Source organism: Pseudomonas fluorescens, from assembly GCF_902497855.1.
GTDB lineage: Bacteria > Pseudomonadota > Gammaproteobacteria > Pseudomonadales > Pseudomonadaceae > Aquipseudomonas > Aquipseudomonas fluorescens_BI.
On record NZ_CABVHU010000001.1, the window covers coordinates 552,619 to 610,289 of the forward strand.

General features: G+C 61.4%; 41 protein-coding genes and 2 riboswitches (2 of these 43 only partly in view). Of the genes, 22 read left to right on the top strand and 19 right to left on the bottom strand.

Annotated elements, in window-relative coordinates; translation table 11 throughout:
* Positions 1-4,010: the 3' portion of an NEL-type E3 ubiquitin ligase domain-containing protein gene (locus tag F8N96_RS02645; RefSeq protein ID WP_224794069.1), read on the top strand. The gene continues 841 nt to the left of window position 1, outside the view; only the last 4,010 of its 4,851 coding nucleotides appear in the window; its start codon lies off the left edge, out of view; it ends in the stop codon at positions 4,008-4,010.
* The gene (locus F8N96_RS02650; RefSeq protein WP_150796443.1) at positions 4,003-7,887 is read left to right on the top strand and encodes a dermonecrotic toxin domain-containing protein; all 3,885 of its coding nucleotides are present in this window, start codon (positions 4,003-4,005) and stop codon (positions 7,885-7,887) included. Before F8N96_RS02645 ends, F8N96_RS02650 begins: the two co-directional genes overlap by 8 nt.
* Positions 7,888-7,929: 42 nt before the next feature.
* Here F8N96_RS02650 and F8N96_RS02655 read toward each other — a convergent pair whose 3' ends face one another.
* Positions 7,930-8,424 carry a DUF934 domain-containing protein gene (locus F8N96_RS02655; RefSeq protein WP_150796444.1) on the bottom strand — a complete coding sequence of 165 codons (495 nt, stop codon included), beginning with the start codon at positions 8,422-8,424 and terminating at the stop codon, positions 7,930-7,932.
* Positions 8,408-10,066 carry a nitrite/sulfite reductase gene (locus tag F8N96_RS02660; protein ID WP_150796445.1) on the bottom strand — a complete coding sequence of 553 codons (1,659 nt, stop codon included), beginning with the start codon at positions 10,064-10,066 and terminating at the stop codon, positions 8,408-8,410. The genes F8N96_RS02655 and F8N96_RS02660 overlap by 17 nt, the downstream gene beginning before the upstream one ends.
* Before the next feature lie 519 nt (positions 10,067-10,585).
* Here F8N96_RS02660 and F8N96_RS02665 point away from each other — a divergent pair.
* On the top strand, positions 10,586-11,671 hold the full coding sequence (locus F8N96_RS02665; protein ID WP_150796446.1) for an ABC transporter substrate-binding protein: 1,086 nt from the start codon (positions 10,586-10,588) through the stop codon (positions 11,669-11,671).
* A gap of 22 nt (positions 11,672-11,693) precedes the next feature.
* Here F8N96_RS02665 and F8N96_RS02670 read toward each other — a convergent pair whose 3' ends face one another.
* The gene (locus F8N96_RS02670; protein ID WP_008011009.1) at positions 11,694-11,915 is read right to left on the bottom strand and encodes a DUF2970 domain-containing protein; all 222 of its coding nucleotides are present in this window, start codon (positions 11,913-11,915) and stop codon (positions 11,694-11,696) included.
* Between the two features lie 187 nt (positions 11,916-12,102).
* Positions 12,103-15,813 (bottom strand): methionine synthase, encoded by a 3,711-nt coding sequence (metH, locus tag F8N96_RS02675; RefSeq protein ID WP_150796447.1) that lies wholly within the window; start codon positions 15,811-15,813, stop codon positions 12,103-12,105.
* A gap of 155 nt (positions 15,814-15,968) precedes the next feature.
* On the opposite strand from metH, the gene F8N96_RS02680 reads away from it, so the two are divergent.
* Together F8N96_RS02680 and nfuA are read left to right on the top strand one after the other, a co-directional pair.
* Complete coding sequence (locus tag F8N96_RS02680) at positions 15,969-18,263, top strand: fatty acid cis/trans isomerase (protein ID WP_150796448.1); 2,295 nt, start codon at positions 15,969-15,971, stop codon at positions 18,261-18,263.
* 340 nt (positions 18,264-18,603) lie between these two features.
* The gene (nfuA, locus tag F8N96_RS02690) at positions 18,604-19,188 is read left to right on the top strand and encodes a Fe-S biogenesis protein NfuA (RefSeq protein ID WP_045057579.1); all 585 of its coding nucleotides are present in this window, start codon (positions 18,604-18,606) and stop codon (positions 19,186-19,188) included.
* Positions 19,189-19,377: 189 nt separating this feature from the next.
* On the opposite strand, the gene cobM is transcribed toward nfuA, so the two are convergent.
* The 4 genes from cobM to F8N96_RS02710 all read right to left on the bottom strand — a co-directional run bounded on the left by cobM (position 19,378) and on the right by F8N96_RS02710 (position 21,541).
* Complete coding sequence (cobM, locus tag F8N96_RS02695) at positions 19,378-20,127, bottom strand: precorrin-4 C(11)-methyltransferase (RefSeq protein WP_150796450.1); 750 nt, start codon at positions 20,125-20,127, stop codon at positions 19,378-19,380.
* Between the two features lie 81 nt (positions 20,128-20,208).
* On the bottom strand, positions 20,209-20,622 hold the full coding sequence (locus tag F8N96_RS02700) for a cobalamin biosynthesis protein (protein ID WP_150796451.1): 414 nt from the start codon (positions 20,620-20,622) through the stop codon (positions 20,209-20,211).
* On the bottom strand, positions 20,619-21,326 hold the full coding sequence (locus F8N96_RS02705; protein ID WP_150796452.1) for a CbtA family protein: 708 nt from the start codon (positions 21,324-21,326) through the stop codon (positions 20,619-20,621). The genes F8N96_RS02700 and F8N96_RS02705 overlap by 4 nt, the downstream gene beginning before the upstream one ends.
* An 11-nt stretch (positions 21,327-21,337) precedes the next feature.
* Positions 21,338-21,541, bottom strand: coding sequence for a CbtB domain-containing protein (locus F8N96_RS02710; RefSeq protein ID WP_150785645.1), 204 nt, complete (start codon positions 21,539-21,541; stop codon positions 21,338-21,340).
* Between the two features lie 119 nt (positions 21,542-21,660).
* Positions 21,661-21,888, bottom strand: a riboswitch (cobalamin riboswitch).
* A 191-nt stretch (positions 21,889-22,079) separates the two neighbouring features.
* Positions 22,080-22,294: riboswitch (cobalamin riboswitch) on the top strand.
* A 101-nt stretch (positions 22,295-22,395) separates the two neighbouring features.
* Here F8N96_RS02710 and cobW point away from each other — a divergent pair.
* The 4 genes from cobW (at position 22,396) to F8N96_RS02730 (ending at position 29,176) form a co-directional block, all read left to right on the top strand.
* Entirely contained in the window at positions 22,396-23,457 is a 1,062-nt protein-coding gene (gene cobW, locus F8N96_RS02715; RefSeq protein ID WP_150796453.1) for a cobalamin biosynthesis protein CobW, read from the top strand.
* Between the two features lie 3 nt (positions 23,458-23,460).
* Positions 23,461-27,369, top strand: a complete 3,909-nt coding sequence (gene cobN, locus F8N96_RS02720) for a cobaltochelatase subunit CobN (protein WP_150796454.1) — start codon at positions 23,461-23,463, stop codon at positions 27,367-27,369.
* 143 nt (positions 27,370-27,512) lie between these two features.
* Positions 27,513-28,511 (top strand): ATP-binding protein, encoded by a 999-nt coding sequence (locus tag F8N96_RS02725; RefSeq protein ID WP_150796455.1) that lies wholly within the window; start codon positions 27,513-27,515, stop codon positions 28,509-28,511.
* 53 nt (positions 28,512-28,564) lie between these two features.
* Entirely contained in the window at positions 28,565-29,176 is a 612-nt protein-coding gene (locus F8N96_RS02730; RefSeq protein ID WP_150796456.1) for a vWA domain-containing protein, read from the top strand.
* Between the two features lie 113 nt (positions 29,177-29,289).
* Here F8N96_RS02730 and F8N96_RS02735 read toward each other — a convergent pair whose 3' ends face one another.
* The gene (locus F8N96_RS02735) at positions 29,290-30,843 is read right to left on the bottom strand and encodes an MFS transporter (RefSeq protein ID WP_150796457.1); all 1,554 of its coding nucleotides are present in this window, start codon (positions 30,841-30,843) and stop codon (positions 29,290-29,292) included.
* Positions 30,844-31,008: 165 nt separating this feature from the next.
* Here F8N96_RS02735 and F8N96_RS02740 point away from each other — a divergent pair, with 165 nt between their 5' ends.
* The 12 genes from F8N96_RS02740 (at position 31,009) to F8N96_RS02795 (ending at position 41,778) form a co-directional block, all read left to right on the top strand.
* Positions 31,009-31,875 (top strand): LysR family transcriptional regulator, encoded by an 867-nt coding sequence (locus tag F8N96_RS02740; RefSeq protein WP_150796458.1) that lies wholly within the window; start codon positions 31,009-31,011, stop codon positions 31,873-31,875.
* 407 nt (positions 31,876-32,282) lie between these two features.
* On the top strand, positions 32,283-33,842 hold the full coding sequence (locus tag F8N96_RS02745; RefSeq protein WP_150796459.1) for a TerC family protein: 1,560 nt from the start codon (positions 32,283-32,285) through the stop codon (positions 33,840-33,842).
* Positions 33,843-34,105: 263 nt separating this feature from the next.
* Positions 34,106-34,354, top strand: a complete 249-nt coding sequence (locus F8N96_RS02750) for a type II toxin-antitoxin system Phd/YefM family antitoxin (RefSeq protein WP_150764783.1) — start codon at positions 34,106-34,108, stop codon at positions 34,352-34,354.
* Positions 34,344-34,625, top strand: coding sequence for a type II toxin-antitoxin system RelE family toxin (locus F8N96_RS02755; protein ID WP_150796460.1), 282 nt, complete (start codon positions 34,344-34,346; stop codon positions 34,623-34,625). The genes F8N96_RS02750 and F8N96_RS02755 overlap by 11 nt, the downstream gene beginning before the upstream one ends.
* A gap of 432 nt (positions 34,626-35,057) precedes the next feature.
* Positions 35,058-35,906, top strand: coding sequence for a transporter substrate-binding domain-containing protein (locus F8N96_RS02760; RefSeq protein ID WP_150796461.1), 849 nt, complete (start codon positions 35,058-35,060; stop codon positions 35,904-35,906).
* 51 nt (positions 35,907-35,957) lie between these two features.
* Positions 35,958-36,620: an amino acid ABC transporter permease gene (locus F8N96_RS02765; RefSeq protein ID WP_150796462.1), complete on the top strand. Its 663-nt coding sequence runs from the start codon at positions 35,958-35,960 to the stop codon at positions 36,618-36,620.
* Positions 36,621-36,628: 8 nt separating this feature from the next.
* Positions 36,629-37,291 carry an amino acid ABC transporter permease gene (locus tag F8N96_RS02770; RefSeq protein ID WP_150796463.1) on the top strand — a complete coding sequence of 221 codons (663 nt, stop codon included), beginning with the start codon at positions 36,629-36,631 and terminating at the stop codon, positions 37,289-37,291.
* Positions 37,288-38,079 (top strand): amino acid ABC transporter ATP-binding protein, encoded by a 792-nt coding sequence (locus F8N96_RS02775; protein WP_150796464.1) that lies wholly within the window; start codon positions 37,288-37,290, stop codon positions 38,077-38,079. The genes F8N96_RS02770 and F8N96_RS02775 overlap by 4 nt, the downstream gene beginning before the upstream one ends.
* A gap of 43 nt (positions 38,080-38,122) precedes the next feature.
* Positions 38,123-38,512 carry a RidA family protein gene (locus F8N96_RS02780; RefSeq protein ID WP_150796465.1) on the top strand — a complete coding sequence of 130 codons (390 nt, stop codon included), beginning with the start codon at positions 38,123-38,125 and terminating at the stop codon, positions 38,510-38,512.
* 146 nt (positions 38,513-38,658) lie between these two features.
* Entirely contained in the window at positions 38,659-39,423 is a 765-nt protein-coding gene (locus F8N96_RS02785; RefSeq protein ID WP_150796466.1) for an IclR family transcriptional regulator, read from the top strand.
* 39 nt (positions 39,424-39,462) lie between these two features.
* Positions 39,463-40,680, top strand: coding sequence for an amino acid deaminase (locus F8N96_RS02790; protein ID WP_150796467.1), 1,218 nt, complete (start codon positions 39,463-39,465; stop codon positions 40,678-40,680).
* Positions 40,681-40,839: 159 nt separating this feature from the next.
* Positions 40,840-41,778 carry a sugar kinase gene (locus tag F8N96_RS02795; protein WP_150796468.1) on the top strand — a complete coding sequence of 313 codons (939 nt, stop codon included), beginning with the start codon at positions 40,840-40,842 and terminating at the stop codon, positions 41,776-41,778.
* Between the two features lie 131 nt (positions 41,779-41,909).
* On the opposite strand, the gene F8N96_RS02800 is transcribed toward F8N96_RS02795, so the two are convergent.
* On the bottom strand, positions 41,910-42,185 hold the full coding sequence (locus tag F8N96_RS02800; protein ID WP_028622750.1) for a peptidylprolyl isomerase: 276 nt from the start codon (positions 42,183-42,185) through the stop codon (positions 41,910-41,912).
* Positions 42,186-42,267: 82 nt separating this feature from the next.
* Positions 42,268-44,805 (bottom strand): PAS domain-containing sensor histidine kinase, encoded by a 2,538-nt coding sequence (locus tag F8N96_RS02805; RefSeq protein WP_150796469.1) that lies wholly within the window; start codon positions 44,803-44,805, stop codon positions 42,268-42,270.
* A 119-nt stretch (positions 44,806-44,924) separates the two neighbouring features.
* Here F8N96_RS02805 and F8N96_RS02810 point away from each other — a divergent pair, with 119 nt between their 5' ends.
* Positions 44,925-46,034, top strand: coding sequence for a PilT/PilU family type 4a pilus ATPase (locus F8N96_RS02810; protein ID WP_150796470.1), 1,110 nt, complete (start codon positions 44,925-44,927; stop codon positions 46,032-46,034).
* 118 nt (positions 46,035-46,152) lie between these two features.
* On the opposite strand, the gene F8N96_RS02815 is transcribed toward F8N96_RS02810, so the two are convergent.
* The 8 genes from F8N96_RS02815 to F8N96_RS02850 all read right to left on the bottom strand — a co-directional run.
* On the bottom strand, positions 46,153-48,108 hold the full coding sequence (locus F8N96_RS02815) for an acetoacetate--CoA ligase (protein WP_150796471.1): 1,956 nt from the start codon (positions 48,106-48,108) through the stop codon (positions 46,153-46,155).
* 154 nt (positions 48,109-48,262) lie between these two features.
* Complete coding sequence (locus tag F8N96_RS02820; RefSeq protein WP_150796472.1) at positions 48,263-49,048, bottom strand: 3-hydroxybutyrate dehydrogenase; 786 nt, start codon at positions 49,046-49,048, stop codon at positions 48,263-48,265.
* Positions 49,049-49,055: 7 nt separating this feature from the next.
* Positions 49,056-50,447, bottom strand: a complete 1,392-nt coding sequence (locus tag F8N96_RS02825) for a GntP family permease (RefSeq protein WP_150796473.1) — start codon at positions 50,445-50,447, stop codon at positions 49,056-49,058.
* Positions 50,448-50,735: 288 nt separating this feature from the next.
* Positions 50,736-52,151 (bottom strand): sigma-54 interaction domain-containing protein, encoded by a 1,416-nt coding sequence (locus F8N96_RS02830; protein WP_150796474.1) that lies wholly within the window; start codon positions 52,149-52,151, stop codon positions 50,736-50,738.
* A 136-nt stretch (positions 52,152-52,287) separates the two neighbouring features.
* On the bottom strand, positions 52,288-53,868 hold the full coding sequence (locus tag F8N96_RS02835; protein ID WP_150796475.1) for an ABC transporter ATP-binding protein: 1,581 nt from the start codon (positions 53,866-53,868) through the stop codon (positions 52,288-52,290).
* Between the two features lie 13 nt (positions 53,869-53,881).
* A complete protein-coding gene (locus F8N96_RS02840) occupies positions 53,882-54,904 on the bottom strand; it encodes an ABC transporter permease (RefSeq protein ID WP_150796476.1) in 1,023 nt (340 codons plus the stop codon).
* Complete coding sequence (locus tag F8N96_RS02845) at positions 54,904-55,968, bottom strand: microcin C ABC transporter permease YejB (RefSeq protein WP_150796477.1); 1,065 nt, start codon at positions 55,966-55,968, stop codon at positions 54,904-54,906. The genes F8N96_RS02840 and F8N96_RS02845 overlap by 1 nt, the downstream gene beginning before the upstream one ends.
* Positions 55,968-57,671: the 3' portion of an extracellular solute-binding protein gene (locus F8N96_RS02850; protein WP_150796478.1), read on the bottom strand. It continues 165 nt past the right edge of the window; the window shows 1,704 of its 1,869 coding nt (coding positions 166-1,869); the start codon falls outside the window, past its right edge; the stop codon is at positions 55,968-55,970. Before F8N96_RS02850 ends, F8N96_RS02845 begins: the two co-directional genes overlap by 1 nt.

Here is a 57,671-nt window from a genome sequence, read left to right on the forward strand (position 1 = left end):
ACCCTCTGAAGGAATATACGTCGTTCAAGAATTTTGAAACGGAACTGAGTAGACGCCTTAGAAGCGCCGATTTTCGCCAGTTTTTCATGCGTTTCATTTTGCTGAGTGACCGGCCTGGTTTTCATACGGCGCTGGATACGCGGCTGTTGTCTCGAACAACGTCGCCACTGCCTTCGAGTAGCGTCTACGTATCGGTGGACGGATTTGATCTGAACGATGATGTGTTCCTGACCCTGTTTCATCAGCGCTCGGCCCATGTGATCGCCGATGCGCGATTGCTGGTGGTGCCAACGGATGACGAGGATGAAAAAACCCGTCTGGCAAGGTTGGAGACGTATAAAACCATCGGCGTCAACACGCTGCTGTTCTTCAGCTCCTTCTTGCCGGTGGTGGGCGAAGTCATGTTTGCCGTCGCCGGGTTTCAATTGCTGACAGAGGTTTACGAAGGCATCGACAGTTGGTCCCGGGGGGAGCAGGAAGAAGCCACCGACTATCTGTTCGATGTCATCGAAAACCTGATTCTGATGACGGCAACGGCTGTTGCGGCAAAGGGGGTGGGCAAAGGTTACAAGGCCGTCAAATCTTCGGATTTTATCAGTCGATTGAGGGCCGTCCCGGTTGGCTCCGGTTCCGTCCGCTTATGGAAACCCGACTTAAAGGCTTATCGCCAGCACTCAACCGTTCCGGGCAAACTCTCTGCCGATGAGCAGGGGCTCGTGAAGTGGCGTGAGCGTCAGTACTTGCGAACAGGGACGGATACTTTTGCCGTGCGTCCCGTTCAAGGCACCGACCTGTGGGAAGTCGAGCACCCGCAAACATCCGGACGCTATTCACCGGTGATGGAGACCAACGGCGCAGGTGCGTGGCTTCACGATTCCGAGCTGCCGCAGAAATGGAATCTGCTCACATTGTTTCGACGCCTGGGCTATCGCGAGGAGGACATCCCGGACACCGAGGGCTTACAGATCCTCGCCATGAGTGGCCTCGACGAATCGCTGTTGCGCCAGCTGTATCCGGACCGCAGCAAGCCGATGGCGACGCTGGTCGACACCGTGCGACGCTTTCGCGCGGACAAGGCTGTCAACCGTTTCATGGAACAAATGCGTCTATCGGCCTCCGCGCCGAAGGCTGATGCCGATCTGCAGTTGTATCTGCTGACATCCGGGGGTAAATGGCCTCGGGAAACAAAGGTGAGCATTACCGATATTACCGGTGGGGAAATCAAGCAATACGGGCGGGCTTCGGCATCCAGGCAAATCAAGATCTCAGAGGATCTTTTTAACAAAGGGCAGTTCTATCCAGCGTTGCTGAAGGGGCTGGACACGGCGCAGCGTAAGGCCCTGATTGGCTCTGCGACTGACGAAACGCTTCACGCCCAATCGTTGGCCAACGTGGTCGCCGAGCGAGCAGAGGGCCAGCGGTTATCGCTGTTTGACCGCTTCTATCAGCGCTCCAATGTGATCTCCGAGACGAAGGCCGCGCCTGTCCTGGAGCAGTTTGCCAAACTGCCGGCCAGTGTCGCCGACGAGCTGGTACAGAATGCCGACACCACTGAATGGCAGCAACTCGAAGACGCAAAAGTGCCGCTGCGGCTGGCCGAAGAAGCCCGGCGGTATGCGCAGATAGTGCGCCTGAACCGCGCTTATGAAGGGCTGTATCTGGACGCGGCCAGCGGGCTGGACACGGACCGATTGGTGCTCAACACCCTCAAGCATTTACCGGGCTGGCCAAGCGATGTATTTGTCGAGATCGCTGAATGGGCGGTACACGCTGATGAAAGGGCCAGCATTGGATCAAAAGACTCCGCGCAAAAGCTCGTTATCGAAGCTTACCCTGACCGTTTTGAAGCGTCCGATGCCAGTGGTAAAAAGCTGCTCACGCAGTTGAAACGCACCCGCGCGCATTTTTTTCAAACGCTTTGGGAAGGCTTGCCCGTCAATACGCGCAAAGCGCTGGGGGTCGAAACGCCAGACGCCGGTGTGGAACTGAGGAAAAAAATCACGGCACTGGCCTTGCAGCGACGCGATGCCATCGCCGGGGCTATAGGTATCGAGCCGAGACGCGCCGGTTACCGCTCGCCAATGGGCCTGGCTGACCGGTTGGTCGCAAAAGCGATTTTATTGGGGCTACCGCCTTCGGATGGGCTCTCATCGCGTTCGCCGGCACTGCTACAGCGGGCCCAAGAGCTCTATCCCACTCACTCGCCAACGCAGATCGAACATTTCCTGACGACATTGGGCTCCGACGAAGTGCTGGCCATCCAGGCACTTGAAGCGCTGCGCCAGGAACATCAGGCCATCCGGGATACGCTGCAGCGCTGGGTCAATCGCGATACCCACCATCAGGAAGACGACGGGCCACGGCTCAGGGTTCCTCAACACAGCAAGCAACGAGCCGAGCAGTCGATTTTGCGCGCCTGGCGCAAAGAGGGCAGTTTTGTGCGTGATACCCCGGAAATGCTTTACACACTGAGTTTTGATGCGCAGGCACTGGGGGATATCCCGGTGATGATCGGTAACTTCAGTCATATTGGCGCCCTGGAGATGGATGGGGTAGGGGCCAGCGCCGGATTGAATGCATTTCTGCGCAACTTTACCAATCTGCGCACATTGAGCCTGACCGGCAACCAACTGACCCGAATCCCCCAGGCCATCGCGGACATGCCCAAGCTTGTGCAGCTGGACTTGAGCGATAACCGGATTCATCTGACGCCGGAATCGATCCGGTTGCTCAATGGCCTGGAGCATCTGCACTCGCTCAACTTGAGCTTCAACCCGGCGCTCGGGCAAACTCCGACGGTCACGGCCCTCAAGCAACTGCGGCACCTTGCCTTGCGGGGTACGAAGATTGTCGATTGGCCGGTCGGGGTCAATGATCTTTCCGAACTGCAGACACTGGATCTGCGCGACAACCTCATCGCACACATTCCAGAAACGGTGTACCAGGCCCGGTCCGCCTTGAACTTCGGCACAAACGTCGATGGTAACCCGCTTTCAGCGTCGAGCCTGGAGGCGCTCGCCGCCTATCAACGTTCCAACCGCATCAGCCTGGGGGTTCTTGCCGCCGATTACCTCCAGGACCTTCAGGTCGCGGCCGTGCAGCCGGATATCGCCAGGCACGGCTCGATCTGGTTGAGCGGACAGGTCGGTGCGGAATTGGCCCGCAAGCAAGCACTATGGAGCTCATTGGCGTTGTATCCAAGGTCCAGGGACTTCTTCCATTTGCTTGCCCAGCTACACGACACCGCGGATTTCCGCCTGATGCAAATCGATTTGACTCAGCGGGTATGGGACATGCTGGAAGCGGCCGCCGAAGATGACGTGTTGCGACGCACCTTGTTTCAAGCAGCTCGCATCGGTCGGGTCAGCGCCGAGAACGCAGTGCAGTTGTTCAACGATATGGTGGTGATGGTCTTGTGTTATCGAGCCGTGGTTTCGGCTCGTACTGGAAATCGTACCCTGGAGGGAGAGCTGGTGCAGCTGTTGAGAGGCCTGTTTCGACTGCAACAGGTGGAACGGCAGGCCATGATCGAGATCGGTCGTCGCTCGCTGGCCGGCCCCTTCAGTCGCGACCAGGCGCGGGAGCTCGAGCTGATTTACCGAGTGAGGCTGGCGCAGCGCCTGGATCTGCCTGCCCAGCCCAGGGAAATGAATTTCGTCCGGGATGTCGACGTATCCCTCGAGGAACTCGATAGCGTCTATCAAGAGGTCGCCAAAGCCGAAAACTCCGCGGCGCTGCTGGCCTCGATCAATGCCCGAAAGTTCTGGTACGAATACCTTCTGCAGACTCATCAGGACGAGTTCGACGCCCTGTCCCAGCGCAGTGCCCATGCTTTTGCCCAACTGGAAGCGCAAGTCGACTTGCCACGTGAAACCGCGACCCAACGCCTGAACGCAATCATCGAAAACTTTAAAAACGACACCGTACAGTTTTTCGATCGCTTGACCGCCGCAGCCTTGGCGAGACATCCGGGACTGCCGCTGCCCGCCGAAGAGGTGTCTGATGAATGAGCGCCCTCATGATCAAGTAGCCGCCCCCCATCCGACACCGACCTGGCAAACGCGCAACGATCTGAAAGGCATCGTCGACCTCGCGCTGCCACAATCTCCCGACCAGTTCGGCGAACACCAAATCAAGCAAAAATGGGGGCAGGACATCGACCCGCAGACCAGTCTTTTGGTGACGCTCGATTACGACTATCACGGGCATCCCGCACAGGGGGGCATCCACCAGGGGCAGGTGGCAAGTTCCCGATCTCTGCTGCAAGCGCTGCTGTTTAACGAGCAGACTGTCGGTGACGGGCGATGGGGTGAAACCGCATTCGGCTTGTACACCCCGCCTGACATTGGCCCGGATGTCCGCCTCGTGGAGCGGGTCGACGAGTTCGCCTACCAAGGCGTCGGTAATCACCAGACCTATGAAGGCATCTATCGGCAGACCGTTCCGCAAATCTACGGACCCTCGACGCAGATCGCCCTGAGACCGGCAGATTTCAAGAAGTGGGTCTGGGAGCTGGACCTGCAGGATCAGTACAACGACTATCTCGATCAGGCGTGGCCGTCGGACCAGGTGCTCCTGGCTGCGGCGCCTTATGCCTTGAGGACGTCGGTCAAGACGGCCTTTGTGATAAGCGCCTGGTTGCAGCTGCATGAACAACGACTGACTCAGAAGGGCCTGGAGCTCGCGTTGGAAGCCGCAGGACTGCCGCCGGATCAAACATGGGAATCGCTGACGATCAACCCGCTTCAAGCGCCGACCCCGACCCTTTCGACGGTCCAGGCGAGCCGCTTGAAGCTGTATCGTCATACCGCGACCGACATCTGGATCTTCCGCCGTTCATCCAGCCCCCGGGTGTTGATGTACATCCCCGGCAACTCATCACCGCTGCATGACTTCACCGATGTCGGGCAACTGCATCAATGGGTTGTCGCGCAGGGACGCGTCGACGAAACGAAGCAAGCACTGGCTGCTCATTTTGCCGAGGAAGATCGCGCAGACGGCACCTTCCACGCCGGTGTACTGACCGCGCTGGAGGGCATGGCGATCTATCCTGAAATGCACCGGCTCACCCGGGAGGCTGGTTTCTTCAACAATGATGGCTACTGGGATCCTGCCGAGTACATCGGCTTTGATGACGCGCCAGCAGGTACCGACCCTTTTGCGCAACTGGTGCTGACGATGAAGCAGACCGCGTTGGCCAGCGTCAAAATCATACGTGACGATGCCCAGGTCAACCGCGACAACCTGAGCGCGGTTGTCGAACCTGTCGTGCAATGGGTCAACCGGTTTGGCCCGCTGGCTTTGTTCATTCCTGGTGGTGATGGATTGCTCGCGTTAGCGGGGCTTATCGATGCCGGCTACGGTCTGAATCAGGCGGTCAATGGCGCAACGGCCAGCCAGCGTTCGGAGGGTGTGACGCGCACGGTGTTTGGCTTGCTCAACGCACTGCCCATCGTCGGCATCGCAGGCGCGGCGGAGCGCGACGCGGTTGATGTCGCACCGCTGAAGGACGCGGATCACCGCGGCAGCGATCCTTCAGCGGCACCGGATAGTGCGCCCGCACTTGAGCCGTCCGTAACAACGCCCATCCTTCCCGTACCGACCCGGCTGGATCTGCTGCGTGGAATCGGGCCGTCGGTGGCCACCTTCAGCGATGAGACACTTGCCCGCATCGGCAAGGTCTGCGCGGTCGATGACGACATGCTGCGCCTGATGAACACCGGGCGCTCACCGACGCCGTTGCTGGCCGATACGATCAGCCGATTCCAGATCGATCAGGATCTCGAGTCGGCAGGGCGCCCAGAGCTGTTCAACAGCCGGTATGAAGCCCTTCAACAGTCGGAGCATGAATGGGTCCGGTTGTTCCAGCGTGAATACCCGGGCCTGCCAAAAAGCGCCATAGAACAAATGCTCGACCGCTATGGCGTGGACATCCGGATACCACCCGATGCCGCCGAGGCCGTGCACCTGTTCAAGCGCCTGGACAGCAAGGCCCGCCAATATCAACAGCATGTGTGGCTCAATCGGGCTTATGAGGGTTTGTACCTGCGGTCGGTGCGCAATCCGCAGGCAGACACACTGGCCTTGCACTCGCTGAAAAACCTGCCCGGCTGGCCTGGAGATGTGTGCATCGAGGTGCTGGATCAGTCGGCCATCGGGCGTGTGCTGGACCGTACCGGGCCGCTCGATGCACCGCACGTGCGGCGTCTGGTCAAGACGGGCGATCACTATCTGCATCAGGATCTGCAAACGGACTTCTACGGCGCAGTCCTTGGATTATTAACCGACGATGAGCGTTCAGCGTTGCAGCTGATGTCGCTTGATCCCGCCAGTGAATTGCGGCTGAAAATCGGCGACCGGGCGTTATCCCGGTCTGAATTCATGCTCGGATCGGCAAGGAAAGACAGCGGATTACCCTTCGAGCGCCAGGGCCTCAGAGGCGGCTGGTTTCCGGACCCGCCGCCGGCCGGGGCGTTGAGGCACCAATTGATGAGGGCGCAGGTCAGGGACCTTTACCCCGAGTATTCCAATGCCGAAGCCGATGAATGGCTACAGCAGGCGGGGGCGAGCGCCCAGGCGCATCTCGACGGTTTGCAGGACCAGCTACAGCAACTGAACTCCGATTTGAACGGTTGGATCGATCAGACAACTGACGACGTCGAAGACATGGACCTGCCTTTTCTCGACGCCGCGGACATACAAGCGCAGGGGCTGAGTGAGGAGGAGATCGAGGCGCACAATTTGACCATGCTGCATGACACGATTCAGGTCGAACGCGACATGAGGGCTGAATTGGCCGATGAAATGATCGCCATCTGGCAAAAACGTGCCCCGCAAGAAGGCAGTCATTATTCAGGCAGTTACCTGAACGGCTTCAAGATGAACATGGATTTTGAAGATTACCACCGATTACCCGGGCTGAATGTTCGTCTCGACGACGTGACCGAGTTGTCGATGCGGGGTTTTCACTTGTTCGAGCGCGAGACCCTGAATGACTTCCTCGAAAACTTTCCAAAGTTGCGCACCTTGAACCTGGAGGCTGTCGATCTTCGTCTTCACGATAACGGCGGCAATCTGGTCAGTTCCTTTCCGCCCGCCATGCTAGAGCTGCGACATCTGACGTCGTTGAACTTGCGGTCCACTGAAATGGCATTCACGGGGCCGATGGCCTCGCGACTCAAAGAACTGACTCAGCTCCAGCGACTGGATTTGAGCGACAACCCGCTGGTCATTCCTCCCCTGCTAGTGGGCATGAATGACTTGCGATGGTTGAACCTGAGAAATACGCGCATCAGCAAATGCCCGATCATAATGGTGGACCATCCGTACATGGACCTGCTGGACCTGCGAAATAATCAGATCACGCGGGTGCCACCGCCCATCATGAACCAGGCCATCACCCGGGAGCGCGTCTTGCTGCAGGGCAATCCGTTGACCGACGAAGATACCCTGTTGCGCCTGGTGGCACATCGGCAGCGAACAGGCATCAACCTCTGGTTAAGCGAACCCGGGCCTGACTACGGCAGCGTCAACGATTGGGTGCGTGGGGCCGACGAAGCCAACGAAGCGCAACGACATGCCAGGATTCTGCTCTGGCTACGGTTAGCCGACAAACGCTTTGGCGCACGCTTCCTGAGGATCATTGACGGCCTGACCCTGACGGCGGATTTTCGCGTGGACTATCTGACACTTCAAGCGAGGGTCTGGCGACTGCTGGGCGAGGCCGATGCGTCAGAGGAGTTGTGGAGGCGCCTGGTGCAGGATGTCGAAGTGGCTGCGGTGGATGCCGATAATCCGTTTGCGATTTTCAGCGTGCTGGAAGACCGGGCGAAGCTGTACCGGGATTGGGTGGCGATGGGGCGACCGTTTCCGTTAGACGCGAACTAGGGTGGGGGCCTTGAACCCCGGGCGGGGTTCAAGGCTTGAGGATCAGCGGCGACGGAACAGCGGCAGCGGTTCGTCGGTGGCGGCCTGATAGGTCACCGAGAAGTCCTTGAGGCTTTCCAGCGCTTCGTACGGGTCTTTGTCGGCGCGCAGTGCGAAGGCATCGAACCCGCAGCGACGCAGGTAGAACAACTGATCGCGCAGCACATCGCCAATCGCCCGCAGTTCGCCCTTGAAACCATAACGGTCACGCAGCAAACGGGCGTTGGAGTAGTTGCGACCATCGGTGAAGGCCGGGAAGTTCAGGGCGATGACCTGGAACTGATTCACGTCCTCACCGATTTCCTCGGCTTCTTCATCGGCGTCCAGCCACACGCCCAGGCCGCCATCACGGGCCAGCAGCATACGGCTGTGTTCGCGCCACAGCTGCAGCGGGACGATGTAGTCGTCGCAGTTACTGATCTCGTCGATGTTGAAGTCCTTGGGCAGCAAGTGCCAGGTTTCGTCGACGACTTCGTTGTTCTTAATTATTCGCTGCATAGACGCGCTCCTTGAAGAGGTCGATGCCAATACGCTGATAGGTGTCGATGAAGCGTTCGTCTTCGGTACGTTGTTCGATGTACACGTCGATCAGCTTCTCGATCACGTCAGGCATGGCGTCCTGGGCGAAGGACGGGCCGAGGATCTTGCCCAGGCTCGCATCGCGGGTGCCGCTGCCACCCAGGGACACCTGGTAGAACTCTTCGCCTTTCTTGTCCACCCCGAGGATGCCGATGTGGCCGACGTGGTGGTGGCCACAGGCGTTCATGCAACCGGAGATGTTCAGGTCCAGTTCGCCGATGTCGAACAGATAGTCCAGGTCGTCGAAACGGCGCTGGATCGATTCGGCGATCGGGATCGACTTGGCATTGGCCAGGGAGCAGAAATCGCCGCCCGGGCAGCAGATGATGTCGGTCAGCAAGCCGATGTTCGGCGTGGCAAAGCCTTGCTCGCGCAGTTCGCCCCACATCTCGAACAACCGGCCCTGTTCCACGTCGGCCAGAATGATGTTCTGCTCGTGGGAGGTGCGCAGCTGACCGTAGCTGTAACGCTCGGCCAGGTCGGCCACGGCATCGAGCTGTTTGTCGGTGATGTCGCCCGGGGCAACGCCGGTGGGCTTCAGGGACAGGGTCACCGCCACATAGCCCGGCTTCTTGTGGGCCAGGGTATTGCGGGTGCGCCAGCGCGCAAAGCCCGGGTGCTGCTTGTCGAGCTCGGCGAGTTCGGCGGGCTGGTTGTCCAGCGCCTTGTACTCGGGGTCGACGAAGTGTTTGGCGACGCGATGCACTTCGGCCTCGGTCAATGTGGTCTGGCCACCGCGCAGGTGTTCCATTTCCGCGTCGACTTTTTGCGCAAAGACTTCAGGCGTCAAGGCCTTGACCAGAATCTTGATCCGCGCCTTGTACTTGTTGTCACGACGGCCATAGCGGTTGTAGACCCGCAGGATGGCGTCGAGGTAGCTCAACAGGTCCTGCCACGGCAGGAACTCGTTGATGAATGCGCCCACAACCGGTGTACGGCCCAGGCCGCCACCGACCAGCACGCGGAAGCCGATTTCGCCAGCGGCATTGCGCACCGCTTCCAGGCCGATGTCATGGACTTCGATAGCGGCGCGGTCGGAGGTCGAACCGTTGATGGCGATCTTGAACTTGCGCGGCAGGTAGGCGAATTCCGGGTGGAAGGTGGTCCATTGGCGGACGATCTCGCACCATGGGCGCGGATCGATCAACTCGTCCGCGGCGACACCGGCGAACTGGTCGGTGGTGACGTTGCGCAGGCAGTTGCCGCTGGTCTGGATCGCGTGCATCTGCACGGTCGCCAGTTCAGCCAGGATGTCCGGAATGTCTTCCAGGGCCGGCCAGTTGAACTGCACGTTCTGCCGGGTACTGATGTGGGCATAGCCCTTGTCATAGTCGCGGGCAATCTTGGCCATCATTCGCGTCTGGCGCGAAGTCAGCTGGCCGTAAGGCACCGCCACCCGCAACATCGGCGCGAAACGCTGGATATAAAGCCCGTTTTGCAGGCGCAGCGGGCGGAATTCTTCTTCGCTCAGCTCGCCTGCCAGATAGCGTCGGGTCTGATCACGGAACTGCTTGACGCGGTCCTCGATGATCCGCTGATCGTACTCGTCGTATACGTACATATAAGTCCTGTTCTCAGGCTTGGGCCGGTCGGATCCAGTTGCGTTTTTCGCCTAGAAGTTTCCGATACTGCCTCGGCAATTCTGCGCGCACGGCCGCGCACTCCCTACGGAGCCGGGGCAAGATACCAGTTTGCAGTTATGCGCAAAAGTGATGTTTGAGTATATGTAAAGAACCAAAAGGACTAATGAGAATCGTTGTTGCAAAACCCCTGGTTGTGGTGGGGGCAATCATCGTCTTAACTGTGGTCGAGTCTTTATGCAATCACCGATAAAACCGACAAGAGGCGATGCAATGAGCAACCCTACCAAAGCCACAAAACCCGATAGCACGGTAGATGCCTGGGCCATTTTGTTCCTGATCATCCTGGTCGTGGGCACCGCGGTATTCTGGGTCAGTCATCAATGAAGACCTCGTCCGGGCTCGCTCCGACAATTGTCGGACTATAAGCGCAGTAATCGCCGTTGTACGGGAGGTCGCTGGCTAAAATGTGCGGCGAATTGTCGGGGCTCGGACGATCAATGTTGAAGTTTTTCTGCGGCGTATTACTCACGCTGGGCACGATCCTGGCACCTTGTACCCAGGCAGCGTCGGTGCTGTTCCTGAATCCGGGAACCACCGGGGAAGCTTTCTGGGTCAGTTATTCGCAGTTCATGCAGGCCGCGGCGAAGGACCTGGCCATGGATTTGCGCATTCAATACGCCGACCATCTTGCTGAAACCACCCTCGCGCAGGCTCGCGAGGCCTTGCAGGGACCAGGCCGGCCGGACTATCTGGTGTTCGTCAACGAGCAGTACGTTGCCCCCGAAATCCTGCGCCTGGCACAAGGCAGTGGCGTGAAGCTGTTCATGGTCAATAACGCGCTGACCCCGGACCAGATGAGCCTGCTCGGCTCGCAACCTGAAAAATACCCCGATTGGCTGGGTAGCCTGGTGCCCAACGACGAGGAGGGCGGCTACCTGATGCTCAAGGAGCTGATTCGCCTGCATCCCCCGGCCGCCCCCGGTCAGGTTATCGAGCTGCTGGCCTTTTCCGGTCTGAAGGTCACGCCAGCGGCGCAGCTGCGGGAGAAGGGCATGATGCGTGCCCTGGCCGAGCACCCTGAAGTGCGATTGCGCCAGTTGGTGTATGGCGGCTGGACCCGGGAGCGCGCCTATGACCAGGCCGGGTTGCTGTTCAAACGCTATCCGAAGGCCTCGTTGGTCTGGACGGCCAATGACGAAATGGCCTTTGGGGTCATGCAAGCCTATGCCGAAGCCGGTGGCGAACCTGGAAAGGATGCATTGTTCGGCACCATCAACCATTCTCCCGCAGCCTTGCAAGCGCTATTGGACGGTCGGCTGAGCGTGCTGCTGGGTGGGCATTTCAGTCTCGGCGGTTGGGCCCTCGTGCAGTTGCATGACTATGATCAAGGCGTCGATTTCGGTCAGTACGGCGGCCGTGACCGGCAGATTCCGTTGCTGCAACTGATCGATCGGGCCCAGGCCGAGCGACTGTTGGCGCTGGGTGTCAGGCAGGATTACGGCGTGGATTTCCAAAAGCTCTCGGCCAAGGGACAACCGGCGTCGTATCGCTACCCCTTCAGCCTGCAGACCCTGCTGCACTGAGTCATTGGCCTTGAGTCAGGTATCAGATCCCGGCCAGGTGCAGCACCAGTTTGACGATGCCGAACAGGGTCAGAGCGAAGACCGCCGTGAACAGAATCCCCAGGATCACGAAATGGCTGGGCTTGCCGTGAGTGAAGTCCCGGGCCCGGTTCTTCCCGCTCTGCACCCCGAACGCCGCGGCCATGACGCTGTGCAGCATCTGCCAGAAGGTGGGCGGCTTGTTGTTGTCGACTGGATCGTCCATAAACCCCTCGTCACGGATGTGTAAGAGCTAAGCATAGACAATCCCGAAAAAATGCATGCACTCAGGAGCCAGACACAATTCTGTAGGAGCCGGCTTGCCGGCGAAGAGGCCCTTGAGTCTTCCGTCATATTCAAGGGCGCCTTCGCCGGCAAGCCGGCTCCTACAGAGGGGCGTGTATTCCTTGGGTTTAGTTGTCGTAACCCAGGTTCGGCGCCAGCCAGCGCTCGGTCACGCTCAATTCCTGACCTTTGCGCGAGGTGTAACTCTGCACCTGATCCTTGTCGATCTTGCCCACGGCGAAGTACTGCGCCTGCGGGTGAGCGAAGTACCAGCCGCTGACCGCCGCCGCCGGGAACATCGCGTAATGCTCTGTAAGGAACACACCGCTGCGGCCCGCCTGCATTTCGCTGGCTTCGGGGTCGAGCAGGGAGAACAGCGTGCCTTTCTCGGTGTGATCAGGGCATGCCGGGTAGCCCGGAGCAGGGCGGATGCCGGTGTATTGCTCCTTGATCAGCGCCTCATTGTCGAGCGTCTCGTCCTTGGCATAACCCCAGTAGTCTTTACGCACCTGTTGGTGCAGCCATTCGGCGCAGGCCTCGGCCAGACGGTCGGCCAGGGCCTTGACCATGATCGAGTTGTAATCGTCGCCAGCATCCTGATAGGCCTTGGCCACTTCTTCGGCGCCGATCCCGGCGGTGGTGATGAACCCCCCTACGTAGTCGGTGACTTCGCTGTCCTTCGGGGCCACGAAGTCGGCCAGGGAGAAGTTCGGCTTGCCGTCGGTCTTGATGATCTGCTGGCGCAGGTGATGCAGTTTGGCCAGTGGCTTGCCGTCGTCGCCGTAGAGCTCGATGTCATCGTCGCGCACCTGGTTGGCCGGCCAGAAGCCGAACACCGCACGGGCGCTGATGAGTTTTTCGTCGATCAGCTTGGCGAGCATTTCCCGGGCATCGGCGTACAGCGAAGTAGCGGCTTCACCGACCACTTCATCGGTGAGGATGCGCGGGAACTTGCCGGCCAGGTCCCAGGAGATGAAGAACGGCGTCCAGTCGATGTATTCGGCCAACACCTTGAGGTCGATGTTGTCCAGCACCTTGGCGCCGGTGAAGGTCGGTTTGACCGGGGTGTAGGTGCTCCAGTCGAACTGCGGCTTCTTGGCGATCGCCGCCGGGTAGCTCAGGCGTTCGGTGCGGGCGCTGCGGTTGGCGGTGCGCTCGCGGACTTCGATGTATTCCAGGCGGGTCTTCTCGACGAACGCCGGTTTCAACTCCTTGGACAGCAACTGGGTGGCCACGCCCACGGCGCGGGAGGCGTCGGTGACGTAGATCACGGCGTCGTTGCTGTACTTGGGTTCGATCTTCACCGCCGTGTGCGCCTTGGAGGTGGTCGCGCCACCGATCATCAGCGGCAGGTGGAAGTTTTGGCGCTGCATCTCGCGGGCCACGTGGACCATTTCATCCAGCGACGGGGTGATCAGGCCGGACAGGCCGATGATGTCACACTTCTGCTCCTTGGCCACTTGCAGGATCTTCTCGGCCGGCACCATCACGCCGAGGTCGACGATGTCGTAGCCGTTACAGCCCAGCACCACGCCGACGATGTTCTTGCCGATGTCGTGCACGTCGCCCTTGACCGTGGCCATGAGGATCTTGCCCTTGGCTTCCGGCTTGTCGCCTTTTTCCAGTTCGATGAACGGGATCAGGTGGGCCACGGCCTGCTTCATCACGCGGGCGGATTTCACCACCTGCGGCAGGAACATTTTGCCGGCGCCGAACAGGTCGCCGACGATGTTCATGCCGGACATCAGCGGGCCTTCGATGACTTCGATCGGCCGGGCGAAGGACTGGCGCGACTCTTCGGTGTCTTCGACGATGTGGGTGGTGATGCCCTTGACCAGTGCATGTTCCAGGCGCTTGTTGACGTCCCAGTTGCGCCACTCTTCGGTCTCGGCTTCCTTGACGCTGCCGTCGCCCTTGTACTTGTCGGCAATGGCGAGGAGGGCGTCGGTGCCTTCCGGCGTGCGATTGAGGATCACGTCTTCCACGGCATCGCGCAGCTCGGCCGGGATCTGGTCGTAGATCTCCAGCTGGCCGGCGTTGACGATACCCATGGTCAGGCCGTTGCGGATGGCGTATAGCAGGAACACCGAGTGAATCGCCTCGCGCACCGGGTTGTTGCCGCGGAACGAGAACGACACGTTGGACACGCCGCCGGACGTCAGGGCATACGGCAGTTCGTCGCGGATGTAGGCGCAGGCATTGATGAAGTCCACAGCGTAGTTGTTGTGCTCTTCGATGCCGGTGGCCACGGCGAAGATGTTCGGGTCGAAAATGATGTCTTCCGGCGGGAAGCCGACGTCATTGACCAGGATGTCGTAGGAGCGTTTGCAGATTTCTTTCTTGCGCGCCTCGGTGTCGGCCTGGCCGGCTTCGTCGAAGGCCATCACCACCACGGCGGCGCCGTAGCGCTTGCACAGCTTGGCGTGCTGAATGAACTGCTCGACGCCTTCCTTCATGCTGATCGAGTTGACGATACCCTTGCCCTGGATGCATTTCAGGCCGGCTTCGATCACTTCCCACTTGGAGGAGTCGATCATGATCGGCACGCGGGAGATGTCCGGCTCGCCGGCAATCAGATTGAGGAAGGTCACCATGGCCTTCTTCGAATCGAGCATGCCCTCGTCCATGTTGATGTCGATCACCTGGGCGCCGGCTTCGACCTGCTGCAGGGCGACTTCCAGGGCTTCGGTGTAGTTGTCGTCACGAATCAGCCGGGCGAACTTGGCGGAGCCGGTAATGTTCGTGCGTTCGCCAACGTTGACGAACAATGAGCTGCGATCGATGGTGAAGGGTTCCAGGCCCGACAGGCGGCAAGCCTTGGGAATCTCCGGGATTTCCCGCGGTGCGTAACCGGCCACGGCCTTGGCGATGGCTTCGATGTGGCCCGGCGTGGTGCCGCAGCAGCCGCCGACGATGTTGAGGAAGCCGCTTTGGGCGAACTCCTCGATGACCTTGGCGGTTTCCGACGGCAGTTCGTCGTACTCGCCGAATTCGTTCGGCAGGCCGGCGTTCGGGTGCGCGGAGACATAGGTGCCGGCCTTGTTCGACAGCTCCTCCAGGTACGGGCGCAATTCGCTGGCACCGAGGGCGCAGTTCAAACCGACCGAGATCGGCTTGGCGTGGGCCACGGAGTTCCAGAAAGCTTCGGTGGTCTGGCCCGACAAGGTGCGACCGGAGGCATCGGTGATGGTGCCGGAAATCATGATCGGCAACTCGACGCCCAGTTCTTCGTAAACCCCTTGCACGGCAAAGATCGCGGCCTTGGCGTTCAGGGTGTCGAAGATGGTTTCGATCAGGATCAGGTCAGCGCCGCCTTCGATCAGGCCCTTGGTGGCCTCGGTGTAGTTTTCCACCAGTTCATCAAAGGTCACGTTGCGATAACCGGGGTTGTTCACGTCCGGCGACAGCGAGCAGGTACGGCTTGTAGGCCCGAGCACGCCGGCGACGAAGCGCGGCCGGTCCGGGGTTTCCAGAGTCTTGGCGTCGGCGACCTTGCGCGCCAGACGGGCACCTTCTACGTTTAACTCGTACGCCAGGTCCTGCATGCCGTAGTCGGCCTGGGACACCTGCGTGGCGTTGAAGGTGTTGGTTTCCAGAATGTCGGCGCCGGCATCCAGGTAAGCTTTTTCGATCGAGCCGATCACGTCCGGGCGCGTCAGCACCAGCAGGTCGTTGTTACCCTTGACGTCGCTCGGCCAGTCGGCAAAGCGTTTGCCGCGGTAATCCTGCTCCTCGAGCTTGTAGCTCTGGATCATCGTGCCCATGCCACCATCGAGTATCAGGATGCGCTCTTTGAGGGCGTGCTTGAGAGCTTGAAGGCGAACACTGCGATCGGACATTGGGACTACTCGGAAAGACCATGACGAAGGGGCGGGATGATAGCAAACCTGTGCGCTTTTAGAACATGTTCGGCTTTTGCATGAATATCGCTCATGTTGGAGGGGCTGTCGGACCGGTAGAATCGCGGCGTTTTTTCACGATCGGGACCAGGGACATGTCTTTTCGCGTCATCGGCATGGTTGTGCTGTTATCAAGCTGGGGCGCCGCCGCTCAGGAGTCGCCCCTCGCGGCTGCCATCTCCTACCGCCGCGACATACAACCGATCTTCAGCGAAAAGTGCGTAGCCTGCCACGCCTGCTACGACGCCGCCTGTCAGCTCAATCTGGGTAGTGGAGAAGGCGTGGCGCGCGGTGCGACCAAGATCCCGGTCTACGACGGCGAGCGCAGCAAGGCCGCTGCGCCGACCCGGCTGTTTTATGACGCCTTCGGCAAACGGGCCTGGCAGCAGAAAGGCTTCTATTCGGTGCTCGACGCCCAAGGCAGCCAGGCCGCGTTGATGGCACAAATGCTGGAGTTGGGCCACAAAACACCTTTGCAACCCAACGCCAAACTGCCTGAAGACATCGTTCTGGGCCTGAACCGGGAAAACCGCTGCGCCATGCCGGCCGAGTTCGAGGGTTACGCCGGCGCGCATCCGAAAGAGGGCATGCCACTGGCCGTGACCGGCCTGACCGCTCAGCAATACCAGACGCTGCAGCGCTGGCTGGCCTCGGGTGCGCCCATCGATGAGCAAGCTCTGCAGCCGTCGGCCGAGGAAGCCTTGCAGGTGGTGCAGTGGGAAAACCTGCTCAATGCCCCGGGCGCGCGACAAAGCCTGGTGGGGCGCTGGCTGTTCGAGCACTGGTTCCTTGCGCATCTCTATTTCAAGGACGGCGAGCCGGGGCATTTCTTCCAGTGGGTGCGTTCGCGCACGCCAACGGGGCAGCCCATCGACCTGATCAGCACCCGCCGCCCGAACGACGATCCCGGGACGCAGGTGTATTACCGTCTGTGGCCGGTGCAGGGGGTGATCGTGCAGAAAACCCACATTACCTACCCCCTGAGCGCGGCGAAGATGGCGCGGATCAAAAGCCTGTTCTACCGCGGCAACTGGCAAGTCAACGCCCTGCCGGGCTACGGGCCGGATCGCCGGGCCAATCCGTTCACCACGTTCGAGGCGATCCCGGCCCAGGCGCGTTACCAGTTCATGCTCGATAACGCCGAGTATTTCGTGCGCACCTTTATTCGCGGCCCGGTGTGTCGTGGGCAGATTGCCACCGACGTGATTCGTGACAATTTCTGGGCGTTGTTTCAGGCGCCTGAGCACGACCTCTACGTCACCGACCCGAATTACCGTGGCCAGGCCACGCCGTTGCTGGCGATGCCGGGGCAGAATGATGACGTCGGCAGCGTCCTGAGCCTGTGGCACGATTATCGCGACAAGCGCAATGAGTACGAGGCGCTGCGCCAGGACAGCTACGCCGATACGCCGGCGCCGGGCTGGTCGACCTTATGGGCCGGCAACGACAATGCCTTGCTGAGCATTTTTCGGCATTTCGACAGCGCCTCGGTGAACAAGGGGTTGATCGGAGACGTGCCGCAAACGATGTGGTTGTTCGATTATCCATTGCTGGAGCGCACTTATTATCAACTGGCGGTCAATTTCGATGTGTTCGGCAATGTCTCCCACCAGGCACAGACACGGCTGTACTTCGACCTGATTCGCAACGGCGCCGAACAGAACTTCCTGCGCCTGATGCCCGCCGATTCGCGGGGCGATTACCTCGACGACTGGTATCAGAACAGCGCCAGAATCAAGTTGTGGCTGGACTATGAGGCCATCGACAACGACCAGCCAACGGCGTTGGAGCTGGATGAAAAGGACCCCAAACGCGACTTCGCCAGGCAGTTGCTGGTCCGATACGGTGACCTCAATGCCAAACCCGATCCGATCAATCGCTGCGAAAGCGCTTATTGTTCGCGACCCAATATCGATGCGGCGCTGCAGAGTGCCGAACAGGCCTTGAGCCGCCTGGCGTCCCGCCCGGCGGCCGGGCTCAAGGTCATCGATCAACTGCCGGAGGCGATCATGCTGCGGATCGAGACGCAAAGCGGCAAGCGCGAGGTCTACAGCCTGCTGCGCAATCGTGCGCACAGCAATGTGGCGTTCCTGGTAGGCGAGTCGCTGCGTTATCAGCCGGGGCTGGACACGATCAGCATTTTCCCGGGCGTTCTCAGCAGTTATCCGAACTTCATCTTCAACATTCCCGCCGAGCAAGTGCCGGCATTCGTCGACGCAATGGAAAACGCCAGGGACGCCAAACATTTCGAGAAAATTGTCGAGCACTGGGGCATTCGTCGCAGTCATCCGCAGTTCTGGTTTTACTTCCATGACCTGAGCCGGTACGTCCACGAGACCGATCCGGTGGAAGAGGGCGTGCTGGACATGAACCGCTACGAAAACCTCTGACTGACCTGACGCCTTCGCTGGCCCTGTAGGAGCTGGCTTGCCAGCGAAAAGGTCATCACATTCAACATAGATGTTGACCGGTCTGACGCCTTCGCCAGCAAGCCGGCTCCTACACGGGATCGGCGTCGTCCACCGATTTCGTGTTCACCGAAGCCCCCTGTAGGAGCTGGCTTGCCAGCGAATAGGCCATCACATTCAACATAGATGTTGGCCGGTCTGACGCCTTCGCCAGCAAGCCGGCTCCTACAGGGGGGCGCGAAATCTTTCCCGACAAAAATACTAGGACTTTGTCCGGCGCGATGATTGGCGTAAACTGCGCCCAAGCCTGCGAGGAGTTTCCATGACCGCTATTACCATTACCGACGCCGCCCACGACTATCTGGCCGATCTGCTCTCCAAGCAGAACACGCCAGGCATCGGCATCCGCGTCTTTATCACCCAGCCTGGCACCCAGTACGCCGAAACCTGCATTGCCTACTGCAAGCCGGGCGAAGAAAAACCCGAAGACACGGCGCTGGGGCTGAAAAGCTTCACCGCCTACATCGATTCGTTCAGCGAAGCCTTCCTGGACGACGCGGTAGTCGACTACGCCACCGACCGCATGGGCGGCCAGCTGACCATCAAGGCGCCAAACGCCAAAGTACCGATGGTCAACGCCGACAGCCCGATCAACGAGCGCATCAACTATTACCTGCAGACCGAGATCAACCCGGGGCTCGCGAGCCACGGCGGTCAGGTCAGCCTGATCGATGTGGTCGACGATGGCATCGCCGTGCTGAAGTTCGGCGGCGGCTGCCAGGGCTGCGGCCAGGCAGACGTCACCCTGCGCGAAGGCATCGAGCGTACTCTGCTTGAGCGAGTTCCCGAGCTCAAGGGCGTTCGCGACGTGACCGACCACACGCAGAAAGAAAACGCCTACTACTAAGGTGTTCGCTGCGACATGAAAAACGGCGCCCCGTGAGCGCCGTTTTTTTATGGGTGATATTTGATCGTTCCCACGCTCCGCGTTGATCGTTCCCACGCTCCGCGTGGGAATGCAGCTCAGGACGCTCCGCGTCCCAAAAGCGGACGCAGAGCGTCCGTTGAGGCATTCCCACGCAGAGCGTGGGAACGATCAGGATGGACGATACAAATGTGCATGCCCGGCGCGGTACAGCGACGACTCACTGAATTGATCGCTGCCCAACACCCGACCCACCAGAATCAACGCCGTGCGCCGAAACCCCTTCGCTTCAACCTTCCCGGCAATATCCGCCAACGTACCCACCACCCAATCCTGATCCGGCCAGGTCGCCCGGTGAATTACTGCGATCGGACAGTCCGCGCCGTAATGCGGGAGCAATTCGACCAGGATCTTCTCTAGATGATTGACCCCCAGATGGATCGCCATGGTCGCCCCATGCTGCGCCAGGCTGCCGAGCTCTTCACCGGCAGGCATTACCGTCTTGTCGGCGTAACGGGTCAGAATCACGCTCTGTGACACATCCGGCAAGGTCAACTCCGCCCCCAGCAGGGCCGCACAGGCCGCTGTCGCGGTAACGCCGGGAATGATTTCAAAGGCAATGTCGAGTTCGCGCAGGTAGCGAATCTGCTCGCCGATGGCGCCATACAGGCCCGGATCGCCGGAATGCACCCGCGCCACATCCTGGCCCTTGGCATGGGCGTCCTTGATCAGTTCGATGATCTGTTCCAGGTGCAGTTCGGCGCTGTTCACCAGTTGTTCGGCCTGATGGCCTTCGAGCACGGCGGCGGGTACCAGGGAGCCGGCATAGATGATCACCGGGCAGCTGCGGATCAGCCGTTGGCCTTTGACGGTGATCAGTTCCGGGTCGCCGGGACCTGCGCCAATGAAGTAGACAGTCATCGTCGGTTCCTGTGAAAAAGGGCCTGGGCAAGGCTTCAGATGAAGATTGCTCATGATCGAAAGCGGGGATTATCGGGGGTTTTATGCAGTGCCGGCCAACGCGAGGGTGGCCTGGGCATATTTCTGTCGCGAAATCAGCAGTTTCGCCGGCGCCTGGGTCAGTTGTTCGGCCAGGGCCAGGGCGGCACTTTCCGCGACGCCGTAACAGCCGGTGCGTTCGAACGCGATGTCCGAGCGGTGGCTGAGTTGCGGCTGATAACCGGCCAGTTGTTCGCTGCTGAAATACATCAGCGGCAGCGCAAGCTGTGCGGCCAGTTCGATGAGGCCCGGTTCTTCGCGCTTCAGGTCGATGCTGGCCAGGGCCTTGACCTGGCGTAGCTCGATCCGATGAGCCTGCAACGCCTGGTCGAGCAATGCCCGCAAGGTGCCGACGGGGCAGCCGCGCTGGCAACCCAGGCCGACCACCAGGATCGGCACGGTGCTGTTATCGGTCATGCGTGGTATTGGCCATCGCTTTTGCGGCGGAACAACCAGGCGCTGACCAGGCCCAGGGCCAGCCAGAACGCGACGTTGGTCAGCTGCGAAGCGATTTTGAACTGCGACTCGAGCGCTTGCGGAGCGAGCATCGAGTGCACTTCCGGTTGCGGCGCGCCAATCACGTGTGGAACGGCGAGGATGGCGACACCGAGGATCTTCATCAGCCAGTGACGGCTGAACACGATCAGGGCGATGCCGGCCGCGGTCGAGGCGGCAGTACCGATCCACCAGACCTGCCGTTGCGCCAGATCGGCCGCGGCAGTCCCCGGCAGTTCAGGCGGCAGGCCGAGGGTCGGCGCAAGCACGAAGGTGGCATAGCCGGCCAGGCCCCAGAGCAGGCCTTGAGAGGTTTTGGTCGGGGCGCGCAGGGTGTAGAGGCCGGCGAGCATCAACGCGAAACCGACCGCTACCACCAGGTTGCCGCCGGTGGTCGACAGCACGCGCTGCCAGCCGTCTTCCGGCTCCCAGGCCTCGGCATCATGGGTGTGCGCGGCGACAGCACCCGCGGCATGTTCATGAACTTCGACAGCCGCCGGCTCGGATTTTTCGTAGGTCTCGGCCTGCAGAATCAGCGGTGAAATCCAGAAACTTTGCAGCAGGGTCAGCAACAGGGCGGCCAGCAGCCCGGTGAAACCCGCGGTTTGCGCGATACGCTTGATCATGTCGGCAGGTCTCAATGGCACGGGAAGGCGGCGCTATGACGGGTATCGTGCGCGGCATTGTGCACCGCTTCGATGTGCGAGAAACCGGCAAAATAGACGAGACACGCACCCAGGATCGACGCACACGCGGCGGCGGTCAGGCGTTGGGTCAGGGTCGTGGTGCTGCTGGCGGTGCTCTTATCGGTGTTGCTGCCGGTACTGCTGATGATCGACATGGCGCTTCCCTCTGGTCTGTCAGCGGGTGAATGGAGCGCATGGAGAATCCCTGCGCATCAAGTACGCAGAGGCTCTAACAGCGCCCGCCCACCGCGGGTTTGTTATTCAGTGAACGTGACGCTCACTCGGTGTTGCGGGCCGGTCTCCGGGCTCACGAGGGGCCAGGCTGTGGCCTGAACCTGCAAGCGCCACCTTCCCATGCCGAACTGCAGGCACAGTGGATCTGACGCTTCGCTCGCTTACCGTTGCGGGGGCAGCACCGGACTGACATGGCCTTGAGTAAAGCACATGATTCACCGGTTTCCCGTTTCACCCTGTGAAGGGCACCCGTAACAAGGCGTGTAGGAGAGCATGGGCGGGGGTTGGGCGTCAATTGGCAGGGGTTCTCATTCGAGATCGAGGTGACTGCTTCGCGGGCAAGCCTCGCTCCTACAAGAGCACCGCCGTCCTGTAGGAGCGAGCGGTGCGGCGATCCGACTTGCCCGCGAAGGCGTCCTTGCCGTTGCCACAAGACATTGACCCGCCCCAAGACCATGCGTAGCCTTGCGCTTTCGAGGTTCTTCGGCGTCTGCCGAAGCTAAGAAGGGAACGCGGTCGATGCCGCGGCTGCCCCCGCAACTGTGAACGGTGATGTTCGCTGCCACGCCACTGCAAACCCTGATCCGTCAGGTTCGCGGGAAGGCGCAGCCAACGCCAGTCGAACGACTGGCACACCGTCAGCCAGGAGACCTGCCTCGACACAGATTCTCACTTTCAACCGGGCGGGGTGATCCGGTGGCGAACTCTTCAGGCACGCGCGTCCGCGTTGCCGGTTGTCGTCCCGTATGCCCGCCACCTTGCCAAAGGGCATCCGATGAAAACACTGGCCAAACTCCCCGTCACCATCGTTACCGGCTTTCTCGGCTCGGGCAAGACCACCTTGCTGCGGCACATGCTCGACAACGCCCAGGGCCGTCGCATTGCGGTGATCGTCAACGAGTTCGGCGAGCTGGGCATCGATGGCGAAATCCTCAAGCAGTGCAGCATCGGCTGCACCGAGGAAGAAGCCAACGGCCGCGTCTACGAACTGGCCAACGGCTGTCTGTGCTGCACCGTCCAGGAAGAGTTCTTCCCGGTGATGCGCGAGCTGGTCGCCCGTCGCGGCGACCTCGATCACATCCTCATCGAAACCTCGGGCCTGGCCCTGCCCAAACCTTTGGTGCAAGCCTTCCAGTGGCCGGAAATCCGCAGCGCCTGCACCGTTGACGCGGTGATCACCGTGGTCGACAGCCCGGCCGTCGCCGCTGGCACTTTCGCCGCCTTCCCGGACCAGGTCGACGCCATGCGCAAACTCGACCCGAACCTGGACCACGAATCGCCGCTGCACGAACTGTTTGCCGACCAACTGGCCAGCGCCGACCTGGTGATCCTCAACAAGGCCGACCTGATCAGCCCTGAAGACCTGGCCCGGGTGCGCCTGGAAGTCGCCGAAGAACTGCCGCCAGCGGTAAAAGTCATCGAAGCCAGCAGCGGCCGCCTGCGATTGGACGTACTGATCGGCCTCGGTGCCGGTTCCGAAGAACACATCGACAGCCGTCACAGCCATCATGATCATCACCATGAAGGCGAGGACGACCACGACCACGACGCCTTCGATTCGATCTCCATCGAACTGCCGCAAGCCGACGAAAGCCTGCTGCTGGATGCCTTGACCCAACTGGTGGTCCAGCACGGCATCCTGCGCGTCAAAGGGTTCGCCGCGATCCCGGGCAAACCGATGCGCCTGTTGATCCAGGGCGTGGGCACGCGCTTTGACAAGCATTTCGATCGTCAGTGGGGGGGCGATGAAGCGCGCACCACGCGCCTGGTGTTGATCGGCCAGGAACTGGACGCGACGCTGCTCGAAGCGCAATTGCGCGCCGCACTCAGCGTTTAAGCCATGCACCTGCTCAGGACCCAGCCCGGCGGATTCGTGTCGGATGACAATATCGCCGACCTTGGACAGACACCCGCCGAGCTGGTGATCCTGTGCAGCGGCGACTCCAGCCTGGCGCTGCTCGCCGAAGCGGCGCAGCAGCTGCCGGACGATTACCCGAGCGTGCGCCTGGCCAACCCGATGCAGGTGCAGAATCACGCCTCGGTCGACCTGTATGTCGACGAAGTATTGCGTCACGCCAAGGTCATCCTGATCTCACTGCATGGCGGCATTGCCTATTGGCGCTACGGCGTCGAGCAGTTGGTGGCGCTGTCCGAGCGCGGCGTGCAGCTGATTCTGGTGCCGGGCGATGATCGTCCGGACCCGGAACTCAGCGATCTGAGCACCGTGGTTGCGCAAGACCGCGACCGACTCTGGCATTACTTGCGTCAGGGCGGCATGGCCAACGCACTCGACCTGTTTCGCTGCCTCGCCAATCGTTGGCTGGATCGCGACTACGCCTGGGCCGAGCCGCAGACCCTGCCGCGCACCGCGATTTACCACCCGCAAAAAAGCCCCGCCGCATTGCAGGATTGGCAAGCCGACTGGCAGGCCGATCAGCCGGTAGCGGCCGTGCTGTTTTATCGTTCGCATCTGCAGGCGGCGAACACCGCTTTCATCGATGTTTTCTGCCAGCGTTTGCAGGCGGCGGGGCTTAACCCGCTGCCGATTGCCGTGGCCAGTTTGAAAGAGCCCGGCTGCCTGACCGTGGTCGAGGACCTGCTGGATGAAGTCGCTGCCGGCGTGATTCTCAACACCACCGGCTTTGCCCAATCCAGCCCCGAAGCGCCGCAGTTGCGGCCGTTTCGCCGCAACATTCCGGTGATTCAAGCCATTTGCGCCCAGGACAACGAACCCGGTTGGCGCGCGAGCGAGCAGGGCCTCGGTCCGCGGGATCTGGCGATGCACATCGCGCTGCCGGAACTGGACGGGCGGATTATCAGCCGGCCGATCAGTTTCAAGGACCTGGCCTGGCGCAGTGAGCGCAGTCAGTCCGATGTGGTGTGTTATCGACCGGCGCCCGAGCGCATGGATTTCGTCGCTGAGCTGGCGCGGCGCTGGATAGATCTGGCGCGGGTGCCCAATGGCGAGAAACGCATTGCGCTGATCCTCGCCAACTACCCGACCCGCGACGGTCGCATCGGCAACGGCGTGGGCCTCGACACCCCGGCCGCGGCGCTGAACATCCTGCGTGCGCTTCATCAAGAAGGTTATCCGCTACCGGCCCAGTTGCCGGACAGCGGCACTGAGTTGATCCAGCAATTGCTCGGTGGCGTCAGCAACGACCTCGACACCCTTGACCAGCGTCCCTCTCATCAGAGCCTCGCGCTGAGCGACTACAGCCTGATGTTCAACGCCTTGCCCGAGGCCAATCGCCAAGCTGTGCTGGAACGCTGGGGCAGCCCCGAAAGCGATCCGATGTTCCGCGGCGGGCGGATGATGATTGCCGGGTTGCGTTTCGGCCTGACCTTCGTCGGCATTCAACCGGCCCGGGGTTATCAGGTCGATCCGAGCGCGGTCTACCATGACCCGGACCTGGTGCCACCTCATGGCTATCTCGCGTTCTATTTCTGGCTGCGCAACACCTATGGCGCCCACGGCGTGATTCATGTCGGCAAGCATGGCAACCTCGAATGGCTGCCGGGCAAGGGCGTCGGCCTGTCGGAACATTGCTGGCCGGATGCACTGCTCGGGCCGCTGCCGAACATCTATCCGTTTATCGTCAACGACCCGGGCGAGGGCGCCCAGGCCAAGCGCCGTACCCAGGCGGTGATCATCGATCACCTGATGCCGCCACTGACCCGCGCCGAAACCTACGGGCCGCTGCGCAACCTCGAGTTGCTGGCCGACGAATATTACGACGCGCAATTGCTCGATCCGCGCCGCGCCCGGGAGTTGCAGCGGGACATTCTGCAACTGGTGCGCGACAGCCACATCGACCGCGAATTGCAGCTGGATGAACAACTCGACAGCGATGCCGATGCGGCGATCTGGTTGCCACGCCTGGACACCTACCTGTGCGACTTGAAAGAGTCGCAGATCCGCGATGGCTTGCATGTGTTTGGCGAGTCGCCGACCGGGCGTTTGCGCATCGATACCTTGCTGGCGCTGCTGCGGATTCCCCGTGGCGACGGGCGAGGGGCGCAATCGAGTGTGCTGCGGGCGTTGGCGAAGGCCTTCGAGCTGGGTTTCGATCCGCTGGATTGTGCGCTGGCAGAACCTTGGACCGGGCCGCGTCCGATTGAATTGCAATCCCTCACCGATGAAGTCTGGCGCACGGCGGGCGACACCCGCGAACGTCTTGAGCTGTTTGCCGCTCAACTGATCTCGCAGACTGTGGGTGCCGAGGTCGAGCTACCCAGCCTTCTTCAAGCCAACCCTGACCCCTGTGGGAGCGAGCCTGCTCGCGAAGAGGTTGATCATTCAACATTGATGTCGATTGATCCACCGCTTTCGCGAGCAGGCTCGCTCCCACAGGAAGCAGCCTTGCTTCCACAGGAGGCAGGTTGGGTAGAGGTTAGCGCCATCATCACCAGCCTGCGCGAAGTCGTCGCGCCGCGCCTGGATGCCTGCGGCCCGGCGGAAATGCGTGGGCTGCTCGATGCCTTGAGCGGTCGTTTCGTCATGGCCGGCCCCAGCGGTGCACCCAGCCGCGGGCGCCTGGACGTGTTGCCGACCGGGCGCAACTTTTATTCGGTGGACGTGCGCAACCTGCCGACTACCACCGCGTGGCGCATCGGTTTCCAGTCGGCCAACCTGATGCTCGAGCGACATTTGCAAGACCACGGCGATCACCTGCGCCAGCTTGGCCTGTCCGTCTGGGGCACCGCGACCATGCGCACCGGTGGCGACGACATCGCCCAGGCCATGGCACTGATGGGCGTGCGGCCGGTCTGGGCCACCGGCAGCCAGCGGGTCGACGATTTCGAAATTCTGCCACTTAGCCTGCTCGACCGTCCGCGGGTGGACGTGACCCTGCGCGTGTCCGGCTTCTTCCGCGATGCCTTTGCCAACCTGATCCGCCTGTTCGACGCGGCCGTGCAAGCGGTCGCCGCCCTCGACGAGCCGGACGACCTCAACCCGTTGGCGGCCAAGGTCCGCGCCGAGCGTGAAACGCTGCTGCAATCGGGTCTGGATGAAGAGACGGCTCGCCGCCAGGCCGGTTGGCGCATCTTTGGTGCCAAACCCGGTGCATACGGCGCGGGCGTGCAAGGCGCGATCGATGGTCGACTGTGGCAAAGCCGCGACGACCTGGCCGAGGTTTACCTGAACTGGGGCGGTTACGCCTACGGTGGTTCCGACGAAGGCACCGCCGCCCGTGAACAGTTTGCCCAGCGCTTGAGCCAGGTGCAGGCGGTGCTGCAAAACCAGGACAATCGCGAACACGACTTGCTCGATTCCAACGACTATTACCAATTCCAGGGCGGTATGCTCGCCGCCGTGGAAAGCCTCAGCGGCGAAGCGGCGGCCAGTTACCATGGCGATCACAGCCAGCCGGACCTGCCGAAGATCCGCACCCTGAAGGAAGAGCTGAACCGGGTGATCCGTTCCCGGGCGGCCAACCCCAAGTGGATCGACGGCGTGAAGCGCCACGGCTATAAAGGCGCGTTCGAACTGGCGGCCACCGTCGACAACCTGTTTGCCTTCGACGCGACGACGCAGTTGATTGACGATCACCAGTACGCACTGCTGGCGGACGCTTATCTGCTGGACCCGGCGACCCGGGATTTTGTTCGCGAGCACAATCCCCATGCACTGCGCGACATGACCGAACGCCTGCTCGAAGCGCAGCAGCGGGGCATGTGGCAGGAGCCGGGCGAGTACCGCGAGGCGCTGGAGAATTTGTTGCTGGACATAGAAGAAGAGAACTGACGCTTACCCCCCTGTGGGAGCGAGCCTGCTCGCGAAAGCGGTTGATCATTCAGCATCGATGTCGACTGACCCACCGCTTTCGCGAGCAGGCTCGCTCCCACAGTGTGAAGTTTGCTCGTAGCGACCATGACCGAGTATTAAAGATGACCGACACCCCCCATTTCCCCCTTTCCGCCGTGGTGGGCGCCGACGACTTGAAACTCGCCCTCTACCTCACCGCCATCGACCCGAAAATCGGCGGAGTGCTGATCGAAGGCCCTCGCGGCATGGCCAAATCCACCCTGGCCCGAGGCCTGGCGGACCTGCTCGCCAGCGGTCAATTCGTCACCTTGCCCCTGGGGGCTACCGAAGAACGGCTGGTCGGCACCCTCGACCTCGACGCCGCGCTGAGCGAAGGTCGCGCGCAATTTTCCCCGGGCGTGCTGGCCAAGGCGGACGGCGGCGTGCTGTATGTCGATGAGGTCAACCTGCTGCCCGATCACCTGGTGGACCTGTTGCTCGACGTCGCTGCCAGCGGCACCAACCTGATCGAGCGCGATGGGATTTCCCATCGGCATTCGGCGAAGTTCGTGCTGATCGGCACCATGAACCCGGAGGAGGGCGAACTGCGTCCGCAATTGCTCGACCGCTTTGGTTTGAACGTCGCCCTCAGCGGTCACACCGTGCCGGCCGAACGTGGCCAGATCATTCGCCGGCGACTGGATTTCGACAACGATCCGCATCACTTTTGCGTCGAGTGGGAAAGCCGGCAGCAGTCACTGCGTGAGCGTTGCCAGACAGCGCGCAGCACACTGGCGAGCATCCCCCTCGACGATCAGGCACTGGCGCAGATTACCGAGCGCTGTTTTGCCGCGGGTGTCGATGGCCTGCGCGCCGATCTGGTGTGGTTGCGCGCGGCCCGTGCTCACGCCGCCTGGCGCGGTGCGAGCGCCATTGCCGAGGAAGATATCGACGCGGTTGCCGAGTTCGCCTTGCGCCATCGTCGGCGCGAACAGGCGCCGCCTGCGCCACAACACCATCAACCGCAGGCTGGCCAGCCATCCAACCCTGGGGAAGGCCAGGGCCAATGGGGCGAAATGCCCGCCCAGGCCTTGCCGGTCGGTGCCCGCCGTGAAGTGCCGAGCTGGCCAAAAAAGCCTTAGGCATTCGCCCTCGATCTGATGCGGGGGCGAATGCCAGACCCCGCGCCGGACGGTTGGACCACGGCAAGCAAGGCAAGCGCCATGGGGCACGCACCGGCTCGATCAATTGGCCCGGCACCTTGCTCGGTGGCCGCCCGCGCAAGCGCGATGACGTGCTGTTCCACCTGCGTACCCGTTCCCCCCATGAACTGTGGCTGGTGATCGTCGACGCCTCGGCCTCGACCCGCCGCCATCAGGCGTTGAGCGACGCCAAGGGCCTGCTGGCACAACTGTTCGACGATGCCTACCGCCAGCGCGCGCGCCTGGCCTTGCTGACCGCCAGCGGTCAGGTGCCGAAATGGCAAGTGCAAGGGTTGAAGGCTTCCGCCGGTTTGCATACCTGGCTGGATGACCTCGGAGCGGGCGGCGGCACGCCCTTACTGGCAGCGCTGGGTGAGGCGGGACGCTGGTTGGCCGCTCGTCAGAAGCGTTTCCCGGCGGAGCGACAGCGGCTGTTGCTGGTGACCGATGGCCGATTGAAAGACTTCACGATGTTGCCGACCCTTGATTGTCCGGGGCTGTTGATCGACATTGAGCGAGGGCCGATTCGGCTTGGGCGGGCGAAGGTGTTGGCGAGCGGGCTGGGTGCAGATTATCGGCATATCGACGAGCTGATGCCAGGCTGAAATGTGTGCTGTCTGTGTGGGCCTCTTCGCCGGCAAGCCGGTCTCCCTCCCACATGAATCACCGCGTCTCAGGGGCCTGCGACGTGTGAATGCCGAGCGGGTGCTGGCGTCGCTCACGGAGTAATCCTGAGGGAAGCGGCCGTGACTGAAGTGCTCGGTGCCGGAATCGGCTTGCGCATCAGCGTGCCCACCACCAACGCCCCGAGCAAGGCCAGCAACCCCGCGACCCACAGCAGCAGGCTGAAACCGCCGACGAACGCCTGGCGGGCCAGCGGCTCAACCAGCGAGCGCGCGGTGGCCGGCACCAGGCTCATCGCGGCGCTCATGTCGCCGGCCACTACCCGCGAGGCGATGCCCTGGGTCTGGTCGAGCCATGGCGCACCCTGGGTCGACAGGCTGGTGCGCAGTAACTGCTCGGTATGGCTGGACAGCAACGCGCCGAATACGCCGATGGCCAGCACAATCGCACTGAAGCGCATGGTCGTGCTCATGCCCGAGGCCATACCGGTACGTGACCGTGGCACGCAGGCCATGATGTTCTTTTGCGTGTCGCCGTTGAGCAGCCCGGCACCGGCACCGGTCACGGCAATTGCCAGGGCGAAGGGCAGGTAGCCGCCGCTGCTGACGGCCCAGGCACTGAGCAGATTGCCGCTGCCGACCAGGGTCAAACCGGCGGCCATCAGGGTCGCGGGCGCAAATCGACTGGCCAGGCGCACGCCAATACGCGGGCAAATCAGCATGGTCAGGGCGAACGGCAACATCCCCAGGCCCGACGCAATGGCCGAAAAACCCAGGCCGTTTTGCAGGTAGAACGGCAGCAGGGTCATCATCACCTGGGCGCAACCGGCATAGGCGAACATGCCCAGCAGCGCACCGATGAAGCGTGGATGCTTGAACAATTGCAAATCGACCATCGGCCGTTGCTGCAGTCGTTCAATCACCACGAACAGCCCCAGCAACAGGGCGCCGCCGATCAGTCGAGCGTAGGTCAATGGGTTGCTCCAGCCGATGCGGTTGGCTTCGATCAGGCCCCAGATCAGGCACAGCAAACTTGCGCTAAAGGCCAGGCTGCCCCACGGGTCCAGACGTGCGGACTGGGTGTCGCGAGATTCCGGCACGGCACGCCAGACCATCGCCATCAGGAACAGGCCCACCGGCAAATTGAGGTAGAAAATCCAGCGCCAGCCGATGTACTCGGTGATCAAGCCGCCAACGGTCGGCGCGGCGGTCATCGCCACCCCCATGCAGGCGCCCCAGAACGCCCAGGCCTTGGCCCGCTCCACTTCGTCGTGAAAGGTATGGCCGATGGAGGCCAGGGCCGAGGTCAGCAGTAACGCCGCGCCGACGCCCTTGATCGCCCGGGCGATGTCGAGGAACAACGCGTTGGGCGCCGCGCCGCAACCGATGGACGCGAGGATGAAAATGCCTAGGCCCCAGAGCAGGGTTTTCTGTCGACCGAAGCGGTCGGCAATGCTGCCGGCCGGTAACAGCAGGGCAGCAAAAGCCAGCATGTAGGCGCTGACCACCCATTCGATATCGGCAAAGTTTGCCCCCAGGTCCCTTGCGATCGTGGGCAGGGTGACGGCGACGATGTTGGTGTCGAGGACGATCAGCGAGCAAACGCCCGAGGCCGTCAGCAGTGTCAGGCGAGGACTGACCCGGCTCATGAGGCGATTGCCTTTTGCGCAAGGTGATTGCCCCTGAGGGCGATAAGGGGTTTGACGTACATGGCGTGGGCTCTCTACTGTGATTGCCAGGGGAGCTTATCGCGCCCGAATGCAGGCTTCGTTAGCCGGACAACGGGTTTTCATTACCTTTGAGCTAATACACCGATGGACATACGGCATTTTCGCTATTTCCTGGCCGTTGCCCGGCAAGGCAACTTCACCCGCGCCGCCGAACAACTCGGTATCGCACCGCCGACCCTGACTCGCCAGATCCAGGACATGGAGAACGAACTCGGCACGCGATTGTTCGTGCGCCAGACACGTGAGGTCAGCTTGACCGAGGCCGGCGCCGCGTTGGTGATCGAGGCGGAGGCGACGGTGCGGCAATTCGAATACGCCCAGCACAACGCCCAGCGGGCCGGGCGCGGGGATATTGGTCATATCGAACTGGGTTACGTGGCGTCGGCGGTGTACTCGGGTTTGCTGCAAAGGCAGGTGCAAGCCTTCAGTCGCGAGTGTCCGGACGTCAGCCTGAACGTACGGGAAAGCCCCATGGCGTCGTTGCCGATGATGGTGGTGGAGGGGCGTTTCGACATTGGCTATGTGCGCTCACCCATGACCTTCCCCGAAGGCCTGGAGGCCATTCGCCTGGATGCAGAAGGCTTCGTGCTGGCGCTGTCGTCCGAGTCCTGGTTGTGTCGTTTACCGGACATCGCCCCGGAGCATTTGCAAAACGAGACGTTCATCCTGCCGGAGCAAATCAGCGGTACCCTGCAAGTCGCCGCCGAGGGTGGCTTTGCGCCGAAGCTGGGGGCGCAGCCGGGCGGGCTGGTGGCGGTGATTGCCCTGGTGTCCCTGGGGCAGGGCGTGGCGGTGGTACCGGAATCGGTGGTCGGTCATGTCGGTTTGCCGGGGGTGGTGTACCGGCCGATCAAGGGGTGTGAGGCGAGTTCGTGGTTGTCGTTGATCCATCGGCGGTTCGAGAAATCGGCGGCGGTGGCGAGGTATATCGAGCAGGTTAAAAACCGCTAAGCGCAAGAGCAAGAGCAAGAGCAAGAGCTGCTCCCACAGGGAATTACGTTTTGCCGTCGATTTTGTGAACACCAAAGACCCATTGTGGGAGCGAGCCCGCTCGCGAAGGCGGCCGACGGACCAACGAAAATCCAGAGGTTTACAGATTTTGTAATGATTTCCGGCTGTAGGAAAAGTCCCATTCACCTGTACGCTTCAAGGCCTTTTTCCTTTCAGGACTTGCATGAACACCCTCTTGGAGCCTCCCGGTTATCCTTTCTCCTCGCGCTACCACGCGCGCTTGATGCACGCGAAACACCCGGTCTTCCGACTTCCGAACGTCCATGCCCTTGCAATCCCACGGTCCCCGCGCCGCGCCTTGCCGTGCCTGGCATTCTGACAATCACTGAAGAGATCGAGACGTTTTCATGGAATGGATAGCTGACCCCACCGCCTGGCTGGGCTTGTTGACCCTGATCGTGCTGGAGCTGGTGCTGGGCATCGACAACCTGGTGTTTATCGCCATCCTCGCCGACAAACTGCCGCCGGAGCAGCGCGACCGTGCGCGAATCATCGGCCTGTCCCTGGCCTTGTTGATGCGCCTGGGCCTGCTGGCGAGTATTTCCTGGCTGGTCACCCTGACGCAGCCATTGTTCGAGGTGTTCGACAAGAGTTTCTCCGGCCGCGACCTGATCATGCTGTTCGGGGGTGTGTTCCTGTTGTTCAAGGCCACCATGGAATTGCATGAACGCCTCGAAGGCCATGTCGGCCAGCGCTCGTCCAACGCGGCTTACGCCATGTTCTGGCCGATCGTGGCGCAGATCGTGGTCCTCGATGCCGTGTTTTCCCTGGACGCGGTGATTACCGCGGTGGGCATGGTCGACGAGTTGGCGGTGATGATGATCGCGGTGATCATTTCCATCGGCCTGATGATCGTCGCCAGCAAGCCGCTGACCCGGTTCGTCAACGCGCACCCGACGGTGATCATGCTCTGCCTGGGCTTCCTGATGATGATCGGCTTCGCCCTGACTGCCGAAGGCCTGGGCTTCCACATTCCCAAGGGCTACCTGTACGCGGCCATCGGCTTCTCGATCCTGATCGAAGTCTTCAACCAGATCGCCCGGGCCCGCCGTAAGCGGTCCATGCAGGGCCTGCGGCCAATGCGTGAACGCACGGCCCATGCGGTGATGCGTTTGCTCGGTGGGCGCAAGCTGGCGGTGGAGGAAGTCGGCGAGGAAATCGCCGATCTGCTGGACAACGGTGAAGTGCCTGGCGGCGAGCTGTTCGACCGTCGTGAGCGGGTGATGATCAGCGGCGTGTTGCAACTGGCCGAGCGACCGATCCGTACCTTGATGACGGTGCGTGCCGACGTCGATCACATCGACCTGGCCGACGATGCCGAGACCATTCGCACACGGCTGATGCATTCGTCCTACTCGCGCCTGCCGCTGATTCGCGACGGGGCGGTGGATGAACCGTTGGGCTTCGTGCATAAAAAGGAATTGCTCAAGGAATACCTGGCCGGTAACGAACCCGGCTTGGAGGACCTGGCGCGCAAGACCATCAACTTGCTGGACAGCTACTCGATCCTCAATGCCCTGGAACAGATGCGCAAGGCCTCGACCCACATTGCCTTCGTGGTCAATGAATTCGGCGACTTCGTCGGCGTGCTGACCATGACCGACATTCTCGAATCGATCGCCGGCGAACTGCCCGATGCCAGCGAAATCGAAGGCCCGGATGTGGTCGAGGAGAAAGGCGGGTTCATGGTCAGCGGCGCGTTGAACCTGGCCCGGGTGCGCCAGCGCACCGGCTTTGCGGCAGAGCCGACCGACGACTACCAGACCCTCGCGGGACTGGTGGTGAGCGTGCTGGATCGGCTGCCGATGATCGGCGACAGCCATGAATGGGAAGGCTGGCGGCTGACGGTGATGGCGGTTGAAGAGCGGCGGGTGACACGGGTGTTGCTGGCACCTGTCGGCGGGTAACGTTGCGCTGCCCCTGACGGCCCCTTCGCGAGCAAGCTCGCTCCCACATTTGACCGAGTCGTGTTGGCTAACGCGATCAAAATGTGGAGCGAGCCTGCTCGCGAATGCAATCTTTCAAACGAAGAGTAATTTCAGCCCCCACCTACACACCAAGGTATGCACGGAGGTGGACTTTGCCGTGGCGTTATGAAAAAAAAAGGCGGGGTAAGGTTCGACTTAAAGTGCTATTTTGAACACCATTAAAAGCACTCAAGGAAAAAATCATGACGCATATCGTGCTTTCGCAAGTCGTCGCCAGCATTTCTGAACTCAAGAAAAACCCAATGGGAACAGTTGCCGCCGGTGGTGGCTTGTCCGTCGCGATTCTTAACCGTAACGAGCCTGCATTCTACTGCGTCCCTGCCAAAGAATATGAAGCGATGATGGATCGACTGGAAGACATGGAGTTGATAGCCCTCTGCCGCGAACGAGAAAACGATCCCACGATCAAGGTTTCTCTCGATGACCTATGAGTTGGAGTTTTCCGATAAGGCCTGGAAGGAATGGCAAAAGCTTGGCGCAACGTTGAGGGAGCAGTTCAAGAAGAAATTGCAGGAGCGACTCGCAAATCCACACGTTCCGGCTGACCGGCTAAACGGCCTGGGGAATGCATACAAGATCAAGCTCCGTAATGCCGGGTATCGGCTGGTGTACCGCGTCGTCGATGAGGTACTGGTAGTGACGGTGATAGCGGTGGGGAAGCGGGAGCGCGGAGAAGTTTATAAGGACGCAGAAAAACGTTAGATTTCTCAGAGATGAATTTCTGTAATCGTAACTCTCCGCAGCTCAGAAACAGTTAAGAGCAAGAGCTTCGCCGGCAAGCCGGTCTCGCTCCCTCAGGGAATACCCTTTCGCCATTAATGCCATGAACACCGAAAACCCATTGTGGGAACGAGACCGACTTGCCGGCGAATGCAATCTTTCAAACGGCGCATTTCTCAGGTTCGAGCACCAAATGTGGCCCTGATACCCGCGCTGCGTAGCCATTGGTAGCATTCCCAGACTTCGGGTTTCGTAACACCTCTTTCGCGCTTAAGTGCATCCCCCTGATTCCCAACACTTTTAAATCTCCCCAACATCCCCCGCACAACCTGTGGCACACTTTCTGCTGTCTATTCCGTTGTTACATACCATGTTCCGGTATAGCGGAATACACATCATCCAGGAGTGCTTGCCATGCATCGCCGACCTTCCTTGTTCAAAGCATGTGTTTTTCTCTTCGCGGCTTCGGCTGCTGCCGTGGGGGGTGCCCAGGCCGCAGACAGCAAGCTCGACAGTGTGCTGGCCCGCGGGAAGTTGATCGTCGGTACGGGCAGTACCAATGCGCCGTGGCACTTCCAGGGGGCGGACGGCAAGTTGCAGGGTTTCGATATCGATATCGCGCGGATGGTGGCCAAGGGCTTGTTCAACGACCCGAGCAAGGTCGAGTTCGTGGTGCAGTCGTCCGACGCACGGATTCCCAACCTGCTGACCGACAAGGTCGACATGAGCTGCCAGTTCATCACCGTGACCGCCAGCCGGGCGCAGCAAGTGGCGTTTACCCTGCCGTACTACCGCGAAGGCGTCGGCCTGCTGTTACCCGCCAACAGCAAGTACAAGGAGATTGACGACCTCCGGGCCGCCGGCGACGGCGTGACCGTTGCGGTGCTGCAGAACGTGTACGCCGAAGAACTGGTGCACCAGGCGCTGCCCAAGGCCAAGGTCGATCAGTACGACAGCGTGGACTTGATGTACCAGGCGGTGAACTCCGGCCGTGCCGACGCCGCGGCGACGGATCAGTCGTCGGTCAAGTACCTGATGGTGCAGAACCAGGGTCGCTATCGCAGCCCGGCCTACGCCTGGAGCCCGCAAACCTACGCCTGTGCGGTCAAGCGCGGCGATCAGGACTGGTTGAATTTCGTCAACACCGCCTTGCATGAAGCCATGACCGGCGTTGAATTCCCGACCTACGCGGCGTCGTTCAAGCAATGGTTTGGTGTCGATCTGCCCACCCCGGCCATCGGTTTCCCCGTCGAATACAAATGATCCCGTGGGAGTGGGGCGCCTTGGCGCGCCCCGCTCAAGGTACTGCTGACCATGAACTATCAGTTGAATTTTGCCGCCGTGTGGCGCGATTTCGACACCTTGCTGGTGGGGCTCGGCCTGGGCTTGCAACTGGCGCTGGTGTCGATCGCCATCGGCTGCGTGATCGGCCTGCTGATGGCGTTTGCCTTGCTGTCGAAGCATCGCGCGTTGCGGGTGCTGGCGTCGGTGTATGTGACGGTGATCCGCAATACGCCGATCCTGGTGTTGATTCTGTTGATCTACTTCGCCTTGCCGAGCCTGGGTATTCGCCTGGACAAGATCCCGTCGTTCATTATCACGCTGTCGCTGTATGCCGGGGCGTACCTGACCGAAGTGTTCCGCGGCGGGCTGTTGAGCATTCCCAAGGGCCAGCGTGAAGCCGGCCTCGCCATCGGACTCGGGGAGTGGCAGGTCAAGGCTTACGTCACCGTGCCGGTGATGTTGCGCAATGTGCTGCCGGCCTTGTCGAACAACTTCATTTCGCTGTTCAAGGACACCTCGCTGGCGGCCGCGATTGCGGTGCCGGAGCTGACCTATTACGCGCGCAAGATCAATGTCGAGAGCTACCGGGTGATCGAGACCTGGCTGGTGACCACGGCGCTCTATGTCGCGGCCTGTTACCTCATCGCCATGCTGCTGCGTTACCTCGAGCAACGCCTGGCGATTCGCCGATAGGAGGCCCCATGTACGAATCCCCCAGTTGGTTGCATGAGTTGTGGGTGGCGCGGGAAGTGTTGTGGCAGGGCTTTCTGACCAGTGTGCAGGTGTCGGCCGTGGCGATTCTGCTGGGCACGATGGTCGGCATCGTTACCGGGCTGGTGCTGACCTACGGCAAGTTCTGGATGCGCGCACCGTTTCGGTTTTACGTCGACGTCATTCGCGGCACGCCGGTGTTCGTTCTGGTGCTGGCCTGCTTCTACATGGCGCCGGCGCTGGGTTGGCAGATCAGTGCATTCCAGGCGGGTGCGTTGGGGTTGACGCTGTTCTGCGGCTCGCACGTGGCCGAGATCGTGCGCGGCGCCTTGCAAGCGTTGCCCAGCGGCCAGATGGAAGCGAGCAAGGCCATCGGCTTGACGTTCTTTCAATCCCTCGGCTACGTGCTGCTGCCCCAGGCACTGCGGCAGATCTTGCCGACCTGGGTCAACTCGTCCACCGAGATCGTCAAGGCGTCGACCTTGCTGTCGGTGATCGGCGTGGCCGAGTTGCTGCTCAGCACCCAGCAGATCATCGCCCGGACCTTCATGACCCTGGAGTTTTACCTGTTCGCCGGTTTGCTGTTTTTCGTCATCAACTACGGCATCGAATTACTCGGCCGGCACATTGAAAAGCGGGTGGCCTTGCCATGACACAAGCTCAAGCTTCGACACAGAATCAAGCGCTGCTGGACATCCGCGGCCTGCACAAACAATACGGCCAGCTCGAAGTGCTCAAAGGCGTCGATTTGACCATGCAACGCGGCAACGTGGTCACGCTGATCGGCTCCAGCGGCTCGGGCAAGACCACGCTGCTGCGCTGCGTGAACATGCTCGAAGAGTTTCAGGGCGGGCAGATCCTGCTCGACGGCGAATCCATCGGTTATGACGAAGTCAACGGCAAGCGCGTGCGCCATCCAGAGAAAGTCATCGCCCGCCATCGGGCCATGACCGGCATGGCGTTCCAGCAGTTCAACCTGTTTCCGCACCTCACGGCGTTGCAGAACGTCACCCTCGGGTTGCTCAAGGTCAAGAAGCTGCACAAGGACGAGGCGGTGGCCCTGGCGGAAAAATGGCTGGAGCGGGTCGGGCTGCTGGACCGTCGTGACCACTACCCCGGTCAGTTGTCCGGCGGCCAGCAACAGCGCGTGGCAATTGCCCGGGCGATTGCGATGAACCCGAGCCTGATGCTGTTCGACGAAGTCACCTCGGCCCTCGACCCGGAACTGGTGGGCGAAGTGTTGAACGTGATCAAGGGCCTGGCCGAAGACGGCATGACCATGCTGCTGGTGACCCACGAAATGCGTTTCGCCTTCGAGGTGTCGGACAAGATCGTGTTCATGAATCAGGGGCGGATCGAGGAGCAGGGGCCGCCCAAGGAACTGTTCGAGCGCCCGCAATCGCCCCGACTGGCGGAGTTTCTCAAGAGCACGCGGTTCTGACGTCTACCCAAGAATTTTTATCTTTCAATCAGGAGAAACACCCATGAGCATTACTCGTTACGGCACCGGCAGCACCGCCGGTGGCGGCCAGTCCCGTCCTTTCGCCCGCGCCGTTGAAGCCGATGGCTGGCTGCACGTGTCCGGCCAAGTGCCGGCGGTGGATGGCGAGATCATTGCGGGCGGCATCGTCGAGCAGACCCACCAGACCATGAAGAACCTGATCGCGATTCTCGAAGAGGCCGGTTATGGCCTGGAAGACGTGGTGCGCACCGGTGTGTGGCTGGACGACCCGCGGGATTTCTGGAGTTTCAACAAGGTGTTTGCCGAGTACTTCAAAAGCGAGCATGCACCGGCGCGGGCCTGTGTGCAGGCGAGCATGATGGTGGATTGCAAGGTTGAGATCGACTGCATCGCCTTCAAGAAAAAAGCCTGAGATCTGCGGTGAGTTCTTCGCGGGCAAGCCTCGCTCCTACAGACGACGATTACCTGTAGGAGCGAGGCTTGCCCGCGAAGACGGCCTCACGGTCGCCGCTGCACACTGGTTAAACTCCCGGCCACATTGAATGGGAAACTGAAGACATGACCGAAGACACCGTCAAGCGTCGGGCCCGCGGCCTGGACCGGGCGTTCGATATCCTCGATTTCCTCAAGGAGATCGGCCAGCCCCTGCGCCCGAATGAAATCGCCAGTGGCATCGGCAGTCCGAAATCCACGGTGTACGAGCTGGTCGCCTCACTGCTCGAACGGCGCATCCTCGAGCCCGTGGGCAAGGACGGGCATGTCTACCTCGGCCGTCAGCTGTACTTCCTCGGGCAGGCTCATTTGCGTCATTTCGACCTGACCCGCGAAGCCGATCACGCTCTTCAGGAGATCGTCAGCCAGACCCATGAAACCGCGCAGATGTGCCTGCTCAACGGGCGAAAATACACGGTGGCGCTGATGAAGGAGGGCGAGCGGCATTTTCGCATTTCCTCGGACATCGGCGAAAACGCGCCGATCCCCTGGACCGCTTCCGGTCGCTTGCTGCTGGCGCACCTGAGTGACCAGGCCATCGTCGACCTGATCGACCCTGACGACTTTATCCTGCCCAACGGCGAGCGTTTGCCGCTGGAACAGTTTCTCAAGGAAATTCGTCAGGCCGGCATCGATGGATTCTTTTCCTTCGACAGCGTCGCCGACACCTTCACCCATTGCTTCGCCGCCCCGGTCAAAGACCCCGGCGGTGTGGCCATCGCGACCCTGTGCATCGTCGCCCCCCGGGCCGATGCCAGGAACAACTACCATGACTATCGCCGGGTGCTGATCGACAGCGCCAACAGCCTGGCCCGTCGCATCAACGAATAACCGTGGCTGCTCGCGGCCACGAATGTGAGGAGTTCGACCATGTATTCTGCCAAAAATACTGCCGCCGTTGAAAAGGGCTTTGCCCACACGGGCGCCAACCTGGTGCGCGACGTCAGCCTGCCGGCGCTGGTACTGCATCGCGAGGCGCTGGAACACAACATTCGCTGGATGCAGGCGTTTGTCAGCGATAGCGGCGCGGAACTGGCGCCCCACGGTAAAACAAGCATGACCCCGGCGCTGTTCCGCCGCCAACTCGACGCCGGTGCCTGGGGCATCACGCTGGCCAGCGCCACCCAGACCCGTGCGGCGTACGCCCATGGCGTGCATCGGGTATTGATGGCCAACCAGTTGGTCGGTACGCCGAACATGGCGCTGATCGCCGATCTGCTGGCGGACCCGGCGTTCGACTTTTATTGCATGGTCGATCACCCGGACAACGTCGCTGATCTGGGCGCGTATTTCGCCTCCCGCGGCGTACGCCTGAATGTGATGATCGAGTACGGCGTGGTCGGTGGTCGTTGTGGTTGCCGCAGCGAAGGGGAAGTACTCGCGCTGGCCACGGCCATTGCCGCGCAACCGGCCCTGGCGCTGACCGGAATCGAAGGCTACGAAGGGGTGATTCACGGTGATCATGCGGTGACCGGCATCCGCGAATTCGCCGCCTCCCTGGTGCGTCTGGCGGTGCAACTGCAGGACAGCGGCGCCTTCGCCATCGCCAAGCCGATCATCACCGCCTCGGGTTCGGCCTGGTACGACCTGATCGCCGAATCCTTCGAAGCCCAGAATGCCGGCGGACGTTTCCTCAGTGTGCTGCGTCCCGGCAGCTATGTGGCTCACGACCACGGCATCTATAAAGAAGCGCAGTGCTGCGTGCTCGACCGTCGCAGTGACCTGCACGAAGGCCTGCGTCCGGCGCTGGAGGTCTGGGCGCATGTGCAGTCGTTGCCGGAACCGGGTTTTGCGGTGATCGCCCTGGGCAAGCGCGACGTGGCCTACGACGCCGGCCTGCCGGTGCCGCTGCTGCGCTATAAGGCCGGCGTATTGCCAGCGACGGGCGATGACGTCGGTGCCTGCAAAGTGACGGCGGTCATGGACCAGCATGCGTTCATGACGGTGGCGCCGGGGGTCGAATTGCGGGTGGGGGACATCATTTCCTTTGGTACGTCCCATCCGTGCCTGACGTTCGACAAGTGGCGTATCGGGTGTCTGGTGGATGAGCAGTTGAATGTCATCGAGACCATGGAAACCTGTTTTTAAGGGCATGGACCGAGGCGCGGCCTTCGCGGGCAAGCCTCGCTCCTACAGGGATTGGAGGTGAATATAAGATTTATGTTTCAACACAAATAACTGTAGGAGCGAGGCTTGCCCGCGAAGGCGTCCGCATAGGCAACACCGAACCCCCAGAGACCCCACAACATGAACACCATCAACACCCTCGGCCCCCACACCCCGCGCATCGCCCTGATCGGCGAATGCATGATCGAATTGCAGCAGCGCGCCGACGGCAGCCTGCAACAGAGCTTCGGTGGCGATACCTTGAACACGGCGGTCTATCTGGCCCGGGAACTGGGTGAGGGCGGCTCCGTGGATTACGTCACGGCCCTGGGCGACGACAGTTTCAGCGACGCCATGTGCCAGAGCTGGGCTGGCGAAAACATCGGCCTGGGCATGGTCCAGCGCTTGCCCGGGCGCTTACCCGGCCTGTACTGCATCCAGACCGATGCGGCCGGCGAGCGACGATTTCTCTACTGGCGCAACGAGGCGGCCGTGCGCGATTGCTTCACCACTCCGGCCGCGGCACCGATCCTGGCGGCGCTACCGGATTACGATGTGCTGTATTTCAGCGGCATCACCCTGGCGGTACTCGGTGCGCAGGGGCGGGAGAAGTTGCTGGAAACCCTGATCGAGGCCCGGCGCAGAGACGCGCGGATCGTGTTCGACAACAACTACCGGCCACGCTTGTGGGCCTCGATCGAGGATGCGCGCGCGGCCTATCGCAGCGTGCTGCGGTATGTCGACCTGGCGTTGCTCACGGTCGATGATGAGCAGGCGTTGTTTGGTTTTGCCGATTGCGCGGCGGTGTTTGCCGCTTACGAGCAGATCGGCACGCCGGAGGTGGTGCTCAAGCGCGGTGCCGAGGCGTGTCTGATTCGGTCTGGTGGCGAGTCGTTTGAAGTCCCGGCGCAGAAAGTTGAGCGGGTGGTGGATACTACGGCGGCGGGGGATTCGTTCAGTGCGGCGTATTTGGCCGGTCGGCTCAAGGGCGCAAGCCCGGTCGAGGCGGCCGAGGCCGGGCATCGGTTGGCGAGTCGGGTGATTCAGGTGCCAGGGGCGTTGATTCCGAAGTCAGGGTGACTGGCCGCTTGCTGCGCAATCGGTTCGCTGGCGAGCCAGCTCCTACAGGTCTGGTGTGGATGCGATCTGTGCCCACACACAACCCCCTGTAGGAGCTGGCTTGCCAGCGAAGGGGCCCTCAAGCCAACCAATCAATCCCGATAAAACACCTGCACCAGGTGATACCCGAACTTGCTCTTGACCGGCCCATGCACCACCCGCAGCGGTTTTTTGAAGATCACCGCATCGATCACGCCCACCATCTGCCCGGGCCGCACCTCGCCCAGATCGCCGCCGCGCTTGCCGGACGGGCAGGTGGAGTACTTCTTGGCCAGCACATCAAACGCTTCACCCTTGGCGATGCGTTGTTTGAGCTGCTCGGCTTCTTCCGAGGTTTTCACCAGGATATGGCGGGCTTGAGCTTTCATTGAGGTACCTTGTAACGGTGATGGCTAGGTTGGTGGCTATGTTGGTGCCAGCGGGGGGGGGGGCGCGCGATTATGCCTGATCTCACTCGGGTCGACCGATCATCGTGCGAATCTTGTTGGCCAACAGGTCGATGGAAAAGGGCTTGGACACCATGTCCATGCCTTCTTCGAGAAAACCCTGGCGTTCGGCGGCTTTCTCCGCATAACCGGTCATGAACAGCACCTTGAGGTCGGGCCGGTGCTGGCGGGCGATTTCCGCCAGTTGCCGTCCATTCATGCCCGGTAGCCCGACATCGGTTACCAGCAGATCGACCCGCAGGTCGGACTCGAGCAAGGGCAGGGCGGTGTTCGCGTCTTCGGCTTCATGGGCGTGATAACCCAGCTCGTTGAGCAGGTCGAGCACCAGCATGCGCACCGCCGGATCGTCTTCCACCAACACCACGGTTTCACCGGCAATCGCCGGTGGCGCCTCGCTGGTGACCGGCGACACGGCAGGGTCCGGCACTGCGACGTACAACCGCGGCAAGTACAGGCGAACACTGGTGCCCTGGCCCGGCAGGCTGAACAGGCTGACGTGGCCACCTGATTGCTGGGCGAAACCGTAAATCATCGACAACCCCAGACCGGTGCCCTGGCCGATGGGCTTGGTGGTGAAAAACGGATCGAAAGCCTTGGCCAGGACCGACGGTGTCATGCCGGTACCGTTGTCGCTGACGGCGATCATCAGGTAATCCCCGGCCTTGACCGGCTCCAGGGTGGTGATGTCGCTGCCGTCGAGGTACACGTTGGCGGTTTCGATCAGCAACTGGCCGCCATCGGGCATCGCGTCCCGGGCGTTGATCACCAGGTTGAGCAGGGCGTTTTCCAACTGACTGACGTCGGTGCTGACCGGCCAGATTTCCTCGGCCAGTTGCAGTTTGAGTTCGATATGGTCGCCTTTGGTGCGGCTGAGCAGGTCTTCCAGGGAATGGATCAGGTCATTGGCATCGAGCGGTTTGCGGTCCAGTGACTGGCGCCGGGAAAACGCCAACAACCGATGGGTCAAGGCGGCGGCGCGGTGAGCCGAAGACACTGCCGCCTCGGTGAAACGGCCGATCTCCTCGGCGCGCCCTTCGGCGATGTAACGCTGCATCAGGTCGAGACTGCCGATAATCCCGGTGAGCATATTATTGAAGTCATGGGCGATGCCGCCGGTGAGCTGGCCCACCGCTTCCATTTTCTGCGCATGGCGCAACGCTTCTTCGGCGCGTTCGCGTTCGAACATCTCGTTGAGCAGTTTTTCATTGGCTTCGGCCAGTTGCCGGGTGCGGGCGCTGACGCGTTCTTCGAGGGTTTCGTTGAGATTGCGCAGGGCTTCTTCGGTCTGTTTGCGCTCGGTTTCGTCGATCACGAAGATGTAGAAGCCATTCACCGCGCCATCCGGGCCGTGACGCGGCAGGTAATTCATCAACGCCTGACGGATGCTGCCATCGCGATGCGAGGCGCTGATGCTGAAGCAGCAGGCTTTTCCCGACAGTGCTTCGGCGATGTATCCGGCACGCAGGGTGTAGGCTTCTTCGCCCAGTACCTCGCGAACCGTGCGACCGTAGAGTTCCTGGGGCGTCAGGCCGTACCAGTCGAGGTAAGCGGCGTTGTTCAGGCGAAAACGCTCGCCGCTGTCGACGTAGCTGATCAGGATCGGCATGGCGTTGATGATCAGTTGCAACTCGGTCTGGCTCTGGCGCAAGGCCTGCTCGGTGAGTTTGCGCTCGGTCAGGTCAAGGGCGGCACCCAGGAAACGGATGGGCCGGCCATGGTGGTCCTTGTAGCAACGGCCCCGGGCAAACACCCAGCGCAACTGTCCGTCGGGCTGCAGCAGGCGATATTCCTCCGCGTATTCGGTGCCGTGGGTAATGGAGTGCTTGATGCTGCGGGTGACCATGGCGCGGTCTTCCGGGTGCACGGCATGCAGATAGTCACTGATGGGCAGCTGGCTGGCGAGCAGCGGGTCGACGCCATGCAGTTGGGCGAAATGGGTGTCGGCAATGAAACGGTCTTCGCTGATGTCCCAATCCCAGGTGCCGACGGCATCGGTGGCGGCCAGGGCCAGTTGCAGCCGCTCTTCGGTTTCATGCTGAGCCTTGAGGCTGGCTGCCGAGCGCTGTTCCAGTTCGAGGGCGATGCGTCGGCGCTCGTTGGTTTCGATGGCGGTGACCAGAATCCCGGCGACCTGGGCGCTCTCATCGCGGATGGGGCTGTAGGTCAGGTCGAGCCAGAAGTCGAAATCATGGCCATCGCGCTGTAAGGTGAAGCGCTGCTCGCTGTAGGTCCGCACTTGTCCTTGTAGGACAACGCTGTAAATCGGGTCGGTAAAGTCTTTGAGTTCCGGCCAGATCTGGTGCGTGGGTTGTCCGAAAGCGTGCGGATGCTTGCTGCCGGCCAGCAGGGCGAAGCCATCGTTGTAGATCTGCGTGAGTTGCGGCCCCCACAGCAACAGCATGGGCATCGGCGAGTGAATCACGATGTCCACGGCGGTACGCAAGCTTTGCGGCCAGGTATTGGCGGAGCCCAGCGGCGTGCCTGCCCAGTCCAGTCTGGCGATCAAGGCCTGGGCATCGCTGCCGGTCGGTGATGCGTTCATCAAATTGTCCTGCACTAAGTCGGTGTGGCCGCGTCTACTATCCTTGCACGGCGGTAGACGCTGGATGACCCGTTTTGGGTCATTTTTATTCATTGAATCCTTTGCGGGTGCTGTTTGCCATGGAAATCGCTGCGTTGTTGAAGGTCCTGGCCAACCAGGATGGCTCCGATTTATACCTGTCCACGGGCGCGCCACCCTGTGCACGGTTCGATGGCGTGCTCAAGCCCCTGGCCGATAAGCCGTTCAAGTCTGGGGAAATCGCCGCCATTGCCGCGTCCATCATGGACGCCGAACAGCGTCTGGAGTTCGATCGGGAACTGGAGATGAACCTGGCGATCTCGTTGGCGGGTGTCGGGCGCTTTCGGGTCAATATTTTCAAGCAGCGTAACGATGTGTCGATCGTGGTGCGCAACGTCAAACTCGACATTCCGCGCTTCGAAGACCTCAAGTTGCCCTCGGTGCTGCTCGAAACGGTCATGCTCAAGCAAGGCCTGATGCTCTTCGTCGGTGCCACCGGCTCGGGCAAGTCAACCTCGCTGGCGGCATTGATCGACTATCGCAACCGCCACAGCAGCGGCCATATCATCACCATCGAAGATCCGGTCGAATATATTCATCGGCACAAGATGTCGATCATCAACCAGCGCGAGGTCGGCGTCGATACCCGCAGTTTTCATGCCGCGCTGAAAAATACCCTGCGCCAGGCGCCGGACGTGGTGCTGATCGGCGAAATCCGCGACCGCGAAACCATGGAGCATGCGCTGGCGTTTGCCGATACCGGCCATCTGGTGATCTCGACGCTGCATGCCCACAACGCCAATCAGGCACTGGACCGGATCATCAATTTCTTCCCCGAAGAACGCCGTGCGCAATTGCTCAATGACCTGGGGAATAATCTCAAGGCCTTCGTTTCCCAGCGCCTGGTGCCCACCCGCGAGGGTCACCGCCGGGCCGCGGTGGAGGTGATGCTGGGCTCGCCGACGATCGGCGACCTGATCCGGCGCAACGAGTTTTCCGAACTCAAGGGCATTATGGAAAAGTCGCAGGAGGCGGGGATGCAGACGTTCGACGGTGCGCTTTATGCGTTGGTCGTGGAGGGGGCGATCGATGAGGAAGAGGCGTTGAAGCATGCGGATTCGGTGAACAACTTGCGATTGCGCTTGAAGTTGCACGCCGAAGCGTCACCGGGGCTCCATGCCCCTCCCGGCGAATGGGGACTGATGGACTGACCCGTACCCTGTAGGAGCCAGGCTTGCCGGCGAAGGCGTCCTCTAGGCCCCCTCGCCGGCAAGCCTGGCTCCTACATGGCCCCTTCGCCGGCAAGCCTGGCTCCTACAGGGACGGGTTTCAGTCTTTGAGTTCGCGGCGATCGCGAAATTGTTCCAGCGCCTCGGGATTGGCCAGGGCATCGGTGTTCTTCACCGGTTGCCCATGCACCACATTGCGCACGGCCAGCTCGACCACCTTGCCGCTGATCGTCCGTGGGATGTCCGTCACCGCCACAATCTTCGCCGGCACATGCCGTGGCGTGGTGTTGGCGCGGATGACCTGGCGAATCTGCTGTTGCAGGGCATCGTCCAGCTCGACGTCGTCGCGCAACCGTACGAACAGCACCACCCGCACATCATCCTGCCACTGTTGGCCGATGGCCACGCTGTCGAGCACCTGGGTGACTTTTTCCACCTGACGGTAGATTTCCGCCGTGCCAATGCGCACGCCGCCCGGGTTGAGCACCGCGTCCGAGCGCCCATGGATCAGCATCCCCCCGTGGGCCAGCTGTTCGGCGTAATCGCCCTGGGCCCAGACCCCGGGGAACAGACTGAAGTACGATGCGCGCAGCTTCTCTCCGGTGGGGTCGTTCCACAAGCCGATGGGCATGGCTGGGAAATGCCGGGTGCAGACCAGTTCGCCTTTTTGTCCAATGACGACTTTACCCGCATCGTTCCAGACCTCGACGGCCATGCCCAGGCTCTTGCCCTGGATTTCCCCGCGACGAACCGGCAGCAGCGGATTGCCGTTCACAAAGCACGAGACGATGTCGGTGCCGCCGGACATCGACGCCAGGCACAGGTCGGGCTTGACGTCGCGGTAAACGTAGTCGTAGCTCTGGGGCGACAGCGCAGAGCCGGTGCACAGCAGGGTTTTCAGGCTGCCCAGGTCATGGCTCTGCCGCGGCTTCACGCCGTTGCTTTCCAGGGTCGCCAGGTACTTGGGGCTGGTGCCGAAGACGCTGAGGCGTTCGTCGTCGATCAGATCGACCAGGCGCTCGGGCCCGGGATGAAAGGGTGAACCGTCATACAGCACCACGGCGCTGTCCACGGCCAGGGCCGAGACCAGCCAGTTCCACATCATCCAGCCGCAGGTGGTGTAGTAGAACAAGCGGTCGCCGGGACCGAGGTCGCAATGCAGTCCATGCTCCTTGACGTGTTGCAGCAGAACACCGCCGGTGCTGTGGATGATGCATTTGGGGATGCCGGTGGTGCCGCTGGAATAAAGGATGTACAGCGGATGAGCGAAGGGCACGGGCACGAAATCCGGCTCGCCGCCAGGCTCGTAGAAATCCTCCCAGAGCGTGACGTTGGCCTGGGTATGGAATGCTTCGATGCGTGCCTGTGGCCGCGCGTAAGGGACGACGACCAGCTGCTGCAGGGATGGCAGTTGCGCGAGTATTTCGTTGATCTTGGTCGTCTGGTCGATTTCCTTGCCGGCGTAGCGGTAGCCGGCGCAGGTGACCAGCACTTTCGGCTCGATCTGGCCGAAGCGATCGACCACCCCCTGGGTGCCGAAGTCCGGCGACGAACAGGACCAGATCGCCCCGAGGCTGGTGGTGGCGAGCATGGCCACCAGGGTTTGCCAGGTGTTCGGCATGCACGCGGCCACGCGGTCGCCGAGGCCGACACCGGCGGCGATCAAACCGTTCTGGAAGCCGGCGACATGTTCTGCCAGTTCGGCCCAGGTCAATTGTTCACGCTGACCGTTTTCACCAATGGCTACCACCGCTACGGCATCGTCACGACGTCGCAGCAGGTGTTCGGCGAAGTTCAGGGTGGCGCCGGGGAACCACTGGGCGCTGGGCATTTGCGCGCCTTCGACCAGCACCGCATCGGGTTGGTCGTGAAAGCGGATGTCGAAGAAGTCGACGATGGCCTGCCAGAAGTCGACTCGCTGATCGATGGACCATTGATGCAGGGCAGAGTAGTCGGCGACGTCGAGGTGATGGCGTTGATTGATGAAACGCCGGAAGGCGTCCATGCGGGTCTTGCCGATGCGCTCGGCGCCGGGTTGCCAAAGGATGTCGGACATGGGTTGCCTCTTTTTGTTGTGTACCGATCGTTCCAACGCTCTGCGTGGGAATGCAGCCCGGGACGCTCCGCGTCCCAAAGGCGGACGCGGAGCGTCCATTGAGGCATTCCCACGCAGAGCGTGGGAACGATCATTAACGCGGTCTAACGGCTGGTTACTGCGCCAACCACCCACCATCGATATTCCACGCCGCGCCCCTGACCTGGCTACCGGCTTCGCTGCATAGGAACAGCACCAGCTCACCCAATTGCGGCGGTGTCACGAACTCGCCGGACGGCTGCTTCTCGGCCAGCAAATCATGCTGCGCCTTTTGCGGCTCGACTCCGCTGGCGATGCGATCATCGATCTGCTTTTGCACCAGCGGCGTCAGGACCCAGCCCGGGCAGATGGCGTTACAGGTGACGTTCGTCTTGGCCGTTTCCAGCCCGACCACCTTGGTCAAACCGATCACCCCATGTTTGGCCGCCACGTACGCCGCCTTGCCTGTCGACCCGACCAATCCGTGCACCGAGGCGATGTTGATGATCCGCCCCCAGCCCTTGGCGCGCATGCCCGGCAGGCTCAAGCGGGTACCGTGGAACACCGACGACAGGTTGATCGCAATGATCGAGTCCCAGCGCTCTACGGGGAAGTCCTCCACCGCAGCCACGTGCTGGATGCCGGCGTTGTTGACCAGAATGTCCACGCCGCCGAACTCGCGCTCGGCGTAGGCGATCATCTCGGCAATCTGTGCCGGGTCGCTCACGTCAGCCGGGTGATGGCCGACCTTGCCCCCGCTTTTGTTACTGATCTGCTCGACCTCGGCAATCACCTTGGAAGCGTCGCCGAATCCGTTGAGGATCAGGTTGGCGCCGGCCTTGGCCAGGCTCAGGGCGATGCCCAGGCCGATGCCGCTGGTGGAACCGGTGACCAGTGCAGTCTTGCCCGAAAGAGTTGTCATGAATACCTCACACAATGCCAGTGGCGTAGAAAGTACCGATCACTACAAAGACCGCCAGGGTCTTGATCAGCGTAATACAGAAAATGTCTTTGTAAGCTTCGCGGTGGGTCAGGCCGGTGACGGCCAGCAAGGTAATCACCGCGCCGTTGTGTGGCAGGGTGTCCATGCCGCCGCTGGCCATCGCAGCCACCCGGTGCAGCACTTCCAGTGGGATATTGGCCGCATGGGCTGCCGCGATGAAGTCATTGGCCATGGCCGCCAGGGCAATGCTCATGCCGCCCGAGGCCGAACCGGTGATGCCGGCCAGCAGGGTCACGGTGATCGCTTCGTTGACCAGCGGGTTGGGAATACTCTTGAGCCAGTCGGCCAGAACCAGGAAGCCCGGCAAGGAGGCGATCACCGCACCAAAGCCGTATTCCGATGCCGTGTTCATCGCCGCCAGCAACGAACCGCCGACCGCACTGCGACTGCCTTCGGCCAACTTGCCGCGAATCGCCTGGAAGCCGAACACCAACACCATGATGATGCCGACCAGCAAGGCGGCCTGGACCGCCCAGATCGCCGTCAGCTTGGCGATTTCAGTAGTCACCGGCGCCGCCATGCCCGGCAGCGCGAGGCTGTGGGTCTTGCCGTACCACTGCGGTATCCACTGGGTAAACAACAGGTTCATGATGCCGACGGCCAGCAGCGGCGACAGGGCGATCCAAGGGTTTGGCAGCTTGATGTCGGCAGCGGTTTCCGGCTCGTTGCGCAGTTCGGTGCCATAGCCTTCACCGGCATGCTGGGCCTTGTTGCGCTGGCGCTGCAGGAACAGCATGCCGGCGCAGACCACGAAGATCGAGCCGATCAGGCCCAGCCAGGGTGCGGCCCAGGCGGTGGTATTGAAGAAGGTGCTGGGGATGATGTTCTGGATCTGCGGGGTGCCGGGCAGGGCGTCCATGGTGAACGAGAACGCACCGAGGGCAATGGTCGCCGGGATCAGGCGCTTGGGAATATTGCTCTGGCGGAACATCTCGGCCGCAAACGGATAGACCGCAAACACCACCACAAACAGCGACACGCCGCCGTAGGTGAGCAACGCGCAGACCAGCACAATCACCAGCATCGCCTGGCGAGTGCCGAGCAGGCGAATGGCGGCCGCAACGATGGAGCGCGAGAAACCCGACAGCTCGATCAGCTTGCCGAACACCGCGCCCAGCAGGAATACCGGGAAGTACAGTTTGATGAAGCCGACCATTTTTTCCATGAACACCCCGGTGAAAGCTGGGGCGACGGCGGAAGGGTCGGTGAGCAGGACAGCGCCGAGGGCGGCAATCGGGGCAAAGAGGATAACGCTGTAGCCACGGTAGGCCGCGAGCATCAGCAGCGCTAGGGCTGCCAAGGCAATGATCACACTCATGGTGTGTCTCCTGGATTGTTATTTTTTTTAGGGTGTATCTATGTGGGGGAGGGCTATAGCTAGAATCGTGCCATGAGTGCAACATGTTGAAATATAAGGATATTTATTTGTGTTGGTGGTGTTTTTGGGTTTTTTGTCTCTGTTTGGAGATCTTTGTTGAGGTTGAGGGCCTCTTCGCTGGCAAGCCAGCTCCTACAGGGTGCGCGGTGTGCATGCGATCCTGTAGGAGCTGGCTTGCTGGCGAAGAGCGCGCAGCGCTTGTGTCTATAAACAGAGATGTATGTCTCGTTATAAAGACTCTGCAATCCCCAGCGCCACCATTTTCTTGTACAACGTCGACCGCCCCAACCCCAGCCGCGCCGCCGCTTCAATTACCTTGCCCTCGCACTGCGCAAGCGCCGATTCAATCAACTGCCGATCAAACCGCGCCCGAGCCTCACTGAACGTCTCCTGGGCAACCGTCTCGAGATTCAAGGGCGCTACCCGCTCCACCGGCATCAACGTTCCGATCGCCGCACGGATTTCCGTGGCATTCAGCATCAGGTCATCACTGAGCAAGGCCGCCCGCTCCAGCACATTGCGCAGCTCGCGGATGTTCCCCGGCCAGGCGTGTTGCCCCAATAATTCAAGGGCCTCGCGGTTCAGTTCATGCTGGCTGCGCAGTTCTTCCAGGATCGCCTCGCTGAGCGCCGGTAGATCGTCAAGGCGATCGCGCAAGGGCGGGACCTGAATCGGCAGCACATTGAGGCGATAATACAAATCGGCCCGGAACTCGCCGCGTCTGATTGCCGCTTCCAGGTCAGTCGACGTGGCGGCGATCACTCGCACATCGCTCTGGATCACTTCGTTGGAGCCCACCGGCTCGAATTCCTTTTCCTGCAGCACCCGCAGCAGCTTGCTTTGCAGGGGCAGCGGCATGTCGCCGATTTCATCGAGGAACAGCGTGCCGCCCTGGGCGATCTGCAATTTGCCGGCGCGGCCCTTACGATCGGCACCGGTAAACGCGCCGGGCGCGGTGCCGAAGAATTCGGCCTCCAGCAGCGACTCGGGAATCGCCGCGCTGTTGATGCTGACGAAGGCTTTGTGCGCACGGGGCGATGCACCGTGAATCGCCTGGGCCAGCAATTCCTTGCCGGTGCCGGTTTCGCCGAGCAGCAGCACCGGCGAGTCGGTGCTGGCGCTGCGCCGGGCGCGACGTTTGACTTCCAGGCTGGCGGCGCTGGTGCCGATGAAGTGGGCGAAGTTGTATTTGGTCTGCCGCGCCCGCAGCAGCGAGCGCGTGGAAGCAAGCTCTTCCTGCATGCTCATGTAGCGCTTGAGCATCGGCGACAGGCTGCGCAATTCGTCGAACAGGGCAAAGCCGATGGCGCCGATCACCACGCCCGTATCGTCGTGAATCGGCAGGCGCATCACCACCAGCGGTTCCTTGGAGGTGTCCTGCATATCGAGCAAGATCGGTCGGCCGCTGCGCACCACCTCACGCAGCAGGCTGCCGGGGATCACGCTTTCGCAGGCTTTGCCGATGGCCACGTGCGCCGACTCCAGGCCAAAACGCCGGGCGTAGCGCTCGTTCATCCAGACGATATTGGCGTCGCGATCGACGATCACCGTGCCTTCACTCGACTGTTCGATGATTTCGAACAATGAACGGATCGCCAGCAGGCGGACCTGTTGGTAATCCTTGAGGCTTTCGGTGGTGTTCATGGGTGCTGATCCTGATAATTTATCGCCTGTGCGGGCCCCTTCGCGGGCAAGCCTCGCTCCTACAGGTCATGCATCGATCTGTAGGAGCGAGGCTTGCCCGCGAAGGCCGCGACGCGGTCCGGTGCCAAACACCGAATTATGCCCACCCCAACTGCGCCGCCGCCAACAGCTCTTTGGTATAGGGGTGCTGCGGCGAGTCGAATACCTCGTGGCTGGCACCGCTTTCCACCACTTTACCGTCCTTGATCACGATCATGTCGTGGGCCAGGGCACGCACCACCGCCAGGTCGTGACTGATGAACAGGTACGTCAGCCCGTGCTTTTCCTGAAGCTGACGGAGCAGGGCGACCACCTGTTTTTGCACGGTGCGATCCAGCGCCGAGGTCGGTTCATCCAGCAGGATCAGCGCCGGTTTCAGCACCAGCGCGCGGGCGATGGCGATGCGCTGGCGTTGCCCGCCGGAGAATTCGTGGGGGTACCGATCGCGGCTTTGCGGGTCGAGGCCGACTTCTTCCAGCGCCCGGATCACCTCGTCCTTGCATTCGTCCGCGGTCAATCGGCTATGCACTTCAAGGCCTTCACTGATGATCTGCGCCACCGACATCCGCGGGCTGAGGCTGCCGAAGGGGTCCTGGAACACCACCTGCATTTTCTTGCGCCACGGCCGCAGCTGTTTTTGCGACAAGCCGTCCAGCGCTTCACCCTGGAAGCGAATGCTGCCGTCGGAATCGAGCAGGCGCAGGATCGCCTGACCCAAGGTCGACTTGCCGGAACCGGATTCACCGACGATGCCCAGGGTCTTGCCGCGCTGGACATTCAGGCTGATGCCGTCCACCGCATGCAAATACGTCTTGCGTTGGAACAGTCCGCCGCCGAGGGCGAAGCGCACGCACAGGTCGGCCACTTCCAGCACGTTCTCGCGCTCGTCCCGGGGCAGGGCTTCACCTTCCGGCTCGGCGTTGAGCAGCACGCAGCTGTAGGGATGTTTCGGTTCGGTGAACAGCGTCTCGCAGGGCGCTTGCTCGACGATTTCCCCGGCCTTCATCACGCACACGCGCTGGGCGATGCTGCGCACGAGATTGAGGTCGTGACTGATCAACAGCAGCGACATGCCGAGGCGTATCTGCAGGGATTTGAGCAGCAGCAGGATCTTGCGTTGTACCGTCACATCCAGCGCGGTGGTAGGTTCGTCGGCGATCAGCAACTCCGGCTCGCAGGCCAGGGCCATGGCGATCATCACCCGTTGTCGCTGGCCGCCGGACAATTGATGGGGATAAGCCTTGAGCCGCTCCCCGGGTTTCTGGATGCCCACCAATTGCAGCAACTCGAGAATCCGCGCCTGCGCCGCCTTGCCGGTCAGCCCCTTGTGCAACAGCAGGGTTTCACCGATCTGTTTTTCGACGCTGTGCAGCGGGTTGAGGGACGACATCGGTTCCTGGAAGATCATTGCGATCCGGTTGCCGCGCAACTCCCGCAGCACCGTGGAGGAGGCGCCGAGCAGTTCCTTGCCGCGATAGCGAATGCTGCCCGAGGTGTCGGTGCCGGTCTCGGGAAGCAGTTGCAGGATCGAGTGCGCGGTCACCGACTTGCCGCAGCCCGACTCGCCGACCAGGGCCAGGCACTCGCCGGGGCGGATGTCCAGGCACAGGTTGCGCACCACGGTCTGGCCGCTGAACGCCACGCAGAGGTTACGGATTTCGATCAGGTTATTACTCATATCAACGCCCTAATCATGACCTGGGATCAAAGGCGTCACGCAACGCCTCGCCGATAAACACCAATAGAGAAAGAATCAACGCCAGGGTGAAAAACGCGGTCAGGCCCAGCCACGGCGCTTGCAGGTTCTGCTTGCCCTGACCGATCAGTTCGCCCAGGGAAGCGCTGCCGGCCGGCATGCCGAAACCGAGGAAATCCAGGGCCGTGAGGGTCGAGATCGCCCCGGTCAAAATGAAGGGCAGATAACTCAGGGTCGCGTTCATCGCGTTAGGCAGGATGTGCCGCACGATGACCTTGCGGTCGCTCAGGCCCAGGGCTCGCGCAGCCTTGACGTATTCCAGGTTGCGCCCGCGCAGGAATTCGGCGCGCACCACGTCGACCAGGGCCAGCCAGGAAAACAGCGCCATGATCCCCAGCAGCCACCAGAAATTCGGCTCGACGAACCCTGAGAGAATGATCAGCAGGTACAGCACCGGCAACCCGGACCAGACCTCCAGCAGCCGCTGACCCAGGAGGTCGACCCAGCCGCCGTAATAACCTTGCAGTGCGCCGGCTGCGATCCCGATCAGGGCGCTGACCAGGGTCAGCATCAAGGCGAACAGGATCGACACCCGGGCGCCGAAAATCACCCGGGCCATGACGTCCCGGGCCTGGTCGTCGGTGCCCAGCCAGTTGACCTTCGTCGGCGGACTCGGTGCCGGTTTGTCCAGATCATAGTTGGGCGTGTCGTCACTGAACGGGATCGGCGGAAACAGCAGCCAGCCTCCATCCTGCTTGATCAGGTTCTGCACATAGTCGCTGCGGTAGTCCGCCTGGAACGGCAGCTGTCCGCCGAACTCCTGCTCGGTGTAGCGTTTGAAGGCAGGAAAGTACAGCGAACCCTGGTAACCCACCACCAGCGGTTTGTCATTGGCGATCAGTTCGCCGCCGAGGGTCAGCAGGAACAGGCCGATAAACAGCCACAGCGACCACCAGCCGCGACGGTTTTTCTTGAAGCGTTCGAAACGGCGACGGCCCAGCGGCGAGAGCTTGAACATCAGGCGTTCCTCGCGGCGAAGTCGATACGCGGGTCGACCAGGGTGTAGCACAGATCCCCGACGATTTTTATCAGCAGGCCGAACAGGGTAAAGATGAACAGCGAGCCGAACACCACCGGATAGTCCCGCGACACCGCGGCTTCATAACTCATGCGGCCCAGGCCATCGAGGGAGAAAATCACTTCGATCAGCAGGGAGCCGGCGAAAAATACGCTGATAAAGGCCTGGGGTATCCCCGACACCACCAGCAACATGGCGTTGCGAAACACGTGGCCGTACAGCACCCGTCGCTCGCTCATGCCCTTGGCACGGGCGGTGACCACGTATTGGCGGGTGATTTCATTGAGGAAGGAGTTCTTGGTCAGGATGGTCAGGGTGGCGAAGCCGCCAATCACCAGCGCCGTGACCGGCAACACCAGGTGCCAGAAGTAGTCGGCTATTTTGCCCAGGGTCGACAGCGACTCGAAGTTGTCCGAGACCAGGCCTCGTACCGGAAACCAGTTCAACGAAGTGCCCCCGGCAAATACCACGATCAGGAACATCGCGAACAGGAACGCCGGCATGGCGTAGCCGATGACGATGGCGGTGCTGCTCCAGATATCGAAATGGCTGCCGTGATGCACGGCCTTGCGGATGCCGAGGGGAATCGACACCAGGTAGGTGATCAGCGTGGCCCAGAGCCCGAGGGAAATGGTCACCGGCATTTTTTCCAGGATCAGGTCGGTGACCGTGGCGCCGCGGAAGAAGCTCTTGCCGAAGTCCAGTTGCGCATAGCTCTTGAGCATCAGCCACAGGCGTTCCGGGGCCGGCTTGTCGAAGCCGTACTGTTTTTCGATCTCCTTGATCAGTTGCGGGTCGAGGCCGCGGCTGGCCCGGGAACCGCCATGGCTGATGGCATCGCTTGTGCCACCGCCGACACTGGCGCCGCCGATGCCTTGCAGGTGCGCGATCGCCTGTTCCACCGGACCGCCCGGCGCGGCCTGGACGATGACGAAGTTGACCAGCAGGATAATCAACAGCGTCGGAATGATCAGCAGCAGGCGCCGCAGGATATAAGCCCACATCAGCGCGGCCCTCCGGGTGCGCCGCGCTTGATGAGTTCGGCCGTCATCTGCTGGTTGGTCAGGGGTGTGGAGCTCACCTCCCACCAGCTCTCGATGGCTTCGTCATTGCTGGCTTGCACGCTGGGAATGCCGAAGCGGTTCCACCACACGGTCGAACTGCCTGGCGGGTAATAGTTGGGAATCCAGTAGTAGTTCCATTGCAGTACCCGGTCCAGAGCATGGGCATGGCGCAACATGTCGGCCTGGGTGTTGGCGCGAACCAGGCCGCTGAGCAGCGTATCGACCGCCGGGTTCTTCAGCACCATGTAGTTGTTGGAACCCGGATCGTTGGCCGCCACCGAGCCGAAGTAGTTGTACAGCTCATTGCCCGGCGAGGTGGTGACCGGGTAGCCGGTCACTATCATGTCGTAGTCCCGGGACATCAGGCGATTGACGTACTGCGACGAGTCGATGCGGCGGATATTGAGGTCGATGCCGATCTGTTTCAGCGTACGTTTGTACGGCAACAGCAATCGGTCCATGCCGTTCTGGCTGACCAGGAAGGTAAAACTCAGCGGCTTGCCGTCGGCGTTCACCAGTTGATCGCCATCAGGTGTCCAGCCTGCGGCTTCCAGCAGTGCCAGGGCCTGCAACTGTTTATCCCGGATCACACCGCTGCCATCGGTTTTTGGTGCTTCGAAGACTTTTGTGAACACCTCGTCCGGGATCTGCCCGCGCAGGGGCTCGAGAATCGCCAGTTCGGCGGCATCGGGCAGGTGGCGCGCGGCGAGGTCGGTGTTGGAGAAGAAGCTCTGCTGACGAATATACAGGTCGCGCATCATCTGCCGGTTGCTCCACTCGAAATCCCAGAGCATGGCCAGGGCCTGGCGTACGCGCCGGTCCTCGAACAGCGGATTGTGCAGATTGAACACGAAGCCTTGCGCCGTTTGCGGGGCGTTTTGAGCCAGGTGGGCCTTTTGCAGGCGCCCGTCACTCAGCGCCGGGCTGTCGTAGCCGATCGAATAGGCGGTGGCGGAAAATTCACGGTTGTAGTCATAGGCACCGCCGCGCAGCACCTGGCGCGCCACGTCGGTGTCGCCAAAGTACTCGATGCTGAAATGGTCGAAATTGTACAGGCCGCGGCTGACCGGCAGATCCTTGCCCCACCAGTCGGGGTTGCGCTTGAAGGTGATGCTGCGCCCGGAGTCGACCTTGGCGACCTGGTACGGGCCGCTGCCCAGCGGCGGCTCGTAACCGCCGCCACCGGCGAAGTCGCGGGTCTTCCACCAGTGCTCGGGAAACACCGGCAGGGTCGCGATGTCCAGGGGCAGGGTGCGGTTTTCGTTGTTCTTGAAGTCGAAACGCACGGTGCGTGGCGATTCCACTTCGACGCCCTTGACGTCGGCGAATTGCGTGCGATAACGCAGGCTGCCCTGGGTCATCAGCAGGTCGAAGGTGTAGCGCACGTCTTCGGCGGTGATCGGCTGGCCATCGGCAAAACGGGCCTTGGGGTTGAGGTTGAAACGCAGGGACAGGCCGTCATCGGCGCGCTCCATCGTCTGCGCCACCAGGCCATACACGGTGTAAGGCTCGTCCAGCGAGCGCTGGGCCAGGGGCGAATAGATCAAGCCGTCGATCTGCGTGACGCCGATGCCCTTGTCGATGTACGGCAGGATATGGTCGAAATGGCCGATTTCGACCGCCGAACGACGCAGGGTGCCGCC

Coding starts and splice junctions, on each gene's coding strand:
- F8N96_RS02775 (WP_150796464.1), top strand. CDS start 37,288: ATGACACAAGCTCAAGCTTCGACACAGAATCAAGCGCTGCTGGACATC.
- F8N96_RS02755 (WP_150796460.1), top strand. CDS start 34,344: ATGACCTATGAGTTGGAGTTTTCCGATAAGGCCTGGAAGGAATGGCAA.
- F8N96_RS02835 (WP_150796475.1), bottom strand. CDS start 53,868: ATGAGTAATAACCTGATCGAAATCCGTAACCTCTGCGTGGCGTTCAGC.
- F8N96_RS02735 (WP_150796457.1), bottom strand. CDS start 30,843: ATGAGCCGGGTCAGTCCTCGCCTGACACTGCTGACGGCCTCGGGCGTT.
- F8N96_RS02830 (WP_150796474.1), bottom strand. CDS start 52,151: ATGAACACCACCGAAAGCCTCAAGGATTACCAACAGGTCCGCCTGCTG.
- F8N96_RS02795 (WP_150796468.1), top strand. CDS start 40,840: ATGAACACCATCAACACCCTCGGCCCCCACACCCCGCGCATCGCCCTG.
- F8N96_RS02745 (WP_150796459.1), top strand. CDS start 32,283: ATGGAATGGATAGCTGACCCCACCGCCTGGCTGGGCTTGTTGACCCTG.
- F8N96_RS02650 (WP_150796443.1), top strand. CDS start 4,003: ATGAATGAGCGCCCTCATGATCAAGTAGCCGCCCCCCATCCGACACCG.
- F8N96_RS02820 (WP_150796472.1), bottom strand. CDS start 49,048: ATGACAACTCTTTCGGGCAAGACTGCACTGGTCACCGGTTCCACCAGC.
- F8N96_RS02670 (WP_008011009.1), bottom strand. CDS start 11,915: ATGGACGATCCAGTCGACAACAACAAGCCGCCCACCTTCTGGCAGATG.
- F8N96_RS02705 (WP_150796452.1), bottom strand. CDS start 21,326: ATGATCAAGCGTATCGCGCAAACCGCGGGTTTCACCGGGCTGCTGGCC.
- F8N96_RS02785 (WP_150796466.1), top strand. CDS start 38,659: ATGACCGAAGACACCGTCAAGCGTCGGGCCCGCGGCCTGGACCGGGCG.
- F8N96_RS02770 (WP_150796463.1), top strand. CDS start 36,629: ATGTACGAATCCCCCAGTTGGTTGCATGAGTTGTGGGTGGCGCGGGAA.
- nfuA (WP_045057579.1), top strand. CDS start 18,604: ATGACCGCTATTACCATTACCGACGCCGCCCACGACTATCTGGCCGAT.
- F8N96_RS02840 (WP_150796476.1), bottom strand. CDS start 54,904: ATGTTCAAGCTCTCGCCGCTGGGCCGTCGCCGTTTCGAACGCTTCAAG.
- F8N96_RS02750 (WP_150764783.1), top strand. CDS start 34,106: ATGACGCATATCGTGCTTTCGCAAGTCGTCGCCAGCATTTCTGAACTC.
- F8N96_RS02655 (WP_150796444.1), bottom strand. CDS start 8,424: ATGCAGCGAATAATTAAGAACAACGAAGTCGTCGACGAAACCTGGCAC.
- F8N96_RS02805 (WP_150796469.1), bottom strand. CDS start 44,805: ATGAACGCATCACCGACCGGCAGCGATGCCCAGGCCTTGATCGCCAGA.
- cobW (WP_150796453.1), top strand. CDS start 22,396: ATGAAAACACTGGCCAAACTCCCCGTCACCATCGTTACCGGCTTTCTC.
- F8N96_RS02825 (WP_150796473.1), bottom strand. CDS start 50,447: ATGAGTGTGATCATTGCCTTGGCAGCCCTAGCGCTGCTGATGCTCGCG.
- F8N96_RS02665 (WP_150796446.1), top strand. CDS start 10,586: ATGTTGAAGTTTTTCTGCGGCGTATTACTCACGCTGGGCACGATCCTG.
- F8N96_RS02680 (WP_150796448.1), top strand. CDS start 15,969: ATGTCTTTTCGCGTCATCGGCATGGTTGTGCTGTTATCAAGCTGGGGC.
- F8N96_RS02760 (WP_150796461.1), top strand. CDS start 35,058: ATGCATCGCCGACCTTCCTTGTTCAAAGCATGTGTTTTTCTCTTCGCG.
- F8N96_RS02780 (WP_150796465.1), top strand. CDS start 38,123: ATGAGCATTACTCGTTACGGCACCGGCAGCACCGCCGGTGGCGGCCAG.
- F8N96_RS02810 (WP_150796470.1), top strand. CDS start 44,925: ATGGAAATCGCTGCGTTGTTGAAGGTCCTGGCCAACCAGGATGGCTCC.
- F8N96_RS02660 (WP_150796445.1), bottom strand. CDS start 10,066: ATGTACGTATACGACGAGTACGATCAGCGGATCATCGAGGACCGCGTC.
- F8N96_RS02740 (WP_150796458.1), top strand. CDS start 31,009: ATGGACATACGGCATTTTCGCTATTTCCTGGCCGTTGCCCGGCAAGGC.
- F8N96_RS02815 (WP_150796471.1), bottom strand. CDS start 48,108: ATGTCCGACATCCTTTGGCAACCCGGCGCCGAGCGCATCGGCAAGACC.
- metH (WP_150796447.1), bottom strand. CDS start 15,813: ATGTCCGATCGCAGTGTTCGCCTTCAAGCTCTCAAGCACGCCCTCAAA.
- F8N96_RS02710 (WP_150785645.1), bottom strand. CDS start 21,541: ATGTCGATCATCAGCAGTACCGGCAGCAACACCGATAAGAGCACCGCC.
- F8N96_RS02765 (WP_150796462.1), top strand. CDS start 35,958: ATGAACTATCAGTTGAATTTTGCCGCCGTGTGGCGCGATTTCGACACC.
- F8N96_RS02790 (WP_150796467.1), top strand. CDS start 39,463: ATGTATTCTGCCAAAAATACTGCCGCCGTTGAAAAGGGCTTTGCCCAC.
- cobN (WP_150796454.1), top strand. CDS start 23,461: ATGCACCTGCTCAGGACCCAGCCCGGCGGATTCGTGTCGGATGACAAT.
- F8N96_RS02700 (WP_150796451.1), bottom strand. CDS start 20,622: ATGACCGATAACAGCACCGTGCCGATCCTGGTGGTCGGCCTGGGTTGC.
- F8N96_RS02845 (WP_150796477.1), bottom strand. CDS start 55,968: ATGTGGGCTTATATCCTGCGGCGCCTGCTGCTGATCATTCCGACGCTG.
- cobM (WP_150796450.1), bottom strand. CDS start 20,127: ATGACTGTCTACTTCATTGGCGCAGGTCCCGGCGACCCGGAACTGATC.
- F8N96_RS02800 (WP_028622750.1), bottom strand. CDS start 42,185: ATGAAAGCTCAAGCCCGCCATATCCTGGTGAAAACCTCGGAAGAAGCC.
- F8N96_RS02725 (WP_150796455.1), top strand. CDS start 27,513: ATGACCGACACCCCCCATTTCCCCCTTTCCGCCGTGGTGGGCGCCGAC.